Source organism: Terrimonas alba, from assembly GCF_042434975.1.
Classification (GTDB): Bacteria; Bacteroidota; Bacteroidia; order Chitinophagales; family Chitinophagaceae; genus Terrimonas_B; species Terrimonas_B alba.
The window spans coordinates 1-57671 of the sequence record NZ_JBHMQM010000008.1 but is presented as its reverse complement, the minus strand read 5'-3'; the positions used below and the strand labels follow the sequence as shown (position 1 = coordinate 57671).

The 57671-nt window shown below is 41.5% G+C and carries 58 protein-coding genes; 40 read left to right on the top strand and 18 right to left on the bottom strand.

Annotation, left to right across the window (positions count from 1 at the left end):
* Positions 1 to 385: 385 nt before the first annotated feature.
* The 3 genes from ACFEL9_RS21410 to ACFEL9_RS21400 all read left to right on the top strand — a co-directional run bounded on the left by ACFEL9_RS21410 (position 386) and on the right by ACFEL9_RS21400 (position 2773).
* Positions 386 to 784 carry an RNA recognition motif domain-containing protein gene (locus ACFEL9_RS21410; protein WP_385894434.1) on the top strand — a complete coding sequence of 133 codons (399 nt, stop codon included), beginning with the start codon at positions 386 to 388 and terminating at the stop codon, positions 782 to 784.
* A gap of 310 nt (positions 785 to 1094) precedes the next feature.
* Positions 1095 to 1571, top strand: coding sequence for a YMGG-like glycine zipper-containing protein (locus ACFEL9_RS21405; protein WP_385894432.1), 477 nt, complete (start codon positions 1095 to 1097; stop codon positions 1569 to 1571).
* Positions 1572 to 2038: 467 nt separating this feature from the next.
* Complete coding sequence (locus tag ACFEL9_RS21400; protein WP_385894431.1) at positions 2039 to 2773, top strand: DUF4397 domain-containing protein; 735 nt, start codon at positions 2039 to 2041, stop codon at positions 2771 to 2773.
* A 68-nt stretch (positions 2774 to 2841) separates the two neighbouring features.
* On the opposite strand, the gene ACFEL9_RS21395 is transcribed toward ACFEL9_RS21400, so the two are convergent.
* The gene (locus ACFEL9_RS21395) at positions 2842 to 3597 is read right to left on the bottom strand and encodes an SGNH/GDSL hydrolase family protein (protein ID WP_385894429.1); all 756 of its coding nucleotides are present in this window, start codon (positions 3595 to 3597) and stop codon (positions 2842 to 2844) included.
* Positions 3598 to 3716: 119 nt separating this feature from the next.
* Between ACFEL9_RS21395 and ACFEL9_RS21390 the strand changes: the two genes are divergently transcribed.
* Positions 3717 to 4892 (top strand): acetyltransferase domain-containing protein, encoded by a 1176-nt coding sequence (locus ACFEL9_RS21390; protein WP_385894427.1) that lies wholly within the window; start codon positions 3717 to 3719, stop codon positions 4890 to 4892.
* A 98-nt stretch (positions 4893 to 4990) separates the two neighbouring features.
* Entirely contained in the window at positions 4991 to 5458 is a 468-nt protein-coding gene (locus tag ACFEL9_RS21385; protein WP_385894426.1) for a hypothetical protein, read from the top strand.
* A 20-nt stretch (positions 5459 to 5478) separates the two neighbouring features.
* Here the strand turns inward: ACFEL9_RS21385 and ACFEL9_RS21380 are convergent, their stop codons facing one another.
* The 3 genes from ACFEL9_RS21380 to ACFEL9_RS21370 all read right to left on the bottom strand — a co-directional run bounded on the left by ACFEL9_RS21380 (position 5479) and on the right by ACFEL9_RS21370 (position 8444).
* Complete coding sequence (locus ACFEL9_RS21380) at positions 5479 to 5874, bottom strand: hypothetical protein (protein ID WP_385894424.1); 396 nt, start codon at positions 5872 to 5874, stop codon at positions 5479 to 5481.
* A gap of 213 nt (positions 5875 to 6087) precedes the next feature.
* Entirely contained in the window at positions 6088 to 7110 is a 1023-nt protein-coding gene (locus ACFEL9_RS21375) for a cytochrome d ubiquinol oxidase subunit II (protein ID WP_385894422.1), read from the bottom strand.
* Positions 7111 to 7115: 5 nt separating this feature from the next.
* The gene (locus ACFEL9_RS21370; RefSeq protein WP_385894420.1) at positions 7116 to 8444 is read right to left on the bottom strand and encodes a cytochrome ubiquinol oxidase subunit I; all 1329 of its coding nucleotides are present in this window, start codon (positions 8442 to 8444) and stop codon (positions 7116 to 7118) included.
* Positions 8445 to 8608: 164 nt separating this feature from the next.
* Here ACFEL9_RS21370 and ACFEL9_RS21365 point away from each other — a divergent pair, with 164 nt between their 5' ends.
* The 9 genes from ACFEL9_RS21365 to ACFEL9_RS21325 all read left to right on the top strand — a co-directional run bounded on the left by ACFEL9_RS21365 (position 8609) and on the right by ACFEL9_RS21325 (position 15700).
* On the top strand, positions 8609 to 9772 hold the full coding sequence (locus tag ACFEL9_RS21365; protein ID WP_385894418.1) for a THUMP domain-containing class I SAM-dependent RNA methyltransferase: 1164 nt from the start codon (positions 8609 to 8611) through the stop codon (positions 9770 to 9772).
* 136 nt (positions 9773 to 9908) lie between these two features.
* On the top strand, positions 9909 to 10283 hold the full coding sequence (locus ACFEL9_RS21360; RefSeq protein WP_385894416.1) for a SnoaL-like domain-containing protein: 375 nt from the start codon (positions 9909 to 9911) through the stop codon (positions 10281 to 10283).
* A gap of 231 nt (positions 10284 to 10514) precedes the next feature.
* Complete coding sequence (locus ACFEL9_RS21355) at positions 10515 to 10805, top strand: hypothetical protein (RefSeq protein ID WP_385894414.1); 291 nt, start codon at positions 10515 to 10517, stop codon at positions 10803 to 10805.
* A gap of 541 nt (positions 10806 to 11346) precedes the next feature.
* Complete coding sequence (locus tag ACFEL9_RS21350) at positions 11347 to 12798, top strand: T9SS type A sorting domain-containing protein (protein WP_385894412.1); 1452 nt, start codon at positions 11347 to 11349, stop codon at positions 12796 to 12798.
* 173 nt (positions 12799 to 12971) lie between these two features.
* Complete coding sequence (locus tag ACFEL9_RS21345) at positions 12972 to 13661, top strand: helix-turn-helix transcriptional regulator (protein ID WP_385894411.1); 690 nt, start codon at positions 12972 to 12974, stop codon at positions 13659 to 13661.
* A 94-nt stretch (positions 13662 to 13755) separates the two neighbouring features.
* Positions 13756 to 14100, top strand: coding sequence for a DinB family protein (locus ACFEL9_RS21340; RefSeq protein ID WP_385894409.1), 345 nt, complete (start codon positions 13756 to 13758; stop codon positions 14098 to 14100).
* Between the two features lie 13 nt (positions 14101 to 14113).
* The gene (locus ACFEL9_RS21335; RefSeq protein WP_385894407.1) at positions 14114 to 14254 is read left to right on the top strand and encodes a DinB family protein; all 141 of its coding nucleotides are present in this window, start codon (positions 14114 to 14116) and stop codon (positions 14252 to 14254) included.
* A gap of 139 nt (positions 14255 to 14393) precedes the next feature.
* A complete protein-coding gene (locus tag ACFEL9_RS21330; protein WP_385894406.1) occupies positions 14394 to 14915 on the top strand; it encodes a hypothetical protein in 522 nt (173 codons plus the stop codon).
* 134 nt (positions 14916 to 15049) lie between these two features.
* A complete protein-coding gene (locus ACFEL9_RS21325; protein ID WP_385894404.1) occupies positions 15050 to 15700 on the top strand; it encodes a hypothetical protein in 651 nt (216 codons plus the stop codon).
* 203 nt (positions 15701 to 15903) lie between these two features.
* Here ACFEL9_RS21325 and ACFEL9_RS21320 read toward each other — a convergent pair whose 3' ends face one another.
* Entirely contained in the window at positions 15904 to 18129 is a 2226-nt protein-coding gene (locus ACFEL9_RS21320) for an FUSC family protein (protein ID WP_385894402.1), read from the bottom strand.
* Between the two features lie 143 nt (positions 18130 to 18272).
* Here ACFEL9_RS21320 and ACFEL9_RS21315 point away from each other — a divergent pair, with 143 nt between their 5' ends.
* From ACFEL9_RS21315 to ACFEL9_RS21295, 5 genes are all read left to right on the top strand, one after another.
* Positions 18273 to 19151, top strand: a complete 879-nt coding sequence (locus ACFEL9_RS21315) for an AraC family transcriptional regulator (RefSeq protein ID WP_385894401.1) — start codon at positions 18273 to 18275, stop codon at positions 19149 to 19151.
* 271 nt (positions 19152 to 19422) lie between these two features.
* Positions 19423 to 20820 carry an FAD-binding oxidoreductase gene (locus ACFEL9_RS21310; RefSeq protein WP_385894399.1) on the top strand — a complete coding sequence of 466 codons (1398 nt, stop codon included), beginning with the start codon at positions 19423 to 19425 and terminating at the stop codon, positions 20818 to 20820.
* A 38-nt stretch (positions 20821 to 20858) separates the two neighbouring features.
* Positions 20859 to 21242, top strand: a complete 384-nt coding sequence (locus tag ACFEL9_RS21305; protein WP_385894397.1) for a group I truncated hemoglobin — start codon at positions 20859 to 20861, stop codon at positions 21240 to 21242.
* Positions 21243 to 21294: 52 nt separating this feature from the next.
* Complete coding sequence (locus tag ACFEL9_RS21300) at positions 21295 to 21612, top strand: DUF4242 domain-containing protein (protein ID WP_385894395.1); 318 nt, start codon at positions 21295 to 21297, stop codon at positions 21610 to 21612.
* Complete coding sequence (locus tag ACFEL9_RS21295; RefSeq protein WP_385894937.1) at positions 21585 to 21956, top strand: adenylate/guanylate cyclase domain-containing protein; 372 nt, start codon at positions 21585 to 21587, stop codon at positions 21954 to 21956. Before ACFEL9_RS21300 ends, ACFEL9_RS21295 begins: the two co-directional genes overlap by 28 nt.
* Positions 21957 to 22207: 251 nt before the next feature.
* Here ACFEL9_RS21295 and ACFEL9_RS21290 read toward each other — a convergent pair whose 3' ends face one another.
* Together ACFEL9_RS21290 and ACFEL9_RS21285 are read right to left on the bottom strand one after the other, a co-directional pair.
* The gene (locus ACFEL9_RS21290; protein WP_385894393.1) at positions 22208 to 22777 is read right to left on the bottom strand and encodes a DUF1543 domain-containing protein; all 570 of its coding nucleotides are present in this window, start codon (positions 22775 to 22777) and stop codon (positions 22208 to 22210) included.
* Between the two features lie 111 nt (positions 22778 to 22888).
* Positions 22889 to 24151 carry a DEAD/DEAH box helicase gene (locus ACFEL9_RS21285; RefSeq protein WP_385894392.1) on the bottom strand — a complete coding sequence of 421 codons (1263 nt, stop codon included), beginning with the start codon at positions 24149 to 24151 and terminating at the stop codon, positions 22889 to 22891.
* Positions 24152 to 24369: 218 nt separating this feature from the next.
* On the opposite strand from ACFEL9_RS21285, the gene ACFEL9_RS21280 reads away from it, so the two are divergent.
* Positions 24370 to 24849 carry a hypothetical protein gene (locus ACFEL9_RS21280; RefSeq protein ID WP_385894390.1) on the top strand — a complete coding sequence of 160 codons (480 nt, stop codon included), beginning with the start codon at positions 24370 to 24372 and terminating at the stop codon, positions 24847 to 24849.
* Positions 24850 to 24978: 129 nt separating this feature from the next.
* A complete protein-coding gene (locus ACFEL9_RS21275; protein ID WP_385894389.1) occupies positions 24979 to 25356 on the top strand; it encodes a VOC family protein in 378 nt (125 codons plus the stop codon).
* A 4-nt stretch (positions 25357 to 25360) separates the two neighbouring features.
* On the opposite strand, the gene pulA is transcribed toward ACFEL9_RS21275, so the two are convergent.
* Positions 25361 to 27328, bottom strand: a complete 1968-nt coding sequence (gene pulA / locus ACFEL9_RS21270; protein WP_385894387.1) for a type I pullulanase — start codon at positions 27326 to 27328, stop codon at positions 25361 to 25363.
* Between the two features lie 150 nt (positions 27329 to 27478).
* Between pulA and ACFEL9_RS21265 the strand changes: the two genes are divergently transcribed.
* From ACFEL9_RS21265 to ACFEL9_RS21240, 6 genes are all read left to right on the top strand, one after another.
* A complete protein-coding gene (locus ACFEL9_RS21265) occupies positions 27479 to 29224 on the top strand; it encodes a GMC oxidoreductase (RefSeq protein WP_385894385.1) in 1746 nt (581 codons plus the stop codon).
* A gap of 77 nt (positions 29225 to 29301) precedes the next feature.
* A complete protein-coding gene (locus ACFEL9_RS21260) occupies positions 29302 to 29757 on the top strand; it encodes an endonuclease domain-containing protein (RefSeq protein WP_385894383.1) in 456 nt (151 codons plus the stop codon).
* A 63-nt stretch (positions 29758 to 29820) separates the two neighbouring features.
* Positions 29821 to 30483, top strand: a complete 663-nt coding sequence (locus tag ACFEL9_RS21255) for a gluconate 2-dehydrogenase subunit 3 family protein (RefSeq protein ID WP_385894382.1) — start codon at positions 29821 to 29823, stop codon at positions 30481 to 30483.
* A gap of 73 nt (positions 30484 to 30556) precedes the next feature.
* Positions 30557 to 31096, top strand: a complete 540-nt coding sequence (locus ACFEL9_RS21250) for a class I SAM-dependent methyltransferase (protein ID WP_385894380.1) — start codon at positions 30557 to 30559, stop codon at positions 31094 to 31096.
* A gap of 82 nt (positions 31097 to 31178) precedes the next feature.
* Positions 31179 to 32339 (top strand): XdhC family protein, encoded by a 1161-nt coding sequence (locus ACFEL9_RS21245; RefSeq protein ID WP_385894378.1) that lies wholly within the window; start codon positions 31179 to 31181, stop codon positions 32337 to 32339.
* Positions 32340 to 32344: 5 nt separating this feature from the next.
* The gene (locus tag ACFEL9_RS21240; RefSeq protein ID WP_385894935.1) at positions 32345 to 32965 is read left to right on the top strand and encodes a nucleotidyltransferase family protein; all 621 of its coding nucleotides are present in this window, start codon (positions 32345 to 32347) and stop codon (positions 32963 to 32965) included.
* On the opposite strand, the gene ACFEL9_RS21235 is transcribed toward ACFEL9_RS21240, so the two are convergent.
* The 7 genes from ACFEL9_RS21235 to ACFEL9_RS21205 all read right to left on the bottom strand — a co-directional run bounded on the left by ACFEL9_RS21235 (position 32966) and on the right by ACFEL9_RS21205 (position 40192).
* Positions 32966 to 34078 (bottom strand): vWA domain-containing protein, encoded by a 1113-nt coding sequence (locus tag ACFEL9_RS21235; protein ID WP_385894376.1) that lies wholly within the window; start codon positions 34076 to 34078, stop codon positions 32966 to 32968. It abuts the gene before it with no gap.
* Complete coding sequence (locus tag ACFEL9_RS21230; RefSeq protein ID WP_385894374.1) at positions 34075 to 34965, bottom strand: AAA family ATPase; 891 nt, start codon at positions 34963 to 34965, stop codon at positions 34075 to 34077. The genes ACFEL9_RS21235 and ACFEL9_RS21230 overlap by 4 nt, the downstream gene beginning before the upstream one ends.
* Before the next feature lie 161 nt (positions 34966 to 35126).
* Positions 35127 to 35624 carry a YybH family protein gene (locus ACFEL9_RS21225; protein ID WP_385894373.1) on the bottom strand — a complete coding sequence of 166 codons (498 nt, stop codon included), beginning with the start codon at positions 35622 to 35624 and terminating at the stop codon, positions 35127 to 35129.
* Positions 35625 to 35679: 55 nt separating this feature from the next.
* Positions 35680 to 36522, bottom strand: coding sequence for an FAD binding domain-containing protein (locus tag ACFEL9_RS21220; RefSeq protein WP_385894371.1), 843 nt, complete (start codon positions 36520 to 36522; stop codon positions 35680 to 35682).
* A gap of 216 nt (positions 36523 to 36738) precedes the next feature.
* Entirely contained in the window at positions 36739 to 39132 is a 2394-nt protein-coding gene (locus ACFEL9_RS21215; protein WP_385894369.1) for a xanthine dehydrogenase family protein molybdopterin-binding subunit, read from the bottom strand.
* Entirely contained in the window at positions 39129 to 39629 is a 501-nt protein-coding gene (locus tag ACFEL9_RS21210; protein ID WP_385894367.1) for a (2Fe-2S)-binding protein, read from the bottom strand. Before ACFEL9_RS21210 ends, ACFEL9_RS21215 begins: the two co-directional genes overlap by 4 nt.
* A gap of 107 nt (positions 39630 to 39736) precedes the next feature.
* Positions 39737 to 40192, bottom strand: a complete 456-nt coding sequence (locus ACFEL9_RS21205; RefSeq protein ID WP_385894365.1) for an SRPBCC family protein — start codon at positions 40190 to 40192, stop codon at positions 39737 to 39739.
* Between the two features lie 167 nt (positions 40193 to 40359).
* Here ACFEL9_RS21205 and moaA point away from each other — a divergent pair, with 167 nt between their 5' ends.
* The 3 genes from moaA (at position 40360) to ACFEL9_RS21190 (ending at position 43577) form a co-directional block, all read left to right on the top strand.
* Complete coding sequence (gene moaA, locus ACFEL9_RS21200; RefSeq protein WP_385894363.1) at positions 40360 to 41340, top strand: GTP 3',8-cyclase MoaA; 981 nt, start codon at positions 40360 to 40362, stop codon at positions 41338 to 41340.
* A gap of 307 nt (positions 41341 to 41647) precedes the next feature.
* A complete protein-coding gene (locus ACFEL9_RS21195; protein WP_385894362.1) occupies positions 41648 to 42832 on the top strand; it encodes a molybdopterin molybdotransferase MoeA in 1185 nt (394 codons plus the stop codon).
* A gap of 7 nt (positions 42833 to 42839) precedes the next feature.
* Entirely contained in the window at positions 42840 to 43577 is a 738-nt protein-coding gene (locus ACFEL9_RS21190) for a sulfite exporter TauE/SafE family protein (protein WP_385894360.1), read from the top strand.
* A 386-nt stretch (positions 43578 to 43963) separates the two neighbouring features.
* Here ACFEL9_RS21190 and ACFEL9_RS21185 read toward each other — a convergent pair whose 3' ends face one another.
* Positions 43964 to 44515 carry a pyridoxamine 5'-phosphate oxidase family protein gene (locus ACFEL9_RS21185; RefSeq protein WP_385894358.1) on the bottom strand — a complete coding sequence of 184 codons (552 nt, stop codon included), beginning with the start codon at positions 44513 to 44515 and terminating at the stop codon, positions 43964 to 43966.
* 222 nt (positions 44516 to 44737) lie between these two features.
* Here ACFEL9_RS21185 and ACFEL9_RS21180 point away from each other — a divergent pair, with 222 nt between their 5' ends.
* The 9 genes from ACFEL9_RS21180 to ACFEL9_RS21140 all read left to right on the top strand — a co-directional run bounded on the left by ACFEL9_RS21180 (position 44738) and on the right by ACFEL9_RS21140 (position 53903).
* Positions 44738 to 46075, top strand: coding sequence for a hypothetical protein (locus ACFEL9_RS21180; RefSeq protein ID WP_385894357.1), 1338 nt, complete (start codon positions 44738 to 44740; stop codon positions 46073 to 46075).
* 54 nt (positions 46076 to 46129) lie between these two features.
* Positions 46130 to 46534: a hypothetical protein gene (locus tag ACFEL9_RS21175; RefSeq protein WP_385894355.1), complete on the top strand. Its 405-nt coding sequence runs from the start codon at positions 46130 to 46132 to the stop codon at positions 46532 to 46534.
* Positions 46535 to 46725: 191 nt separating this feature from the next.
* Positions 46726 to 47799: a serine hydrolase domain-containing protein gene (locus tag ACFEL9_RS21170; RefSeq protein WP_385894354.1), complete on the top strand. Its 1074-nt coding sequence runs from the start codon at positions 46726 to 46728 to the stop codon at positions 47797 to 47799.
* A gap of 161 nt (positions 47800 to 47960) precedes the next feature.
* On the top strand, positions 47961 to 48530 hold the full coding sequence (locus tag ACFEL9_RS21165) for a hypothetical protein (protein ID WP_385894352.1): 570 nt from the start codon (positions 47961 to 47963) through the stop codon (positions 48528 to 48530).
* A gap of 713 nt (positions 48531 to 49243) precedes the next feature.
* A complete protein-coding gene (locus tag ACFEL9_RS21160; protein ID WP_385894350.1) occupies positions 49244 to 49555 on the top strand; it encodes a hypothetical protein in 312 nt (103 codons plus the stop codon).
* A 173-nt stretch (positions 49556 to 49728) separates the two neighbouring features.
* Positions 49729 to 50043 carry a beta propeller repeat protein gene (locus ACFEL9_RS21155; RefSeq protein WP_385894349.1) on the top strand — a complete coding sequence of 105 codons (315 nt, stop codon included), beginning with the start codon at positions 49729 to 49731 and terminating at the stop codon, positions 50041 to 50043.
* A gap of 328 nt (positions 50044 to 50371) precedes the next feature.
* Positions 50372 to 52759 carry an ABC transporter permease gene (locus ACFEL9_RS21150; protein WP_385894347.1) on the top strand — a complete coding sequence of 796 codons (2388 nt, stop codon included), beginning with the start codon at positions 50372 to 50374 and terminating at the stop codon, positions 52757 to 52759.
* 95 nt (positions 52760 to 52854) lie between these two features.
* Positions 52855 to 52983, top strand: a complete 129-nt coding sequence (locus ACFEL9_RS21145; protein ID WP_385894345.1) for a hypothetical protein — start codon at positions 52855 to 52857, stop codon at positions 52981 to 52983.
* Between the two features lie 95 nt (positions 52984 to 53078).
* Positions 53079 to 53903 (top strand): helix-turn-helix domain-containing protein, encoded by an 825-nt coding sequence (locus ACFEL9_RS21140; RefSeq protein ID WP_385894343.1) that lies wholly within the window; start codon positions 53079 to 53081, stop codon positions 53901 to 53903.
* A 73-nt stretch (positions 53904 to 53976) separates the two neighbouring features.
* Here the strand turns inward: ACFEL9_RS21140 and ACFEL9_RS21135 are convergent, their stop codons facing one another.
* Both ACFEL9_RS21135 and ACFEL9_RS21130 read right to left on the bottom strand, forming a co-directional pair.
* Positions 53977 to 54579 carry a cupin domain-containing protein gene (locus ACFEL9_RS21135; RefSeq protein WP_385894341.1) on the bottom strand — a complete coding sequence of 201 codons (603 nt, stop codon included), beginning with the start codon at positions 54577 to 54579 and terminating at the stop codon, positions 53977 to 53979.
* Positions 54580 to 55146: 567 nt separating this feature from the next.
* On the bottom strand, positions 55147 to 56214 hold the full coding sequence (locus ACFEL9_RS21130) for an IS110 family RNA-guided transposase (RefSeq protein ID WP_385894339.1): 1068 nt from the start codon (positions 56212 to 56214) through the stop codon (positions 55147 to 55149).
* A gap of 329 nt (positions 56215 to 56543) precedes the next feature.
* Between ACFEL9_RS21130 and ACFEL9_RS21125 the strand changes: the two genes are divergently transcribed.
* Positions 56544 to 57575, top strand: a complete 1032-nt coding sequence (locus tag ACFEL9_RS21125; RefSeq protein WP_385894337.1) for a WD40/YVTN/BNR-like repeat-containing protein — start codon at positions 56544 to 56546, stop codon at positions 57573 to 57575.
* Positions 57576 to 57671: the final 96 nt, after the last annotated feature.

Here is a 57671-nt window from a genome sequence, read left to right as displayed (position 1 = left end):
TGTACGCAAGAATAGACCATTCTACTATTTTTTTCGGCCGCCGTGTGTTGTTTCTTTGTGTTGTTGAAAGACATCCTGTTTTAAAATCTAAAAAATCCTTGAAAATCTGAATTCCGGTATCCTGTCTTTACTTATGAAAAACCACCCGATGTTTGCCTGTCAGCAAGATATCGGGGAAAAAGTAAACATGTATCATTAATCTGATACTTAAAATAGCTGGGGTTAACCGATTCGCCCCTTGCTTATCAGGGGGATAGTTTTTACTATCCCCTTTTTTAACTACTTGACATTCTTTCATGAAGGGTTTACTCTTATATTTTCATCGTTTAAAACTTAACGCGACAATAACCATTTTAGTTCATTACATTTGTGCAAAACCAACTGTATGAATCTTTTTGTTGCCGGCCTTCCCTATGACCTCGACGATGACGAGTTAATGGAAATATTTGAAAAATTTGGCGCTGTTAATTCCGCCAAAGTTGCAATCGATAAAGAAACTGGTAAAAGCAGGGGCTTTGGATTTGTGGATATGCAGAACGACGCCGAAGCGAGGGATGCAATTGAAAATTTGAATGACATTTCTCTGGGTAAAAAACCCCTGGTAGTAAAACAAGCTGATGAAAGAAGTGGCGGTGGTGGATCTTCCTTTGGTGGCGGCGGTAACCGTGATCGCGGTGGAGGTTTCAATAGAGGTGGATTTAACAGCAGGCCCGGTGGTAACAGACCCGGCGGCAGCTCAAGGCCAGGTCCTAACAGGGATAGCAGAGACCGAAACCGTTATTAATCTTTTTTGTTAAAAACATTCCTGATTAGTCAGGAGCAAATTAAAAATAAGCGAAGAAGTCCCGGAGTTGATCCGGGACTTTTTTATTGATTATAAGTTTAAAGAAAATAGAAAAAAATTATTGGGCTAACGGTACTTGAATCCACGTTTTTTGAAAACCCTTTTGTTAAAAGAACTGCCTTGTAAATATTTTATTTCGAAGCAATTAAAAATTTCCCGTCGTAACTCTTAACAACCCGGTTTTTTGTGGCATCCTTTATGAATAACCTGTAGTGAATTAAAACTTCAAATCATTATTAAAACTACAGTTATGAAAAGAATTTTTTACACTTTAAGTATTGTTGGATTAATGGCTATCCTATTTACTGCATGTAATGGAAAATCGGGAACAGCCGCTGATATGACTAAGAATCTGAACTACGCTGACACCGTCGGTCTTGCTGAGTTCCAAAACTGGAAAGCTCAAAATGAAAGAATCAATGCAATGGATGCATATAATAAAACTAATTATGCCACCACTGCATCATCACGATCGACAGCACGAAGGAGCTACTCAGGTACTCGCAGTGGATCGATGATATCGTCAACCGAAAACCAGGCCAAGCAAAAGAAAGGTTGGAGTAAAGCAGCCAAAGGTACCGCAATCGGCGCCGGTTCAGGAGCTGTACTGGGCGCAGTAATTAACAAAAAGAACAGGGCACTGGGTGCTGTGATCGGTGGAGTAATTGGTGGCGGCGTTGGTTATGGCATTGGACGTTCGCAGGACAAAAAAGATGGTCGTTATTAAGACAAATAGAGTTTAGGTTAATTTTATAGTAAGGCTTATCCCATGATAAGCCTTACCTTTTATAAAGCCTATCCTATCTGAATTAAATATTATCAGAAGCCGCAAACCTGTTAATAATATTTTAACTTCTTATCGCTTTATGCGCTGATCATCCTGTTGGCATTATTTTTTCCAGTTTTACAACTGCTTTAACGAAAGAATCAAACCAGCGCCAACTACTTTCACGTATTTGTTATACATTTTTTATTTCCAGGCATACCGGGATCTGAATTTGCCAAAGTTTTTAACCCGGCAGATTTACAATCGCAGTGATATTTTTTGAATGCTAATATTTTATAAAAAATAAAGAAAAACACATGAAACGCTCATATAAAATAGTTGACCCCGAGGGGATGTCGATTGCGCGTTACATCCCGAAGCTAGTTCGGAACAAGTTCTGATTAAATTAAACAATAAAAAACAAACAGATGAAAAGCTCATTCTTATCCTTCAAACCTGGTGTTGCATCGGTTAGTGGAATTCTTTTGATCGTGATTACACTTACAGCTTGTACCAAGTTTAATGATTCTGATAACTCAGGTACACCTGTAGCCGGACTAATGGCTTTTAACCTGGCTCCTGATAAGTCAGGTATAGGGATTGCTCTTTCCAACAACAATCTTATTAATTCACCGCTTACTTATACAAACTATACAGGTACCTATCAACGGGTTTATACAGGAACAAGAACGGTTGAGTCATTTGATGCCACCAGTGATTCAACCCTGGCCACAGTTGATTATACATTTGAACCAAACAAGTTTTACTCATTATTCCTGGTGGGCACAAATGGTAGTTATAAAAATGTTTTAGTCAACGATAAATTTGATAGCTTATCAAATACATCTGGCAAAGCATATGTTCGCTATGTAAACGCTATCCCGGATTCAACCAGTCCAAAAGTTACTATTACAGCTGGCGGCGTCAGCCTGATTGATGGCAATGCTTCCTTCACCAACGTTTCAGATTTTATTCCGGCAACACCGGGCGAAATAAACATCGCTGTAAAAAACGAAACAACAATCAACAGCAATCGAACGATCCCGGTTGAGCAAGGAAAAGTATATACTGTACTGTTAGTGGGTATGCCGGGTGCAACTGATAGTACCAAGGGCGTGCAAATCAAATATATCACAAATGGCAGTTTAACTAACGGTCAATAATTGTTATTCATGTCCCTATTGAAGATAATGCGCCAGTTCAAATCCATCTATGAAACAAATTGATAAACTTACAAGAGTTGGCGCATTTGTAATCTTATATTTGTGCCGGAACTGATGGCATCCAGTTGCTTTTTAGTTTCGATGTAATAAATTTTTGCGCCTTCTTTGTTAAGATGAACGCCATCGACGGTAAGATAAAGTCCCCGTTTCTTACTAAGATGATCGGGACAACCCAGCCGGCACCAGATTTTGTCAAACCAGGCCGTGTTGAAGAAATCCTCTAATAAATAATTATGGGTCTTATACCTCCTCAGATAGCCATCAAACAACGCACCGGCATCAACCAGGCCAAGCTCTTTTTCCCGGGCTATCTCCCGAATGACCTTATTGCAGGCACAACGTTTCTTGTTGAGTTCGGCGTCAAGATCTTCATTGATGCAACCCATGGTGCTGAGAATTATAGCAGCGTTGGTTTTTCGCTCAATATCGCTGATGCATTGACGGTACTGTTTCTCAAAATCTGCTGCACCCCGCCGGGGATTGGCTCCCTTTTTCAACAGATACTTGCCGGCTTTTTTAAACCAATATCCTTTTTGTAATAATCCGGGAATTAATATATCGTTTACTCCAGCTTCAAAAAATATTACGTCATATTTAGCCTGGTCCAATTTTTTCATCAATCGCCGGTGGATCATAGCGAGCGTCTCACCATTTTTACCCGCATTTTCAACGATCCAATTTTTATGTTTGGAAGCAAAAATTTTAACCCAGTTTACACCAACAGAACCCTTTACTAAACTATCCCCAATAAACAATATGCGCATCATACTAATTTAGGAGTGCAAGCTATTTTTTTCCCGGGTGCCCGAAAAGAGGAAGTGAGTGAATTGCAGAAATACATCAACGGAATGTAGAAATATGTAAAAAATAATTATTTTCCCTTATGCCTACAACTACCACTGCTGCTTACCGGGTCAACTCTATAGACATTCTTCGCGGAATTGTTATGATCATCATGGCCCTCGATCATACCCGTGATTTTTTTCATGTTACAGCAATGACTGCAGACCCGTTGAACCCGGCAACAACAACGCCGGCATTATTCTTCACCCGGTGGATAACGCATTTTTGTGCTCCAACTTTTGTTTTATTATCCGGGGTTTCGGCTTATTTATCCTCCCGAAGCAAAACGAAAGCAGAAGCAAGCACCTTTCTTCTCAAGCGGGGACTGTGGCTGGTATTGGTAGAGATCACTCTTGTTACATTGGGCATTACATTCGATCCTTTTTATAGTTTTATCATTCTGCAGGTAATCTGGGCAATCGGTTGGAGCATGGTTATCCTTGGCCTGTTGGTAAGAGCTTCCTATTACGTCATATTTGTTACGGGAGTCATCTTATTTTTCGGTCATAATATTTTGGATTACCTGCAACTGCCTGCTTCTGGTATCACAGGCAACCTATGGTCTATTTTGCTAACAGCAAGGGGAACAGTAATTCCTTTAGATAGTAATCATTTTATCGGTGTATTCTATGCAATACTTCCATGGACAGGTATCATGTTGATGGGTTATTCAATGGGCGCCTGGTTTCACAAGGATTTTTCCGCTGAAAAAAGAAAGAAATTTTTATTGGCAAGCGGGCTTTCGCTTATACTGTTATTTATTGTTTTAAGAATGTTGAAAGGCTATGGCGACCCCGGGGCGTGGGATGGTGATTCTGTCTTTTCTTTTTTAAACACCAGTAAATATCCGCCCTCTCTTCAATATAGCAGCATGACATTAGGGCCAGCATTGCTTGCCTTAGCACTCACAGAAAATATTAAAGCCAGTTGGAGCAAAGTCGTCTCTGTATATGGAAAAGTTCCTTTCTTCTATTACATACTTCATTTTTATTTAATCCACACCTTGCTGGTAATCGTTTTCTTTGCTACCGGTCATACTACATCACAGATTGTCGATACCCAGAGTCTATTTTTATTCAGGCCACAGACATTCGGTTTTAATTTATGGATCGTGTATGGTATCTGGATCTTTGTTGTCGCAGTTTTATACCTGCCGTGCAAATGGTATAGCAATTATAAAGCGCAACACCGGCGTTGGTGGTTGAGCTATGTTTGATTGATAAAAGCTTTCACTAAAATTTTGGTTAAAGGAATTCTTGCTTTTTTTTCTGCATTTGGGATTAGTGTAATTTTTCTTCAGCTAAAACCACAGGTATGAAAAAAATCTACTTAACTCTTTTTCTACCACTCCTGCTCTTTACTGGCTGCAGCAAAGATTTTCTAAAACGATACGATAAACGCATCCAGGGCACTTGGCAATTAGCAGATGTAGATCGCATTGGTTGGGGAGGTAGTACCAGCGGTGTTCCTTTTAAAGAAGGAACGTTTACCTTCTCTGAAGATGGACAATTGGAATACGTAAATAGCACCGGTGATATTTACCAGGGAGCCTGGGATATTCGTCGTGACTGGGTAAGAAATCAATGCTATACCAACGAGGATGGTGATTATGATTGCGACGACCGGTATGTGCACAGTATGCATGTAACCGCAATAAATTTTACTACACAGGAAGTAAGATCCGAATACTTCGACGAAGTGATCTTCACGGGTACCAATCGCTTCAAAGCATATGTTTACACTGGCCCGAGGAGCTATGTATTCCGCTTTAGACGTCAATAATGCAAACCAGTAGATAAAGCTTAGACGGCTAAAGAAGACATGTTTGGAAAGCAGAACGCAATAGCGGTCATATTAGCCTTCGGCAAACTGATGCTTAAATGTCCCCCTATCCTTTCAGCCAAAGAATTCACCTGCTGTAGCTCACTGGCCATCGCATAGCCATTAACACTTCCAGACTCCTGCACCTCGAGTATTACCTCATGACCGTGCTTTTTGGCGGTCAGGCGAATGCTGGTATTTTTTACATGATTTACTACAGTTGATAGCATGCGGCTAACAACGGAGGCTACCCATTGAGGATTGTTGTCAATCGGCAGATCACTCGGCACGTCATTGACAAAAAAACTTTGATTACGTACTGCGGCGGGTAGGAACACGCCGGTAAGGCGGTCGATCAGCTGTTTTAGGTTTTCCATAGATATATTGAAGTACTTTTTCTACGTAAAATGATTCCAAAGTGACAAAAAAATCTTAATAAATTGTTAAAGTGCGTTAACAAACTTGCACATATGCAAATCAACTAAATAACAGCGGGGTGATAAATAGGACAAATTAGGATTGTGCCATAAAGATTTATGGCCTTTTGATGTAGTGTTAGTACTACAATCATTTGTTTGTCCAGAGTAAGTCTAGCTGACTTGCTTATCCACTTGGTTTCTCTTTTGAAAACTATAGATCAGGTAAAACAAAGCCGGCAGAATAAAAACGCTTCCCAGCAACAGGGCCCAGGCAAGCGATTGAATTGTTTTGTAATCGGCCTGGTGCTCCACTAAGGATAAATAGTCGTCATTTTTTAAAATGACAATGTTGGGATAATGGACATAAGTTGTGGCCAGCAGGATCATCGTCACCTGGAAACCTGCGAGTATGCGGATAAGCTTTGTTCGGCCTTTAGCCAGTAAATACCAAAGCAGCAAAAGTGACAAGGCGGCCGTGCTTATCGCCGTCAGCCCCACTGCATTTCCAAAAATCCATTTTGTTAAAGGAATATTGTCGAAGCGGGCAGCTACGAATACAAATGCCCCACAAACCAAGGCCGCGATGCTCATGTGACGGGCCTTTTTAATGAAATGCAGGCGATGAACTTCTTTGTCAGCTTCGCCAACGAGATAAATCGCTGCCAGGAAACCACAAATACTAACAGTAAAACACCCGACTGATATGGAGAAAAAATTTAACCAGCTAAAAATATATGCCGCTAAAAAACCAGTGGCCGACACATCGATATGCCCTGAAACGGCACTACCGGCGATAATCCCCAAGAATAGTGGCGTAATGAGACTGGACCAGGTAAAAATATGGTTATATATTTTCTGCATATCGTCCTTTACTGCATCATAATGTCGAAAAGTAAATGCCGTGCCCCGGGCGATGATTCCCAGCAACATCACTACCAGCGGGATATGAAGATGAATTGACATTGTCGTGTAAATGGACGGAAACCCTACAAATAAAATGACAATGGTAATGATAAGCCACATGTGATTGGCTTCCCAAATTGGACCGATAGCCCTGTACAGGGTACGCCTGGTTACTCTTTCATTTTTCTGAGATGTAAACAACTCTAATATTCCGGCGCCAAAATCAGCACCGCCCAATAACAAATAGAGTAAAATCGCCATCCACAAGTAAATGATCACAATGTTTAACATGACAATCAGCTTGTTTTTTGATCTACATCAATATCGTAAAGGATTGGCACCATCTTTATTTGCCGGTAAAGCATAAAGATTACAATTAACGCCAGTGAAATGTAAATCGCAGTAAAAATGTAAAACGAATAAACAATTCCAGGCATAGGCGTCACTGCATCAGCAGTTTTCATGATGCCATAAATGATCCAGGGCTGCCTTCCCACCTCCGTTACAACCCACCCAGCTTCTACCGCTATAAAGCCCAACGGTGTAGCCAGTACAAACAGGTTGAGTAGCCATTTACTCGTCAGCCAACTTCTTTTTTTCCATAATGCAATGAAATAGATAATGGCCAGCAGCATCATTGCCATACCCAATCCTATCATCACCTGGAAGGAAAAGTGAGTAATGGCTACCGGTGGATGATAATCTGCCGGAATTTGGTCCAGCCCTTTTACTTCGGCGTTGAAATCACCAAACGCCATAAAACTTAACAAACCCGGTATTTCAATTTTATAATTGACCTTTTTGTTCTTCTCATCCGGTATGCCACCGATTATCAGGGGTGCCGTTTTTTGTGTATGAAAATGAGCTTCCATCGCAGCCAGTTTAGCGGGCTGGCGTTTGGCTACGTCTTTCGCCGAGTGATCTCCGCTAACCGGTTGCAAAATGGCGGCAACACAAGCAAACGCTGCCGCAATGGTGAAAGCTTTACTATGAAACTGTACATTTTTTTTCTTCACGATCATAATGGCATGAACACCAGCTACTGCAAAACCGGTGGCCACAAAAGCTGCAAGGCACATATGCAAAGCCTGCGAAAACCAGGCTTCATTAAACATAGCCTTAATAGGATCTACATTCAGGTATTGTCCATTGACATAATCAAAACCCGTCGGGCTGTTCATCCATGCATTAGCAGCAACTACTAATATACCCGAAAGCAAACCACTGATACCCACCACTACTCCGGTAAACCAATGAAACCATTTATTAAACCGATCCCAGCCATAAAGAAAAAAACCTAAGGCAATGGCTTCAATAAAAAAAGCCGTTCCCTCTAACGAAAACGGCATTCCGAAAATAGGTCCTGCGTGCTTCATAAACTCTGGCCATAGCAATCCGAGTTCGAACGAAAGAACCGTTCCCGAAACCGCACCCGTCGCAAAAAAAATCGCAACCCCTTTGCTCCAGGCTTTGGCAATATTTTTATATACCACATCATTTGTTCGCAGCCAATAATAATGTGCGACAGCCATAAAAAAAGGCATCACCATACCAATACAGGAAAAAATAATGTGAAAGCCAAGCGAAAGGGCCATCTGCGACCGGGCTGCAATAAAATCATCCATCGCAATTATTTATTTTATAAGAGAGTAAAGCAAAAATAGTTAAAGAATGAACGCAGAGGGTTAGGAGTGGAAGGATATTTTATTTTCAAATTTGCACCTTATCATCACCTTTCCAATTTTACTGGTTACGTTGTTCTCTACTCCTATTATCTACCTTCGCTTGTATGAATCTATTTACCACACCTGGTTTTATCACCATTACTTCGCATAAAAGAATTACACCCTATTTAGAACAGGAAGTAAACGATCTTGGATTTACAATTGATGATAGTTTTGTAACCGGCGTACGTTTGAAAGGAACTATTAACGATTGTATCAAACTTAATTTAAATCTTCGTTGTGCAAGCCAGGTTTTATACAGCCTTCAAAAATTTACTGCTGAGAATGCCGATGCCATTTATAAAAATTTAGTCGGCTATCCGTGGGAAACAATCCTGCCTGAAAATGGATATTTCTCTATCACCAGCAATGTCAATAATCCAACCATCAATAACAGCATGTTTGCCAACCTGCGTGTCAAAGACGCCATCGTTGACAGACTGCGTGATAGGCGGGGAACAAGACCTGCCACAGGTGCTGAGCTCACGGGAGCCGTTATTCATTTGTTTTGGAAAAATGAAGAAGCCGAAATTTTTATAGACACTTCCGGTGATTCACTGGCAAGGCACGGCTATCGCAAAATACCGGGGCAGGCTCCTATGCTTGAGTCATTAGCCGCTGCAACCATCTACGCTACACGCTGGGACAAAAAATCTCCCTTCATCAATCCGATGTGTGGTTCCGGAACGATAGCGATAGAAGCTGCACTTATTGCTACCAATCGCAGACCCGGGCTTTTCAGAACCAACTATGCATTTATGCACCTGCAGGGATATGATGCAACTATTTATGAAAAGGAAGATGCTTTATTGGAAGAACAAATCATTGAAATTCCCGGGCTACGAATTATCGCCACTGACTATAGCGAAAGAGCTATCGCCAATGCCAGGAAAAATGCAATTGCCGCGGGAGTTGCGAAGATGATTGAGTTTGCTGTTTGTGATTTTGCAGCGACACAGGTTCCTCAAAATGTGCCTGGCGTTGTATTTATGAACCCGGAATATGGCGAAAGATTGGGAGAACTAAATGAGCTGGAAAAAACATATGCCCAAATCGGCGATTTTATGAAACAGCGCTGCGGCGGCTACTATGGTTATGTATTTACCGGCAACCTTGAACTGGCAAAAAAAATCGGGCTAAAGGCAAAACGGCGTATTGAGTTTTATACCAGCACTATTGATTGCCGGCTGCTGGAGTATGAACTTTATAAAGGAAGCCGCGAGAAATAAGGAATTACCAATTGCCGTAACCGGCAACTCAGCATTCATCCCTAAATTTTCCTGTTTTATAATTTTTTAATGCGGCGGCATGAAAAAATGGTGTAGCTTTTATGTCCTCTTGTAAACAATTAAAACTTTTTCAATCATGATCGCAGAACAAACCCGCACAACTACGGAAGTAGCTGCCCGATTTAACGAGTTGGCCAAAGAAGGAAAATGGGATCAAATACAAAATGAATTGTTTGCCGACAATGCAAAAAGCATTGAACCTCCTGGCTCACCCGGGATGCAATCAGTCGAGGGCCTGAATGCCATCAGGCAGAAAGGAAAACAATTTAATGAAATGGTAGAGGAAATGCATGGTGGCTATTCATCTGAGCCCTTGGTGGCAGGCAATCATTTTAGTGTAGCCATGGGTATGGATGTTACAATGAAAGGCATGGGGCGCACCAAGATGGATGAAATTGCCCTTTACGAAGTAAAAGATGGTAAGATTGTCAAAGAGCAATTTTTCTATTGATTGCAGTGCTATGAAATTATGGTAGCGAAAGCCAGGCAAATGATGCATTTGCCTGGCTTTTTGCTTTTTCGAGTTCACTTGCTTAGCGAAACGATTCTTCTTGTTAATAAACTTTAAAATTTTCTATCAGCTCCTGCGTTGCCTGCAACTATTAAATCATTTTTTTCTTCTATACAACGCTGTTCGAAAACGGCAGCATATTTGATAAATAAAAACAGCAATAAAAAAGAAATGAACAAAAAACAACCTTCACTTATATTTTGTATCCTGATGGATTTGATCGGGTATGCGACCTACGCTGTTCCCCTGTTGGGTGAAATTGGCGATGTATTTTGGGCGCCTATCTCTTCGGTCATCTTTATGACCACATTTGGTGGCTGGCGGGGTGCTTTAGGTGGTCTTGGTAATTTCATAGAAGAGATATTGCCAGGCACCGATTTTATTCCCAGCTTTACACTCATGTGGTTTATTCAAAGCATGAAAAAGAAAAACAGCAATACTGCCGTTCCGATGGTAAGATAATCTATAATCGATCAAAGGCTCCTGCAACAACTATAGTTGGCAGGGGCTTTTTCATTTCAGATTTTTAATTGTGATTTTCGTTTCGCCAAATCGCGGAAAGAATTTTCGGGACATGAAAACTTTTTGGCTGTTGCAACATATAAATACACCCCATGGACCAGAAAGCAATTGTTGAAATTTATACATCTCTCCTGGTTGTCAGAAAGATCGTGACTGGGTCTTGCCCACTGACAATGGGATTTATACGAAATAAATCCAGGAAATTTTTAGAAGAAATACCTCGTAAAACTTGTATAAGAAAATAATAATTTAGATTTTTACAGCATCCATTCGATGCTATACTATTAGCACTCCTCTTGAAGAATCCGTACCAATCCGCAAAAATTAGTAATCGGTAAAGTCAGCTCAACGCTGTCACGCATGGTTTATTTACCCTTGGGTAAAAATGATAACCTGCTAAGTCCCTCCTATGCCAATGCCCGCATAACTCCACTATGAACCCGGCTTAGCATTTTTTACCCTTTGAATAAAAAAGTACACCATGAAAAAAGTTCTACTATTATTAACACTGTTTGCTGTCACAGGTGCCAGCAGACTCCAGGCGCAGTGCACCGCTGCCAATCTTAACATCGTTATTAAGGGCGTCACCAGTGGCTCCAGCGGCTGCCAGGTAACACTCGATGTAAGCTTCACCGGTGATTTTAACAACGGAAATAAATTCGCATTTATTCATTTATGGGAAACGGCTCCTGTTAACAATTATCCGAATCTTACCTATACTACTCCTCCCACGGCCGCGCAGCTGGCTAATTCTATTGCTACCATTGCGATTGTGGATCCGGGCAAAAACACCGCTGCTTTGTATAATCAGTATCCATCAGACCCAAGCGTTCCGGTTAAATATGCTGGTATTACGTTTAATAAAACTGGTAATCTTTACACCATGTCGAATGTAGTGATCAATTTCTCAACCTGTAATGTACCGGTAACCGTAAAGGGAGATGTATGGGCCAGCCAGTCAGATCTGAGCCAGGTGGTGCACTGTGAAAATGATGGTATCATTACTATTCTGTTCAACAACCCGATCATTAATGGTAATAAGCAATGTGCTATTCCGCGCAAATTGAACTTATCATTTAGAAATGAACATGCCACATTGAGTGAATCCGTTGTAGCAAGCACTTATATTGACATGAATAGCGATGGTGTAGTAAATACCGGCGATATTGATATAACCAACTCGCTGAGTCCCGCCCTGCCCAACCCAATGAATCTTGGTCCAAATACCGAGTTGACGTTTACAAACATCTCTTACGCTCCTTATTCCAGCCAGGTGCTTTATGATACAAAGCCCATTATAGTAGTAGCCAATGCAACAGCGCCGGGTGCCGCTACAGTTACGATCACAAAAAATAATATCAATTTCCTCGGAAGCTGCACGTTGCTGCCTGTAACATTTAGCTCTTTCACCGCCAAACGGGATAATGATATAGTTGCCCTGCAATGGGAAACATCATTTGAACAAAACAATAATGGCTTTGTCCTTGAAAGGCTCAACAACGGAAGTTGGACACAAATCGCTTTTATACCATCTCATATGCCCAATGGCAACAGCACTTCGAAACTGGTATATAAATACGAAGACATCAATACGTCAAAAACCATCTCTCAATACCGTATCAAACAAATTGATTTTGACGGAAGATTTGAATACAGCGAAATAAGATCGGTTGCAGGCGAAGAGCAACTAGGAAAACTGATTGTTTATCCAAACCCCACTGATAATGGCAGCGTAAGTGTGGTATTAGAGGAAGCGAAAGGATTACATGATGCTTTATTGACAGACATCTCAGGACGGACCATCAAACAATGGAAAGGCATCTCTAATAATTTTGCGATTGATAACCTCAACCCTGGCTTATACCACCTTCGTATCCTGAGCCGCGAAACAGGAAAGCAAACAATTGAAAAAATTCTGATTACAAAAAAGTAATACCTCTTTGATCATCCTTCTTTCGATTTCTAAGGTGTACTACAAGGCCCCGGTTTCAACCGGGGTCTTTCTTTTACGCCGGTCTGGATAATTACAAACATTTCAGAATTTTAATTGTCAGGTCAAAACTTTCCCATTTCGTATATTACAGCCCCTTATCGTTAAGCCAGCTTATGAATCGCATTGACAGACTATTTAGCATTTTAACTTACCTGCAGTCCAAGAAATTTGTACCGGCAGAAAAGATCGCTGAGAAATTCAAAATAAGTGTTCGCACTGTTTACCGGGATATTAAGGCACTTGGCGAATCGGGAATTCCTATCAGCTTTGAACAGCAACGGGGATATTTTGTTGTACAAGGTTATTTCTTGCCTCCCGTTTCCTTTAGTACGGAAGAAGCCAATGCTTTTTTGTTGATGGAAGCAATCGTATCCGGCTTCTCCGATAAATCGATCCAAATGCATTATTCAAATGGCTTAAATAAGATAAAAGCTGTTTTACGGTCGTCCCAAAAAGAGAAGGTAGACACACTTTCGGACAACATTAAATTGCAGGTGCCGGCAAGCATCCGCTACGATTTTGAATACTTGTCAATCATTCAAACCAGCATATCATCACGTATGATATTGGAGCTTGACTATAAAAATAATAACGAAGAAATAAGCAAACGCCAGGTTGAACCCATCGGGCTTGTATTCTATGCCTTTAGCTGGCACCTGATAGGCTGGTGCCATATGCGTAACGATTACCGGGATTTTAAAGTGGCCCGTATCCTAAAATTGAGAAATACTGATCTGCCATTTACAAAACAGGATCATATCGAACTGGATAGCTATATGAAAATGCTTCCCGTAAATTATTAATTTCTTTTTAAAAAAAAATTCCGTTCCAAAAATTACACTGACATAGGGCTGTCAGTAGCCGTTGGTTATTTTGTTGTATCAAAAACAAATAACTATGTCAATGATCAACATGCTACTGAAAGAAATGGACAAAGAAGCCATTACCACCCGTAAGATGCTGGAACGGGTGCCGAATGATAAGTACGACTGGAAACCCCATGAAAAAAGTATGACAATCCGCAGGTTGGCCACGCATATCGCGGAATTACCATCCTGGGTGAGTATGACACTTACAACCAATGAGCTTGATTTTGCCAACAACCCCTACCAGCCCGTTCCTATTAACAACAATGAAGAGTTGCTCGCCTATTTTGAACGATCTTATGCGGAGGGAAGGGCAGAACTCGAAAAAGCAAACAGACAAGGACCTGGAACCCGACTGGACGCTGCGCAATGGTGACCAAATATATAGTGTGGAAAGTAAGGGAGATGTTATCCGGATGAGTTATAACCAGATCGTACATCACAGGGCGCAACTGGGAGTGTTTCTTCGTCTTTTAAATGTTCCTATCCCCGGCAGCTATGGCCCAAGTGCTGATGAAATGAATTTTTAATACTTAAGACATATTATCCACAGAGACAAACACACTACTCATGTATATTATCAGTTACATGCTTGCTACACGTCTCTGTGGATTTTTCGGACCTATCTGCTTAATCTTTTTGTCTGTTTTTAAAACTTAAATTTTTTTTATGACCAGTGTAATATTGGATGCAGACGCAGAATTTAGCATCGGACCGTCTACACAATCATCTTCCATTGATTTTGATTTTCTCGCCGGTCGTTGGAATATTCACAATCGCAAACTGAAAAAGAGACTGGCTAATTGCACGGAATGGTTTGAGTTCGATGCAAAACAGGAAATGCGAATCATTCTAAATGGCATTGGCAATACCGATACCTTCAAAACAACAATCGACGGCAAGCCATTTGAAGGAATAACGCTCCGGCTTTTTGATCCTGTCTCAAGACTATGGAGTATTTATTGGGCCGACAGTAATAAAGGCGTTCTTGATCCACCAGTGATGGGATCGTTTGATAATAATATCGGCACTTTCTATGGCAGAGATGTTTTTGATGGGAAAGAAATTGTCGTAAAATTCAACTGGGATAAAACCAATCCTGATAAACCTGCCTGGAGCCAGGCTTTTTCGGAAAATAACGGTGCAACATGGGAATGGAATTGGTATATGTACATGACAAGGACAGATTAACATTCGAACAGTAACAAGATGCTGGCGATGATGGAAATGGTAACAAACCTGTTGACAAATATTACCCACGCAATCCTGAACAACCTGTACAGGTATTTGCGATCAGCATTATTTTAAAATTAAGTTAGTACACTATGGTGATGGAGCTTCGCAACTATTTATTAAAGCCCGGTGCAAGGGATGAATTTATCCGTTATTTTAAAAAACATTTTATTGATTCACAAAAATCCGTGGGTGCGTCCATTCCGGCATTATTCACGATTAAGAATGAGCCCGATCGCTTTTTTTGGCTACGCGGATTTGACAACATGAATCAAAGAAGCCAATTTTTGCCTGCCTTTTATGGTGGTGAAGTTTGGAAAAAATTTGGACCGGTTGCGAATGATATGATGTTGGAGTGGCAGAATGTATACCTGGTAAAGCCTTTATCCAGAAGCGCTGCGGCTTTTGCAAACAAAGAAGGGATTTATGTAGTTGATTTTTATCGTTCGATCGACAATGAGCTTGAATCCTTAATCCAACTGTTCAATAAAGAATGGATTCCCCTTCATACTCTGGAGAACATCACAAACATTACACTATGGATAAGTGAAATGGGAGAGAATGATTTTCCCAGGCTTCCTGTTTACCAGCACGAAGATCTTTTGATCCTAATTACCCACTACAGGAATGAGGACGAATATCAGACTATGCAAAAACACCTTACTACCTCCTATAATGAACTGGCAACCGCTATTGACCAAAAAATAAAGGATAAAATTAGTGTTGTACTTTATCCGGTATAGCTAATCAATAAAATCAATCTTTGAAATTAAAAAGCCATCCGCCGCGCAGATGGCTCTCCGCCGCGGCGGAGCAGATTATTTTTTGGAGTGGCCCGGTTACCCGATAATAACCGAAGGCGTCCATGATTTATCTGTTGATTGCATGAATACCTCCTTTTTGTTTGGTGAGCAATGAAATTACAAAACGCCAGACAAAAAATAAATTAATTGACCATAACTTTTTTTGAGATTTTTTGAAGATCCTGCGTTGTTTTGTATACAAAATAAAACTGATCTGTAATAGACTTAAAAGTGGATAGATATCGTTTATTGCCCGATTCCAATACGCCCTGTTGAAGTTCCTGCTGGCGGGTTTGCATGAGAGCATTGATTTTTTTATCGAGTAAAGCCTGTGGGTTATCCATAGATCGTTGCGGCGGATTGAACTGGGGATTTGCCAATAGCTTTGCTGCAATGTTCAACTCTGCTACACTTGCCTTTATCAGGGCCTGATAATCTTCCATAATATACTCAGGTTTTAATGAATCGGCATAATAGCTCAGTGTGGCCATATGTGATACCAGCATATGCGACAGCACAACAAAACGGTGTACCTCTTTTGAATCTCTTCGCTTGCTTTTAGGCTCTGATAACATACGGGTAAAAGCATCGGATACATTCGCCAGCGAAACCCAGGCGTATTTTCTCTTTTCCTTGGATAATTCTTTATTATAAGGCTGACCTGTAAAAACATAAGCCACACTTTCAAAATAATCGCTGATATCCGTGACTACTTGCTTCATCAACTCTCCTATTTGCTGACGTTCCCATATAGGCGGCAACAAAAACGAAGCAAGAAAACCAATGATGCAACCCAGTGCTGTATCAACGATCCTTTCTTCCACCACCTTGTTAAAATCAGTAGGTTCCAGCAAGTGAAACATAAACAACAGGTAGATCGTAATCATAACCACACTCACCAGGTATTTCCAGCGCATAAAACTGTAGGCGCCAATCATACTAATAGCCAACAGTACAAGAATAGCCGTATTGTCCTTTACAAAATATAAAATGCCCCAGCCGATGGCTACACCGATCAATGTACCCGTCAAACGTTCGATATTTCTTTGCTTGCTAAGACTATATCCCGGTTTTATAATGACGATTACTGTAAGCAATATCCAATAGCCATGACCAAAAGGCAATAGCAGGCCAATAAAATAAGCAGCCACAGCGGCGACGCTGATACGTAAAGAATGCCTGAAAATATTTGATTGCAGCGAAAAGTTTGAGAAGAACTGCTGCGGATCGATGGTTTGTCTCGTTACATATTTGGAAGGATCAGGTGTGTTCACTTTTATATTGCGAAGCTTACGGTCATAGGACGTATACTGGTGCAATGTTCGTATCCGTGCAGCTATATCATCTATGCTGTCGAGGATATGACGAAGGCTGATGAAACCCTCAAGGTTAGTGGGATTTAAAATTTTTAGCCTGAGCTGTTGCAGGTGTTCTCTCTCTTCTACCAGGTCCTTGTCAATCCGCTGATCATAGCCGGACGCTCTTCCGCTGCTTAACGAGAGTGCAATTTCATCCAATTCGTCAGCAAGCATTAAAATAATATCCCTGTATTCGGTGAGGATAGGTGTGTCGTCGAAATAAGCATGCAATTTTTTGTAATCGAGATGCGAGGCCATGGTTCGCTCCAGCAGGTCTGAAACGTCGAGGAAAACCATCATTAAAATGCGGCTCGTATGTGTTGATTCTTTTACAATACTTCTTGTTTTAAATAATATTTCAGCCAGCAATTCCTGCTTTTGTTGCACCTCCACCTGTGTTTGCATAAGATGCTCGTAACACTTATCAATGTCAACGCCGGTTGCATAAAATTGTGCCCTTGCCCGCAAGTACCTGGCAGCGGCGAGCACATACTCTCCCATCACCTGTTGTATCAGTTTGTAGGGACGTATGCTATATAGAATAAGGCTAAGCAAAGTGTACCACATGCCGCCGGCGAAAATGTATAAAGCAAAATAAACGACCTGCCAGCCCTCCAAACCTTCATGGGTCATCATCACCATCACCAGCAGAGCTGCAATGCCGATCGCAGTTACTCTTGCCCCGTAAACCCCTATCATCGAAAAGAAAAAGCAAAGGATGGGCAGCAGGATCATGAACATCCATGTTTGCTGCAATGAATAGCCTACCATCAGGGCAACGATAAATATGATACCACAACAGGCCAGCAACCCATTTCTGCGATGATGTATTGGACCCGGATTATCGGTAATGCTTGCACAGACTGCACCGAGCGACAAAAAAATCCCCGTTTGCAAATGCCCGAAATAGCCAAAGATCAATGAGGGCAACAATACGCCGGCAGTAATGCGAACACCATCAGCCAGGTAATGACTATTGATAAATCTCCGGTATTCTTTAATGTAATCCATGCGGGAGTGTAAATATACTGACTGGTGTTTTTTACCGACGTCAAAAAATGACTGCCGAAACACCGAAAGTTATTCAACCGGGTTCATCCTGTCGTTTTTAATGCTTAACTTAATATAGCCATTCTAACCTGTAAAACTGTAGTATGCTCAACACCTACGACTTCCAGGTTGAACATCCCGAAATGTTTTCGCAACTGGCCGTTAAAGACCTCTTGTTTTTGTATTATAAATGCCCGCAGGAGGAAAAGAAAATAAATCTTTATACCCACTTCAATAAAATCATCTTCGTACTGGAAGGCAAGAAAATGATCCATCACCGTGACCAGTCGTGGATGCTTACGAAGGATACCGCTGTTTTTATAAAGAGAACTGCTTATAACCAGGAACGATTTTGGGAAATAGACTGGGAAGTACTTTGTTTCTATTGTCCGGATGAATACCTGAAAAAGGTGTTTGATGAATATCGCCTGCATTTTTCATTAAAAGACATCACAGTGCCTTCGCCGGATATGCTGATTGAAATTAATGTGAATGCAGCCACCCGCGCCTTTTTCTACAGCATTGTCCCCTACTTCAGGCAAAAACCTCAGCCGGCTGAAGATTTGCTGGCACTTAAATTCAAAGAACTGATTTTTAGTATTCTCTCGAATCCCGCCAACCTGGCCTTGCTTTCTTATGTAAATAAAATTAGCGGGCAAAGAAAGCCTTTGTTGCAGGATATAATGGAAGCCAATTTTACTTTCAATTTATCCCTGGCAGAATTTGCCAGGATCGCACAACGCAGCCTTGCCACTTTCAAAAGAGATTTTATCGAAGTCTTTCACACCACACCGGGAAAATGGCTTTCAAAAAAAAGACTGGAATATGCACAACAGCTTTTGGACACAAGCACAAAAAATGTAAGCGAAATTGCCTACGATTGCGGCTTCGAAAATGCTACACACTTTAGCCGGGTGTTTAAAGAAAAGTATAAATCCTCGCCTTTGCAATACAGGAAACAAAATGTCCATCCAGTACCCTAAATATATTTTTCTGTGGCCACTGACTTGATTGATTTTTAATAACAAGTTGCATTACTATCCTTCACCCAACAAAAACCCGTACAAACTAGGCGGCCTTACTCTGTCCTGGACTTCAGTTCATGAATTTTAATTGAGCTTAACAGATAGATTTTTGAACTTTTAAGAAAACCGCTTCGCAAAGATGCATAATAACTTTATGCAGGTTTTGGGAGCTATCATTAACCCTGCCTGCTCTGCCCCGCGACAGGCAGGCATTTAAAAAATTTGCCTCATGACAAACGAATTGCTTCAATCATTTAAAAACAGTTTGCGTGGCAAGCTGGTACTCCCCACTGATGCCGGTTATGACACAGCACGAAAGGTGTACAATGGTATGATCGATAAACGCCCCGCCATGATCGTTCAGTGTGCGGATGTGCAGGATATAATCGCCTGCGTAAATTTTGCCCGGGAAAATAAAGTATTGCTGGCAGTACGATGCGGCGGACACAATGCCGGGGGCTTGGGCATTTGTGATGATGGCCTGGTAATCGATCTTTCATTGTTAAAATCTATCCAGGTAAATGCCGCTGATAAAACTGTCAGGGTGCAGGGCGGCTGTCTTTTAAAAGAAGTGGATGCAGCTACACATGCGGTAGGGATGGCCGTACCTTCCGGCATTTTCGGCACCACAGGTGTTGGAGGACTTACCCTTGGAGGTGGACTCGGCCATCTGACAAGACATTATGGTCTTTCTATCGACAATCTATTAGAAGTTGAAATGATACTGGCTGATGGCCGGCGCGTAACTGCATCTGCCAAAGAGAATCCTGACCTTTTTTGGGCCGTTCGTGGCGGTGGTGGCAACTTCGGTGTCGTTGTCTCATTTCTTTTCCAATTGAGACCGGTGCACACTGTTTATGGCGGCCCCATGCTTTGGGAACTGGAGGATTCAGAAGAGATGCTGCGCTGGTATCATGATTTTATTACAAAAGCACCGGACACCATCAATGGATTTTTTGCTTTTCTCACCGTTCCACCGGTCGATCCATTCCCTGAACATTTACGCCTGAAAAAAATGTGTGGCGTAGTTTGGTGCTATACCGGCGACATGGATAAAGCGGAAGAAACATTTAAACCAATCCGGGCTGTTAAAAAAGCATCATTGGATTTTGTGGGGCCGCTTCCCGTGCCTGCTTTGCAAACCATGTTTGATGCGTTATATCCGCCAGGTCTGCAATGGTATTGGAAAGCAGATTATGTGAAAGATGTAGATGAGATTTCAATTCAGCTTCATGCTAAGTATGGAAGAGAAATGCCACAACCGCTTTCGACCATGCACATGTACCCTGTCAATGGTTTTGCTTCCAGGATTGGCAAAAATGATACAGCATGGAACTATCGCGATGCTAATTATGCTGTTGTCATAGTGGGTATTGAAGAAGACCCGGCAAAAAAAGATACGGTGATCAATTGGGCCAAAGATTACTGGAGTGCCTTACACCCTTATTCAGCCGGTGGCGCTTATATCAACTTTATGATGGATGAAGGCGAAGACAGGATAAAAGCAACCTATGGCGATAATTATAAAAAGCTGGCTTCGATAAAAGCAAAATATGATCCTGATAATTTGTTCAGGGTGAACCAAAATATCAAGCCGCAAAAAACAGAAGCGGGAGCTATAGCCTGACCTGGTTATTATCGATTACACCAGCAAAATGTTTTGTTATGGAAAATACATCACCAACCACTCAAAAACCGTCTCTGTACGAAAGATTAGGTGGCGAGCAAGGGTTAAGAAAGATTGTGAACGATATTCTCGATAAGAATTTCAGCAATCCTAAAATCGGGCATCATTTCAAGAATGTTGACATGGACAAACTTAAACAACTTGTATTTGAATTCTTTTCCATGGGCATAGGCGGTTCGCATATTTACACGGGACGGGATATGCGATCGGCTCATGCCGATCTTGGAATAAGTCAAAGAGATTTTTCCCTGGGCAATGATGATGTATCAGAAGCCTTGAAAGAAAATGGTGTTTCCAAAGCAGAGATTGATGAAGTAATAGGAATTCTTAATTCGATGAAAGGAGATGTTGTAACAGTTTAGCTGCTTAAAAGCCTTGTCTGCTTTCTTATTTAGAAACCCTAATCCCTTTGTTATGCCACTCTTTATGGATCTTCACAAAGGAATGTATGGAATAAAGAAAGAAGAAGTTGCAAAAGCTCACCTGCAGGATCTTGCTGTACAGGACAAGCATGGTGTAAAGTATCATAAATTCTGGGTGAACGAAGAACAGGGCACGATCTTTTGCCTGATAGAAGGGCCGACAAAAGAAGCCTGCACGGCTTGTCATGCCGAAGCGCATGGCAATATTGCCTGCGAGATCATCGAAGTGCATCCAACCGATATCGCCACATTCTTGGGCCCTAATAATACACTCTCACTGGCCTGGCCGTTCATCCTGATGGCAAAGTAGATTCTGCCGTTCGTACTTTTCTTTTTACTGATATCGTTGGCTCAACCAGCCTGACCGAGGAATATGGAGATATTATGGCCATGACGATACTGAGAAAACATAACGAAATAGTAAGGGATAACCTGAACAATAACAATGGCCGGGAAGTGAAACATACAGGCGATGGCATTATGGCGACGTTCAGTTCAACATCCAAAGCCGTGAGAACTGCTTTAGAAATTCAAAAAGATCTGGCCGCTTACAGAGAAGCAAATCCTGGTATACATCTACATGTAAAGATCGGTATCAATGCGGGGAACCCGTCACGGAAGGTGACGATTTCTTTGGTGCAGCAGTACAACTGACCAAACGATTATGCGACCTGGCCGATCCGGGGCAGGTACTTATTTCCGAAGTCGTAAAAGGTTTGTGTATGGGCAGAAACTTCCAGTTCGCTGACCTCGGTGATCAATATCTTAAAGGATTTGCACAGCCCATCAAAGTTTTTGTAGCACTTGACTACTGGTAATCCGGGCTTTCCTTTTGTTTAATCGCTATCTTTTATTTCTATTGACCAGGTCTCAACATTGAAAAATCAATCATACTATTAATTGCTTCATAATTTATCCAGTCTCGTATATCCCAATACCAATTGATCTTCCGTGGATGTAGTAGCTGGCATAAGCTTTATAGAATATTTTTCTTTCATTGTTGCCGGTAGGATGTCGGAGATTTCATACAAGTCATCCACGTCCACGCCATACTTATCATCCACATGAGAAGTGGCGCCTTTGAAACCGGTATGACGATAGAACGCAGTTTTTTTAGCCTGTTGAATAGCTATTCCTTTATTGGGTGCAGCGACAATCAATTTGTAGTGAAACTCTTCAAACTCGCCGGGCTTATAACCACCCAAATTAATAAAAAACAATCTTACTAACTCTTCGTGCGTATTAGCGTTGATCTCCTCACGGTTTACAACACCGACATCAAAGTTGTCTACCCTGTTTACTTCACGCCATGCATCAATATGAATTTTTTGATTGGCTTCCGGCCAAAAATCAAAGATATCGGGTAACAGCTCTTTTAATTCAGTTCCTATACCAAAGAAAATATCGTGTTGTTCGGTATTTCTTCCCGGAGGTTTGCAACCCAACAGCAACATAAAAAGCTTCAACGGTTTCATCACCAAATTTAAAGGATTATCAAACCTTAGCCATTCAGCTCTGCTGCTTCGGCCTGTGCTTAAATTAAAGGACTCTTTTGAAGCCCCTTAATTTTCCACAGCGGTATTCATTTAGGAACGATCAACTGAATACGATGGACGACTATTTCTTCTCTTCCCGTAAAAATTTTTACCACTGCCGGAATTTCTTTTTTGAAATGATGGTCGTTGAACCGGCTGTATCACCGGTTGACTATTACCGGTCATCACATACGGATGTTCCGTTACAACCGGTATAGTTTTTTTGATCAGCTTTTGAATCGCTTTCAATTCATCTCTTTCTTCTGCATCGCAAAATGAAATAGCGATACCACTTGCCCCTGCTCTTCCGGTACGGCCAATGCGATGTACATAAGTTTCCGGAACATCCGGCAGATCATGATTGATTACATGCGTCAGCTCATCAATATCAATCCCACGGGCGGCGATATCGGTAGCTACCAATATTCTTGTCCGTCTTGATTTGAAATTAGTCAATGCCGATTGCCGGGCATTTTGGGATTTATTACCATGAATAGCTTCAGCCTCGATGCCGGCAGCTTTCAAATTTTTGGCGATCTTATCGGCGCCATGCTTGGTACGGCTGAATACTAAAGCTGTTTGAATACCGGTATCTTCCAATAAATGAATCAACAGCGATCTCTTATTTTGCTTTTCAACAAAATACAATGTTTGTTGTATCGCATCAGCAGTAGAGGAAACCGGCGTTACCTCTACTTTACCCGGATTGGTTAATAATACATCGGCGAGTCGTTGTATTTCCGGGGGCATGGTAGCGGAGAAAAAAAGTGTTTGTCTTTTGACAGGCAGTTTTGCAATGATCTTTTTTACATCATGTACAAAACCCATGTCCAGCATTCTGTCTGCTTCATCCAGTACAAAGAAATTGATATCACGAAGCGAAATATGGCCCTGGTTCATCAGGTCGAGCAAACGACCCGGCGTAGCCACCAATATATCAACACCGCGACGCAGTGCATTTACCTGTGGCACTTGTGACACACCGCCAAAAATGACAAGCTTATGCAGATTAAGATATCTTCCATATGCCTTGAAACTTTCTTCGATCTGGATGGCCAGTTCCCTGGTAGGCGTTAACACCAATGCCCTGATACCACGATGACGGTTAGGTGATGACTGCTGGTGCATTAATTGCAGAAGCGGGATCGCAAACGCAGCTGTTTTACCGGTGCCGGTTTGTGCGCAGCCAAGCAAGTCTCGTTGCTGTAAAATAATGGGGATCGATTGTTCCTGGATAGGTGTAGGTTTCGTGTAACCTTCATGAGCTAAAGCTTTGAGCACAGGCTCAATGAGCTGCAAATTGTGAAATGACAATTGAATAAAAATTTGATTAAAAAAAATGGTAAGGCTATCCACTTAATTGAAGATACTTTACCCGCCTTACGTTAAGCTATCACGACATTTGAGGAGAAAAAATCAAAACAAACTGGGTGAGAAATAACATATAAGAACCGCGAAGATAAGTTTATAAACCGGAATTATGTAATTAATTTAATGATTGCTTTAAAAAAATAATTATTTTAACGGAGCTTATGAAAAATAATCTTTGGAAAACAATTGCACTTTCAGGACTGCTGGTTGGCAGCCTGGACATTATTGCTGCACTGATTCAATTTTATATTAAAACAGGAAAAGACCCGTTGATTGTCCTGAAATATATTGCCAGTGCCGTCGCAGGTAAAGAAGCATTTAGCGGGGGCAACCCAATGGCAGTCGCAGGATTACTGCTACATTTTGTAATCGCTTTTGCCTGGACCATTTTCTTCTTTTGGATATACCCAAAACTGAAACTACAAACCCTGAACACTATTCTAACAGGTGTGCTGTATGGAATATTTATCTGGCTTATCATGACGAGAGTAGTTGTTCCAATGACGAAAGCAACCACGTCGGCTTTTGATTGGAAGCAGGCGGCTATTGCGGCTTCGATACTGATCGCTGCGATCGGCCTGCCATTGTCATTTATTGCTGCACGATATTATCGGAAACATAGTTTCGGTTTCACCAAATAAAAATTATATGAAACGTCCATGATAAAATTTTCATTATAAATGCATTGGGCAATGAAAATTTTATCATGGTAAGTTCCCTCCCGAAGTCAGTTCGGGACAAGTACTGACTAAAACAAAAAAAATATACAGATGCAAATTCCGGAACAATATAACCAGCTGATGCCTTACCTGATCGTTAAAGGTGCCGGTGTATTTCAAAAATTCATGCAGGAAGTTTTCGATGCCAAAGAGCAAATGATAGTTCCAAATGCTGACGGAACAGTCATGCATGGCGAAATAAAAGTTGGTGATTCCGTCATTATGTTTGCCGAGGCCGGTGAAGAATTTCCGCCAATGAATGCCGGTATGTTTATTTATGTCGATAATGCCGATATTGCTTATCAAAAGGCATTGACAGCAGGCGCTACCACTGTGGAAGGGCAAGAACCTTCGGACAAAGAGTATGGCCGGGCTTGCGGAGTAAAAGATCCTTTTGGAAATACCTGGTGGATTACGTCAGTCATTTAACTTTTTACTGGTAAAAAATTGTACAACTTCTGGCTTCAGCAATTACTGAGTTTTTGACTTGATGAGAAGATAGTTCCTGGCCGGGTAGAGAATATTTCTCCCATTCTCCTGCGGGTAAATTGATTTCGACCTTGTGTGCATTGCCGTTGTAAATCATTACTATTTTGTTCCACTTATCTTTTATCAATCTTCCATTGATTGTGTAAGCAACAATTCCATCCCCCGTTTTTAAAAACCTTATATTGTCAGCCACCTGCTTACCCGTTTGCATCCGAAATGCGGGATGCTCTTTTCGCAATTGGATCAACGCTTTCACATATTCAAACACATCTTTATTCTTTGTCTTCAAACTCCAGTCAACAGCGTTAATACTGTCACCGGCATCGAATGAATTTTCGCTGCCCTTTTTACTCCGCAAAAATTCCGTGCCCGCATGTAAAAAAGAAATGCCTTGCGAAGTGAGCACTATACTTAATGCCAGCTTATGCATTTCTTTTCTTTCTGCCTCCGTCGCAGTGGGCGCAGAAAGAGCGAGTTTATCCCATAATACATGGTTATCGTGACATTCGGCATAGGTAACCGTACTGGAAGGATTAACAGCGTAAGATGCTTTGGAATAGTTCACCTTGCGATAGTCAACCTGTGGGTGTTTGGTAGACGCTACTACTCCGAATTTGATACTTTCTTCCATGCCCGGCCGGCCGCTGGTAAAGCCTTTTTCATCGTTCACAAATACGCTGCCTTTTATACCGTCGCGGATATCATCGCTGAACACAGCAATATTATCCAACCTGTAAGCGTATTTTTTTACCGCTCTTTTTGTTTCTGCCAATGGCGATGCACCTGCTGTCCATCCTTCACCATACAATAAAATATCGGGTTTTATTTTTCGCAATTCTTTAGCGATTATATTCATGGTTTCAATATCATGCACACCCATCAGGTCAAACCGGAAACCATCGATATGGTATTCCTTTACCCAATACTTTAGCGACTCCAGCATAAACTTACGCACCATCGGTCTTTCGCTCGCCGTTTCATTACCACAAGCCGTGGCATTGGAGAATTTTCCTTGCGGTGTTTGCCGGTAATAGTAACCGGGCACCAGTTGATTGAAATAAGAATCCCCTGTCAGCATAGTATGATTATACACGACATCCATCACAATGTTTAACCCGTTTGCATGAAATGTTTTTACCATTTCTTTAAACTCCCGAATCCGGCTGAGGCCGTCATAAGGATTAGTGCTATAAGAGCCTTCCGTGGTATTATAATTCAGCGGATCATAGCCCCAATTGTATTGCGGCTTATCCAGTTTGGTTTCATCAACCGAATAAAAATCATACAGCGGTAAAATATGCACATGTGTTACACCCAAATCCTTAATATGATCTAACCCGGTGCTTAATCCATCGTTATTAACGGTTCCTTTCTCTGTAAGCCCTAAAAATTTCCCCTTGTTTTTGATCCCGGAATTCGTGGCAATACTTGCATCTCTTATATGCAATTCATAAATGATTGCGTCCGTCGCATTTTTCAACGGGATGCCTTTATCTTTTTCCCACCCGGCAGGGTTTGTAAGCTTCAAATCGGTGATCATGCCTCTTCTACCATTTACGCCAACTGCCTTTGCATATGGATCAGGAACTTCCTGTGACCATTCCCCTTTTATCTTTACCCTGAATGCATAAAATTTTCCCTGCTGATCCCCTTTGAGTGAAGCGGTCCATGTACCGCTTCTACTTTTTTTCATTGAAATGGTTTGAATGGCTTCGCCGCCAATTCCTTCTTTGTACAAACGCAATTCAACTTCAGCGGCCGTTGGCGACCAGACGCGAAAGAAAGATTGTTGTGGGGTATACTGCTGACCGAGGTCAGTATCAATGTAAACGGGATAATTATCAAATTTGACGGACTGTGATTTTGTAATGAATGGAATGAGCAGGCCGATCAGCATAAGAACTTTATTCATGAACCATTTTATTTTACCACTTAAAGATACTCGCAATATTTCCTATTACGCAAACGGTTGTGAACATTCACCCGTCAAAAAAATCTTCGCTGATTGAAGGTTTACGTGTAAATTGGCGCTTCATTATTTGACACAAATACCTTTTGCGATATGGGAGATTTCCAGGTTAAAAAACAGGCAAAAAAATATGATGTAGTTATTGTCGGATCCGGTGCTGGTGGCGGTATGTCAGCTTATGTTTTGGCGAACGCAGGATTAAAGGTTTGCATAATTGAGGCCGGCCCTTTATATGATCCGCAAAAAGATATTACGCAGTTTAAAAATCCATGGGAATCGCCACGCCGGGGTGCTTCGAAGGTTAGACCTTTTGGTGACTTTGATGCTTGTTATGGTGGTTGGCAACTCGATGGTGAACCTTATACGAAAGCGGAAGGTACACAGTGGGACTGGTTCCGTGCCCGCATGCTGGGTGGACGTACTAACCACTGGGGACGTATTTCGTTGCGATTTGGACCAAAAGATTTCAAACGCAAAAGCATTGACGGCTTAGGCGACGACTGGCCCATCGGTTATGAAGATGTTAAACCTTTTTATGACCGCATCGATAAACTAATTGGCATATTCGGCACCAATGAAGGTTTGGATAATGATCCCGATGGTTTTTTCCTCCCACCACCCAAGCCTCGTCTGCATGAACTATTTATAAAAAATGCGGCTACACAGGCTGGGGTTCGTGTCATCCCTTCCAGGCTTTCAATTCTTACACAACAATTGCCTGACAATAAAGACCGCGGCGCCTGTGGTTTCTGCGCACAATGCGGTCGGAACTGTAGTTTTTTCAAAGCCGATTTTTCTTCACCCAATGTATTGATCTACCCGGCCATGAAAACCGGCAATATAGATATTGTTCCCAATGCTATGGCCCGTGAAGTACTGACCAATAAAGAAGGATTGGCAACCGGTGTTTCCTATGTCAGCAAAGACGACATGATGGAATACCAGGTAGAAGGTAAAGTAGTGATACTCGCAGCCAGTGCCTGCGAGTCGGCGAGGATATTGCTGAATTCAAAATCGCAAAGGCATCCGAATGGTTTAGCCAACAGCAGCAATGTGGTAGGAAAATATTTGCATGATTCTACCGGTGCGCAGCTGGGTGGTGTTCTTCCAAAATTATTTGACCGAAAACGCTATAACGAAGACGGTGTGGGTGGTCTGCATGTGTATTCGCCCTGGTGGCTGGATAATAAGAAGCTTGATTTTGCCAGGGGCTACCACATCGAGTATTGGGGTGGATATGATCAGCCTTCCTATGGTTTTGGTGCGGGTATTGAAAGCCTCAATGGAAAATTTGTAGTAAAAGGAAAACAAAAAGAAGCCGGTGGTTATGGCGCATCATTGAAAGAGGATTATCGTTTCTTTTACGGCGCTAGTGTAGGCATGGCCGGTCGTGGTGAAGCAATACCATTGGAAAGTAATTATTGTGAGATAGATCCAACTACCGTTGATAAATACGGCATACCTGTTTTGAAGTTCAATGTGAAATGGAGTGAGCATGAAATAAAACAGGCTAAGCATATGAAGGAAACCTTTAAAGAGATCATGCACAATATGGGCGCTGTGATTACCTGGGGTGGTGATGATAACGAAAAAAATGACTGGGGCCTTTTAAAACCCGGTGAGATCATTCATGAAGCAGGAACCGTAAGAATGGGCAATGACCCTAAGCGTTCGGCTTTAAATAAATGGAGCCAGGCACATGATTGTAAAAACCTTTTCTGCGTAGACGGCGGCCAGTTTGTAAGCCAGGCGGATAAAAATATTACATGGACGATATTAGCGTTGTCGATGAGGGCAAGTGAGTATATTATTGATGAGTTGAAGAAACAGAATATTTAAACCCTCTAAATCTCCCTAAAGGGAGACTTTAGACCCCGACAGTTGAAGTGCATTATATTGCTTGATAGCTCAACATTATGCATAACAAAGAGTCACATACACCATCAGAAGCTAAAGCCCCCTTTAGGGGGTTGGGGGTTAAGAACCCATATAAAAGCGGTGGAATGTTTGAAGGGGCTTCGCATATCATTTTTGCAAATGCAAAGCATCTGCGTAAAAACATGACTGAAGCTGAGAAAGTCTTATGGTTCTGTTTAAAACCGGGAATTGATGGATTAAAGTTTAGAAGACAACATCCTATTGGAATATATATTGCCGATTTCTTTTGCCACAAAGTAAAACTTATCATTGAAGTAGATGGGGCTATTCATAATGAAAAGGACATAAAAACTGCTGATGAGACAAGGCAAAAAGAATTGGAAATATGGGGTTATACTATTATTCAATTTACAAATCAACAGGTACTGGAAGAAACGGAATATGTTTTAATAAAGCATCAGGGAAAAAATTTTGCAGTTAAACAATTTTCATAAACAAAACACTCCGTAACAATCGGAGTCTAAAAGCCCCCTTTAGGGGGTTTGGGGGTTTCTTTTATGGACAGACGTAAATCATTAAAACTAATCGCTACCGGTGCTGTGGCAGTGCCGGCAGTTATTGCGGGTTGCAAACCCGATGATAAAAAAGCAGAAGAGGTGAAGCCTAAAGAGGCAGACTTCCCTATTCATCGCAGTGCCGAAGAAATGAAATATGAGAAGTCGGTCATTGCGCAGGGAAAATTTTTCTCGGATCATGAAATGGCAACGATTACGGTATTGGGTGATATTATAATTCCAAAGGATGAAGTGAGTGGCAGCGCCTCCGATGCAAAGGTTCCCGAATTCATTGATTTCATTGTGAGGGACATGCCGGAGCACCAGGTGCCCATGCGGGGAGGCCTGCGCTGGTTGGATTTGCAATGTTATAAACGCTATGAAAAAGCATTTAAAGATTGCAGCCAGCAGCAGCAGATTGAAATGGTTGACCAGATCGCTTACCCCAACAAAGCAAAACCCGGGATGAAACAAGGTGTTGCCTTTTTCTCATTGATGCGCAATCTGACTGCTTCCGGTTTTTATACTTCAGAAATTGGTGTCAAGGACCTGGGATATGCCGGCAATACACCCAACCAATGGAATGGAGTACCGGATGATGTATTGAAACAATATAATATTGCCTATACAGAGAAAGAATTGAAAGAATGTGTAAGTTTTAAATAGCATTTGGTAAAATTATTTTGAGAAGCTGTTCATTATTTGAACAGCTTTTTTATTACAATGTTATTATACTGACATGCAGCTAAAAGACGCTATACAATTGTTGCAACCAGCACAACCACAATTAAAGAATAGAAACCGCTGGGCCGACCTCGGTTGTGGAAATGGCTTGTTTACAAAAGCCCTTGCCCAGCTTATTGACCCTGGCAGTATCATCTATTGTGTTGATAACAACCAATCTTCACTCAACGAAATTCCGAAGCAATACAATGAACAGGTAATAGAAAAGGTGCAGGCAGATTTTGTAAAGGATCATTTACCTCTTGAAAATTTGACCGGCATATTGATGGCTAATTCCCTGCATTTTGTAAAAGATAAAACTGTGTTTTTACAAAAGCTAAATAGCTACCTGCTAAAAGAATATTGTTTGATAATTGTGGAATACGATACACATAAAGCCAATAAATGGGTGCCCTATCCCTTGAGTTTTCAGTCACTGCTAAATCTTTTTATGGCCACGGATAAATACAAAGTCACCAAACTGAACGAGCACTCTTCCATCTACAACAATGGAAAAATGTACTCGGCCCTGGTACAAGTAGCAGACAATAAATAAGGCGCAGCAAACCTGAGATCAATCACTGTTTATTCTGCGAATTTTAAGTAAATTGAAATGACAATTTTACCAAAGAAACGAATTGAAAGAAATTAACGATATCATCCGCTCATTTGATGAGGCCCAACACAAAGGCCAGCAAACGGCCCTGGCAACTGTAGTACACGTTGATGGTTCATCTTATCGTCGTCCCGGTGCCAGGATGCTGATCACCGGGGAGGGACAGTTGACTGGCGCTATCAGTGGTGGTTGTTTGGAGGGAGACGCACTGCGAAAGGCTCTGCTAGTAATGTCGCAAAAAAAATCCATGCTCGTTACCTATGATACTATGGATGAAGACGATGCCAAATTGGGAATCGGGCTTGGCTGCAATGGCATTATCCAGGTTTTGATAGAACCGATCGACACCACCGATGCAAACAATCCGATCAATTTTTTAAAAGCGGTGGCCTCGGAGCGACAAAAAGCAGTACTGATAACTTTATTTTCATTGGAAAATAAAAAAGATCCACAACCCGGTACCTGCCTGATGCTGCGGGAAGATGAAGTGAGAGAAGGAAATGTTCCTGCATTGAAAGAGAAATTATTGGCGGATGGTAAACAGGTTCTCACCGGCAACCAATCTATATTCAGGAACTACATTTTTGAAAATAAAAGCCTTGCCGCTTTCATTGAATTAGTAGAGCCGGCTGTTTCGTTGATCGCTATTGGAGCTGGCAATGACGTGGTCCCGTTGGTAGCAATGGCGGAAATCCTGGGATGGGAAACTACGGTCATTGATGGCAGGCCAGCTTATGCCAAAAAAGAAAGATTTGCTACTTCCTGCCAGGTGTTGTTGTCAAAACCAGAAGATGTGGTCGGTAAAATTGCTCTGGATGCCAACACCGTTTTTGTGCTGATGACGCACAATTATAATTATGACATGGCCATGCTGATCGAATTGCTGAAACGGAGTGTCACCTATATTGGAATGTTAGGACCAAAGAAAAAACTGGAGCGGATGCTGGGAGAAATCACAGAACAGGGAATTAATTTGACACAGCAACAACTCAGTTCTATTCACAGCCCGGTTGGTTTGGATATTGGAGCAGAAACATCGGAAGAAATTGCCTTGTCCATTTTATCGGAGATCAAAGCTGTATTAAGCGGTAAGCAGGGGCTGTCACTACATGCCAACACCGGCGCTATCCATTCACGCAATGAACTGGTAATTGAACAGGTAAATGTTTCAGCAAAAAATTAACAGCCATAACAAGCAGCCCCACGATAGTAAACAATTGCGCTATAATCATTCTCGCCGCAGGTTCGTCCACCAGGTTGAGCCGGCCAAAACAATTGCTTCCTTATAACGGAAAAAGTTTGCTGGAAAACACAGTTGATACAGCCAATGAAACGGATGCTAATCCTGTTATTGTAGTTCTTGGCGCCAATGCGGTGCAACTGGAAAAAGAGCTGGATGAAAAAAAAGTGCATATTGTTGAAAACAAAGAATGGAAAGAGGGAATGGCTTCGTCTATCCGTTGCGGGCTGGAGACGCTAAAGCATATAGCTCCTTCTGCCGACGGCGTGATATTAATGGTTTGCGATCAGCCGCATGTCTCTTCTTCTCTGCTCAACGAATTAATCGCCACACAAAAAAAGACTGGGAAACCAGTCATTACGAGTCACTACAACGATGTGGTTGGTCCGCCTGTACTGTTTCACCGGTCTGTTTTCCCTGAACTACTGGAACTAAGCGGTGACGCAGGCGCAAGGAAAATAGTGGAGAAATACAAGGATAACCTCGCAACCGTTTCGTTTGAAAAAGGGAGTGTTGATATCGATACTGAAGATGATTACAAGGCATTAATCAACAACAAGGCGCAATAATCATAGCCACTTACTCAATCGCTGCAGGCTTGCTACATTGTGAACAGGGGCAAACACATCAATAAAAGGCATAGCCGTTTGCATGCCTGTTGTCTCAGGCTTATAATTTGCAAAACCCGCCAGCGGGTTCAACCAGATAATTTTTTTTGACCTGGCTTTAATGAACGCCATGCTTTGACGAAGAATATCCATATTGCCCTGGTCCCACCCATCGCTGACAATAATGACAATCGTTTTGGAGTCAAGCATTTTTTTCCCATAATTTTTTACGAAGAGCTGCAGGCACTCTCCTATCCTGGTTCCTCCCATCCAGTCATTTTCATTTTCCAACATATGCAATGCTGCATGAAATTTCTGTTCCCGCAAAAACGGTGTTATTCGTTTTAACGAGGTTCCAAAAACAAATGTTTCCATCCGGCGATACACCTGTTGAAATGCATACATGAATTGTAATAAAAAAACGGTGTACAATTCCATTGACTTGCTTGTATCGCAAAGCAGCAAAATCTTTGTGCGGGTTTGTTTTGGTTTACGGTAAGCCAGGTCAAGCAGTTCTCCTCCTCTTCTCAGGCTTTTTCGTAGTGTTTGTCTCAGGTCAGGCATATCGGTATTGTGTGAAAATTTATAGCGCCTGCTTGCTTTGGCCGCCAACCGCCTGGCCATTGCCCGGATAATTTGCATTAACTCCTCAACTCCACTTTCCGGTACAGCTGAAAAATCTTTGTGTGATAAATTTTCATGGTGACTATAAGTGGCTGTTTCAACAGTCTCGTCGTTGCGGTTGCCATGTAACCATGTTTTTATTGCTTGCAATGACGCAGGCTGGGCTCCCGGCTTTTTCTTTGGTTCCTGTTTTATTTTTGAGTTAACAGCTTTATCAATTTGTTTCCAGTACTCATTAAATAGCTCGTCAAACTCTTCCAACTGAGTTTTGTTTTTACAAAGCGTGGCTTTCAAAGCCAGGTGAAAAATGGTGGGACTTGAATAGTTTATAAACTGCAATCCCTGCAATACAGTACCCTCTTCTTTTACCCCGGCAGCAAAGCCTTTCTGCCGGAGAAACTGGCAGAACTGAACGATATTCCCGGTCAACGATGTTTTGCGGCTTATCATACTTTGTCCAGCTTAGAAATGACGCCGGTGCGCATCATCAATTCTGCCAGCGATAATTGCACCTCCCTGGTATCCTGCCAGTCTTTCAATATTACGCCCAGTGTCTGCTCAATGATCCTTTTATCAAGATGGTCAATATGAAGTGAGGCTAAGGCTGCGGCCCAGTCCAGTGTTTCGGCAAGGCCGGGCGTTTTTTCCAGTTTTATCTGTCGCAGTTCCTGCATGAAACGGGTTATTTGCTCAGCCAGTTTATTATCAATCCCGGGGACTTTTGACTTTACAATGGCAAGTTCTTTTTCGAACCCGGGATAATCGATATATAAGTACAAACATCTTCGGCGTAGCGCTTCGCTGAGTTCCCTTGTGCGGTTACTCGTTAGTATGACTTGCGGGATATGTGTGGCTTTAATCGTTCCTGTTTCGGGAATAGTGATCTGCCAGTCGCTTAATACTTCCAATAAAAAACTTTCAAACTCTTCATCCGACCGGTCGACCTCATCGATGAGTAAAACAGGTCTTTTATGATGCGTTATGGCCTGCAGTAAAGGCCGCTTCATTAAAAAGCTGTCGCTGAAAATCGTCTTCTCTTTCTCATCTATTGTTTGCGAATTATGCTCGGTCATTTTGATATGCAACAGTTGCCGCTGGTAATTCCATTCGTACAGGGCATGCGTGGCATCCAGTCCTTCATAGCATTGAAGGCGAATAAGATCTGTTTGTAATGCATTGGCCATTACTTTGGCGATCTCTGTTTTCCCTACTCCTGCTGGTCCTTCCACCAGCAGCGGTTTATTGAGCTGGAGCGAAAGAAATACTGACATCGATACTGAATCATCAGTGATGTAGCCATTTGCCCGGAGCATTTGTTTTACATCTTCCAATTGCATCACTATTATTTTTTGTTTGTCTGATACGGCAAAGTTTGCTTTATCTGTTTCACACAACAGATCACCATGGGCAAACGAAAACACAAGGAATACAACGGGTGAGTTTTGGCAGTTGTTGTATCCCTTGTGTTACTTGTGATTTTGTATCCATTCAATACAATCTATTGGGGCCTGGTCATTGGCATATTGCTACTCCACATGTCCCGGTATAATTTCCAGGTTCCGTTCACCGGTTTCCAAACGACGATATACTTTCCACTGTCCACCACCTTGTCCTGGTTGTCCACTATTTCATAGCGGCCTATTTCTGTCAGTTGATCCTGGTTGCCAAGGATCTCATCTGTCATTAGTTTCAGATCTTTAACTCCCATGCGGATAAACGATCCCCAGGCGCCTGTTATTCCCTCACCTTTTATGGGTTCGCTGTTGGGTGGAAGCATCCATCCATCGCTGGTGTAGAAAGAAGCAACAGCTACGGAATCTCCCTTACGAAAGGCCTCGCTGAATTTTGCATTTGTGGCTTCAATGGCTGATTTGGCTGCGCTAAGGTCGAAGCTTGTTTTAATTTTAACTTTTTTCTCCTGGGCCGAAACATCATTGCAAACTGTCATACTTATTAATGTAATGACAACAACCAGTGAGTTTAATTTTTTTCTCATACTAGTAAAGTTTTATAGTGATAGATCAGAATGGACATCAATTAATTTTTCCTGTTCAATCATTTTTTCCAACTGCTTCCAATGCTTTTTTCAAATAAACCTTTGCCAGGTGCCTGCGGTATTCTTCTGACGCATAATGGTCGTTTAAAATAGTTACGTCATTTACAGCCGCATTGACTGCGGCAGCAATGGTGTCATTATTGAGCGGCCTACCGGATACCTCAGCCTCCGCATTGGCATCACGGAACGCATGATCGGCGACACCTGTAAACGCAATATTTATTTTTCCGTCGGGGAGCCGCATCACGGCACAACCAACAATAGCAAACCTCGAAGCTGGCTGTTCAAATTTTTGATAGCTTGTTTTCGTTCCCTCAGCCGGAGCAGGTATGCGTATAGCGGTAATGATCTCATCGGGCTGCAAAGCCGTACCAAATAAACCCTGGAAAAAATCAGTGGCTTTTATTCTTCTCATGCCATTGCTGCCCTGCACTTTAATGACCGCATCGGCAGCCAATACCAAAGCCGGCCAGTCTGCAGCAGGATCGGCATGAGCCAAGCTGCCGCCAATAGTGCCATAGTTGCGAACCTGCAAATCACCGATCATCGACGCAGCAGTGGCAAAAAAAGGAAGTTTGCTTCTGATAAGCTTATCATTGGCAATATCGGCATGAGTGACAGCGGCGCCGATAACGATCTCGCCGTCTTCAGCATTAATGCCTTTGAGTGCTAGCAGACCGGTTATATCAACCAGTTTGGAAGGGCGAATCATGCGCAGCTTCATAGCCGGGATCAGGCTGTGTCCGCCAGCTAATATTTTTTCGTCCCCGGCTGACAAAGCAGCAATCGCCTCATCTATTGTTTTTACTTTTTGATAATCGAATGGAGCTGGTATCATGTCTTATAATTTGAAAACCTGCCAGCCGGCAGGCGGGTTTGAAAATGTCCTAATCCCGAAGTATCGGGACAGGTTGTGAAAATGGGTTAAAGATGAACAGCGAACCGAACCCTGAACGGAGCGTCGCAACGAAGCTCAATCAAGGCTCTGCAGCCGGTTCCAAAAATCATCTACAGATCAAAGAACTTTTCCTTACTCCCCTTTAGGGGCTGGGGTTCAATTCTGCATCGCTCTCCATACTCTTTCCGACGTCAATGGCATACGTATGTCCTTTACTTTATGTCCGCCGCTCCACAATGCATCGATCACAGCATTGACGACAGCAGGCGTTGAACCAATAGCACCGGCTTCTCCTGCACCTTTTACACCTAGTGGATTGTGTGGACAAGGTGTAACCTGGCTTCCCGTTTCAAATAAAGGAAAGTCATCAGCCCGCGGCAAGCAATAGTCCATATATGATGCATTGGTGAGTTGCCCGTTTTCATCATACTCCGCACCTTCAAACAAGGCCTGACCGATGCCTTGCACTACTCCGCCATGGATCTGTCCTTCAACGATCATTGGATTAACAACATTTCCAACATCGTCCACGGCGATAAAACGTTTCAGATCCACCTTACCAGTTTCCTTATCTATTTCCACGACAGCGATGTGGCAGCCGAAAGGATAAGTGAAATTGACGGGATCATAAAAGCTGCTAAAGTCCAGCCCCGGCTCGAGATCCTTAGGATATACATGCGGTACATAAGCTGTTAATGCCACATCACCAAAGGCAACTGATTTGTCGGTACCTTTGACAGTGAACTTACCGGATGAAAATTCTATATCATCTGCATTGGCTTCTAATTTATGTGCAGCAATCTTTTTTCCCTTTTCAATAATTTTTTCAAGGCTCTTTATGATCGCCGTTCCGCCAACGGCCAGACTTCTTGAACCGTATGTGCCCATCCCAAACGCCACGGTTTCGGTATCACCATGATGGATCTCCACATCTTCCATCGCGATACCCAACTTATCTGCTACGATTTGCGCAAAAGTCGTTTCGTGTCCCTGGCCATGTGCATGAGCCCCGGTATATACACTGACCTTGCCGGTTGGTTGTACTCTTACTTGCCCAACCTCAAACAAACCGGCCCTTGCTCCTAGTGAACCGACTACGGCGGAAGGCGCAATACCACAGGCTTCTATGTAGGTAGAAAAACCAACACCAAGCAGTTTTCCGTTATTAGCCGATTCCCTTTGAGCACGGCGAACATCGCTATAGCCCAGCATTTGCAGACCTTTTTCTAACACTCCTTTATAATTGCCGCTATCATATTGCAAGGCGACCTGTGTTTGATAGCCGGGCTGATTAATGCCGTCAAATGGCGGAATAAAATTTTTGAAACGCAACTCTGTGGGATCCATATTCATTTCCAATGCAGCGAGGTCAATCAATCTTTCCAATAAATAAGTGGCTTCCGGTCGTCCCGCGCCGCGATACGCATCAACAGGGGTAGTGTGCGTAAAAACAGCTGTGACATCCACATTGATTTTTGGTGTGGTATAAAGCCCCTGTAATAACGTGCCGTGAAGATAGGTAGGAACACAACTACCAAATGTGGAAAGATAAGCTCCCAGATTCGCAAAAGTTTTTACTCTTAATGCAACAATTTTTCCATCGTTGTCAAAACCCATTTCTGCTTTGGTAATATGATCTCTTCCATGCGCATCCAGTTGAAAAGCTTCAGTTCTTGTAGCGGTCCACTTCACGGGCCTTCCAATTTGTTTGGTGCACCATGTCAACAAGGCTTCTTCTGTATAGTGAAATATTTTGCTGCCAAAACCGCCACCGACATCTGGTCCCACTACTCTCACCTTGTGTTCCGGAATCCCCAATACAAAAGCACACATCAGTAAACGGATCACATGGGGGTTTTGGGTGCTGGTGTACAATGTATATTTATCGCTGATGGAATCATACGAACTATTATAGCACCGCGGCTCTATTGCGTTAGGCACCAATCGTTGATTGATAAATTCAAGTGTGGTAACATGCGCAGCGGAAGACATCGCTTCATTTACTTCTGCAATCGGGTTTCCCAATGCCCAATCATAACAAATATTATTCGGCACATCATCATGCACTAAAGGCGCACCGGCCTGCACAGCTTTAGCGGCATCAATCACACAAGGCAATTCTTCATACTCCACATTCACCGATTCTGCAGCATCTACAGCCAACTCCTGTGTTTCCGCAATGACAATAGCAACCGCGTCGCCTACATGCCTTACTTTATCAGCCACCAGCAGTGCATGCTTGGGCTCCTTCATCGTGTCGCCATTTTTAAAATTTACCTGCCAGCCGCATGGAACGCCATTCACATTCGCTACATCTGCTCCTGTGTAGATAGCAACAACGCCGGGCATTTCTTTGGCCGCAGCTATATCCACACTCAAAATTCTTGCATGCGCATAAGGGCTTCGCACAAACGAAGCATAGGTTTGATGCGGCAATACAATATCATCGGCATATTTTCCATTGCCGGTAGTAAACCTTTTATCTTCAACCCGCTTAACGGATTTACCGATCAGGCCATTGGTTTTGGCCATACCATTTCCGGAACTCATATGGTTGCCTCCTTTTTAGTTTTTTTTCTTGCAGTCATTTTTTCAGCAGCATACTGCACTGATTTTACAATATTTTGATAGCCGGTGCACCGGCAAAAATTTCCTTCCAGCGCCGCACGGACTTCTTCGTCTGTCGGCCTTTTGTTATGCTGTAAAAGATCAGCAGCTGTCATAATCATTCCCGGCGTACAGAAACCGCATTGCAGACCATGACACAGGTTAAAAGCTTCCTGCAGCGGATGCAATTTTCCGTTTGTTGACAAACCTTCGATCGTAGTGATCTTAGCTCTATCTGCCTGCACGGCAAGCAGCGTACAGCTTTTAGTGGCTTTACCATTTACATGAATGGTACAGGAGCCGCAGCTACTCGTATCGCAACCGACATGAGTGCCTGTAAGTCTCAACACATCACGCAGGTAATGAACCAGTAAAAGTCTTGGTTCTACCTTATCAGTATGTTTGACTCCATTGACGGTAACACTGATCTTAATGCTCATATAAATCGGGTTTAATTGTTTGTAAGAATTGTAGCTTGGGTAAGGACGGATGCCCGGAGCTTTCGGGTACAAATAAGAATGATGGGTTGTAGTCTTTGTGGCTGGAATCAATCAGCCACTTGTTCCTTTTCTAATTCCTTTTCAAGATTGGTAAAAAATTGTTTGGATAATGTATTGGCTACGCCGCCAACCAGGCGCTGCCCCATTCCCGCCAACATGCCGGATAATTTTACATCACCATCGAATGTCACTTCTGTTTGATTGTCACTGACAGGTTGTAAGGCGATAATAATAGCCGCACTCGCATTGCCGATCTTGCTTTTCTGCTGAACTTTTAACGTGAAGTTTTTTCCTTCGTTGATATTTTCCATTTGCAGGTCGCCGGTAAATGAGCTATTGACCGGGCCCAGTTTTACTTCGAGGGTAGATTTAAATTGATTATCGCCTGTTCTTTCTAACCGGGAAATACCAGGCACTATCCTGGCAAGAGTGTCGGTGTCCATCAACAATTTCCAGATCCTGGACGGACCAGCGTTGATCACATGTTTGCCCGTGAGTTGCATATGACAAGAGATTGACAGTAATAAACCCGGAGGTTCGTATCACAATCGTTGCAACAATTCCTCTATTAAGTTATGAAAATCTTCTGTCCCAATTTTATTTATTTTATATTGAACTTTCACCAAATATGTCTACGACATACATTCGCATATTATTGTAATTTCGTGAGATGATCGTTGATCGCTACCATCGTGTGCATAACTATCTCCGTATTTCCCTCACGGACAATTGTAACCTGCGCTGTTTTTACTGCATGCCGGAAGAAGATTATGAATTCACTCCCGCTTCGCGGCTGATGCAGTTGCCTGAAATTGAATCCCTGGCTAAAACATTTGTTGACTTGGGCGTGAATAAGATCAGGCTGACGGGCGGAGAACCACTGGTTAGAAAGGACGCCAAAGAAATTATCCTCGCTTTATCAAAATTGCCGGTGAAATTGACACTAACGACGAATGCCACGAGACTTCATGATTTTGTAGATACATTAGAACAGGCTGGTGTAAAATCATTGAACATAAGCCTCGATACACTGCAACCGGAAAGATTTCAGCTTATTACCCGTCGTGATCAGTTTAAACTGGTATATGACAATATTCACTTGTTGATGCAAAAAGGATTTCATGTAAAAGTGAATATGGTAGTGATGAAAGGCTTGAACGAAAACGAATTGCTGGACTTTGTAGAATGGACAAAACACGAACCGGTGCATGTACGTTTTATTGAATTCATGCCCTTTACCGGTAACCGGTGGACAAGTAATAAAGTTTTTTCTTACCACGAAATGCTGGAGCTGATTACTACAAAATATGAAATCATGCGGCTTCATGAAGACATTCATGATACAGCCAAGGCTTACCAGGTTCCCGGGCACCAGGGAACATTTGCCGTGATCAGCACGATGAGTGAACCTTTCTGCAGTGGCTGTAACCGCATGAGGCTTACTGCTGATGGCAAACTAAAGAACTGCTTATTTTCAAAAGGTGAAACGGACCTGCTCACAGCTTTGCGAAAAGGTGAAGATGTGGTTCCCCTGATCCATCAAAGTATTCAGGCAAAAGCCAAAGAATTGGGCGGCCAGTTTAATACTGATTTTGAACATCTGCATGCAGAAGATATCAATAACAGGAGCATGATCACCATAGGTGGGTAAGCGGCCGGCCCCCTCCAAACCTCCCCCTTTAGGGGAGGCTTGCAACTCACAGCCCCCCTTTTCGAAGACTCTGCAAATTAATCGGAGATTTCAAAAATTCCTGGAGTCAAAAATTTTTAAAATAACATAAATAAAATATAGCACTGTTATCTTTAGCTTATTAATATTGCCCGGACTAAGTTCTTAACTAAAATATACAATGGATTTAGAGAATCAAATATGGTCAACATTAGAAGGCAGGTATAAAAATTCCCTATGAATTATCGCAATGATAGTTTATTATTAAAAGCAATTGACCCGCGTAAATATGATAAGTGTAACAGATGCAAAAAAAATGATACTGGACGCTACCAGCGCCTCAACGCCAACATTGTTGCCGTTGCAAAAGGCAGCAGGTTTGGTAACAGCCGAAGATATATTCTCCCCCATCGATATTCCGTCATTCGATCAATCATCCATGGATGGCTATGCGTTTTCATTTGCCGGATGGAAAGCAAAAAAGACACTTCCTGTCAAAGGTGAAATGGCAGCCGGTAGTGACAATGAGTTTGAACTGTCACCTGGTACCGCCGTTCGGATATTTACCGGCGCTGCTGTTCCAAAAGGAGCCGATACGGTGGTGATGCAGGAAAAAACAAAAGTGGAGAATAATCAACTTTCGATCGAAGATGAAAATATCATACAGGGACTGAATGTCCGGCTCAAGGGATCGGAAATAAAAAAAGCTGAACTGGCAATTCCTAAGGATACGGTTCTCTTACCTGCGGCTGTCGGTTTTCTTGCGGGTCTCGGTATTAAGGAAGTAAAAGTTTATGCCTCGCCTGCAGTTGGCATTATCGTAACCGGCAATGAATTGCAAAAACCGGGTCAACCATTACAAGCAGGCCAGATCTATGAATCCAATTCTTACACACTACATGCCGCGTTAAAACAAATGCATATTGACGGGGTAACGATTTATACAGCAGAAGATAGCCTGCAAAAAGTAAAACTGGTATTAGGAGAAGCGTTGCAGAAAAACGACATTGTTTTTTTGACGGGTGGTGTGAGTGTTGGTGATTATGATTTTGTAGTAAAAGCAGCCGAAGAAAATGGTGTTGAAAAAATATTTCATAAAATAAAACAGAAGCCGGGCAAGCCGTTGTTCTTCGGCAAAAAAGAAAACAAACTGGTTTTCGGATTGCCCGGCAATCCCGCTTCCGTGCTCACCTGCTTTTATGAGTATGCAGAGCCTGCGTTAAAAAAAATACGGCAACAAAATACCGGTGTACGGGTTTTGCAGGCATCGCTGGCAACCGAGTTTAAGAAAGCGGCGGGGCTTACTCATTTTTTAAAAGGCTTTTATGATGGCGAAAAAGTCACGCCGTTAACCGCACAGGAGTCCTATCGCCTGAGCTCTTTTGCAAAAGCCAATTGCCTTATAAAAATTGATGAAGAGGTGACTAGTTGCCGGCAGGATGATTTAGTTGAAATACATCTGTTACCCGAATAAAAAATATATGGATAGCAGCCTCTTGTTTTATGTTCTTTTATTTTTTGTTGCTTTTTTGTATGCTTCTGTCGGTCACGGAGGCGCCAGTGGCTACCTGGCGTTGATGGCAATATTTGGCATCGCTCCTGATGTAATGAAACCGACTGCTCTCCTGCTCAACCTCTTTGTATCGCTTACTTCCTTCATCCAATTTTATCGCGGCCAGCATTTCAAATGGAGACTATTCTTGCCCTTTGCTATCGCCTCCATACCCATGGCCTATGTCGGCGGGCTGGTGACGGTCGATGCAGTGATTTACAAGAAAATCCTGGGATTGCTGCTGATCATACCCATCATTCGTTTTTTATTTTTCAGGAATATCACAATCGATGAATTAAAAACTCCGAACATACTACTGTCAGTTTTGATTGGTGCTGCTATCGGTTTTTTATCGGGGCTGATCGGCATCGGCGGTGGCATCATTTTATCGCCGATTTTGCTGTTGCTGAAATGGAGTGATATGAAACAAACGGCTGCGATCAGCGCCTTGTTCATCTTTGTGAACTCAATAGCCGGGCTGGCGGGGCAATTAACGAAGGGTATTCAATTCAGTAGTGACATGTATTGGTACGTCATCATCGCATTCGTCGGTGGTATTTGTGGCGCCTACTTTGGCTCACTAAGGTTCAGACAGGATATTTTAAAGTATATGCTTGCTATTGTATTAATGGTAGCTGCTTATAAATTATTATTTACTACTGCTTAATATGCAACCTGTGACATTTTTAAAAGTTAAAAAAATCGAGGCTACTGGTGTATCTGAAACGGCCTCAGAAAAATGGCGTTAAGAAATTTGTGAGTAATGCGTTAAGCGGCGAAAATGATGATAAGCATCACAATTGTCGATACATACAAATGCCGAGCAGCGATATGCAGACGATAGTAAGCTTTTTCGCCGTAGCATAACGAACAAATTTTAGCCATTTTTCTGAGGCCCTGTCTGCCGACAGGCAGGCTTGACTTTTTTTGTTACTTTTTTGCGTCAAGGCAAAAAAGTAAATAGAGTGTTTGATTAGTAAGAAAACTTCCGATAAAAAAGTAACTACTAATAGATATCTAATCGGCCTCTAAAAAAGTTTGAGGGCATCCTTGTTATTTATTCATCAAAGCTGTCGGCAATCCATCCAGGCTAACCAGGTTTTTCTCCTGCTTATAAGCTTCCAATCCTTCAGCGCCTTTCTTCTCCGCCCATTTGTGCGCATGATCTCTTTCGCCGGTGTATTCATAATAGGGCACACCAAAACCGCAGGACGTATGCACTTTGAAAATATCAGCTACGATGATCTGCCGGGTCGCTGCCAATAAGACAAAATGAGATGACAACACTTTCCACTCTTTATCGGTAGGCAAAACTGTATAGCCCTTTCCATATAAACGTAAAATGTTTGGTGGGCCATCAAATGCACAAAACATAAACGTGATGCGGCCATTTTCAAGAATATGAGCAGAGGTCTCATTACCGCTTCCGACAATGTCCATATACGCCACTTTCGAAGGCGATAAAACCCGGAAACTATCCAGGCCCTTTGGTGAAAGATTGATATGGCCGCCGCCATCCAATGGCGCAGTACTGACAAAAAATAAATGTTGTGCTTCTATAAATTCACGGTGATGATCATTGATAGCTTCGAAAAATTTGCCCATAAAAAAATTATTGAGGGCAAAGATAATTTTAAAACCTATCGGGTGACACTCCCCATTGAGAAGAATTGTTGAAAAGGCTATATAAAACTGATAATTTGTATTGGCGCTATGAACAATATAAGATGCATAATACTATTGACTATGAATATTTAGTATTTTGAGCGAGGATAGCGTATGATACATCAATATACGTGTTGCCTGCAATACTAAAAGACCTTCACTATGGACGGTAACCTTGACAATCTTAAACGACTTATTGAAAGCGTAAAAACAATTAGCTTCTGGGGTAGGCTTTTCGGCTGGAGAAAAATAAGAACACAATTAGTTGACGCTTCTGCTGACCTACAAAAACTCATTTCTAATACCGACAACTTAGAGGCAGATATTTATAAGCTTGAATCAACCGTCAATGGGCTTTCAAAAGATTTGCAACTAAAAAGCGATGCAGTTATAAAAAAGGAGGCAGAAATTGAAAAATTAAATGAGAAAAACACTCAACTACACTCTGAGAATAAAAGATTGACTGAAACATCAGGAACCAACTCACAAACTATTTCTGACTTAACTAAACGTAAAAGCGAACTCGACATAGAATTAGCAGAAATAAAAAGAGATTTGCAAAATATTCAAACTGAATCAGGTGAGGTAAAAAAACAAAACACCCAGTTACTTAAAGACGACGAATTCAGAAAGCAGGAACATTCAAATTCCCTGGCATCATTGGAAAGAATTCAAAACCAAATACAAGCCGAACGAAACAAAGAAGTAGAGGAAAGAAATGCTAAAGAACTTGAACGCATTAAGAAGCTTAAAGAGACTTGGGCTAAACATCAGGAAAACGCAAAAAGCATCATTAAATCCATTTGCCAAAAACATACTATCCAATACATAGACAAAGTTTCTTTTAAGGGAGATCCAGACAATACTTTATTGATTTGTAATGAATATATCGTTTTCGACGCCAAGAGTCCTGGTAGCGATGATTTGACCAATTTTCCAAACTATTTGAAAGACCAGGCGGAAAAAGCTAAAAAGTATGCAAAACAAGAATCAGTAAAATCAGATATCTTCTTTGTTGTTCCATCAAACACTCTTGACTTTTTAACAACATTCGTTTACCGGCATGGCGACCACAATGTTTACATTATTTCTGTGGATGCATTAGAGCCAATAATTTTAGGATTAAAGAAAATTGAGGAATACGAGTTTGCAGAACAGCTAAGTCCCGAAGACCGGGAAAATATCTGTAGAGTATTGGGACGGTTTGCTCACCTTTCGAAAAGAAGAATTCAAGTTGATAGTTTCTTCGCTAAACAATTTATAGAGCTTGCTTACAAGTGTGAAACAGATTTACCTAAAGACATATTGGACAGTGTTATTGAATTCGAGAAAGCAGAAAAGCTTAACCCGCCACAAGAAAAAAGAGTAAAAACAATACCAATTGGAGATCTAGATAAGGAAAGCAAAAAAATCAAGCAAGAGGCAGAAAGCAGAGGGATATTAATTGAAGATGAAAACATTTCCAATAGCCTGAATGAGCTACCTCTGTATAAAAAATAGCCTATACTACATTAATGTACGTGTTGCATGCAAACCTTAAAAAAGCAAACTCACTTGAAATCTGTCAGACTTGTAAATTCAAAAACCGTATTTATTTCGACATTAATAATAATCCCTACCCTGATCCTTATAGTTTATGTGACAGGAATAAAGGAACATCGGTCGTTATACCTGAATTCACTAATTTCCACCACCGTACTTTCTATCGTATTAATTTCCTTTTTGACAACGGGTCTTTATAATGGATGGAAACTTAAGGACACTCTTGGAAAATTCAATCTCAAATACCGGCCACCAGGGCAAGCTGATCTTCCGGACCTGGGAGGAGTTGATTTGGCTGATGTCGGAGATGATGGTATAGCAGGGATTTTGGCAGCTATCCTACTATGGATTGTAATTGCCCTATTTGGTTCGTTATACTTTTTTATGTTGGAGGAATTCTCTGGCTTACTCTATTAACAGTTACAGGTATTTTATATTGGATAATTTTCAGGGCATTTCGACTCATCTTTAAGAATTCAGCAAGATGCCGGGGTAAATTAGGTAGTAGCTTCCTCATGGCGGTTGGCTACACTTTGGTTTATAATTTTTGGATATACGGAATCATCGTTTCAGTTCACTTTTTAGATAGACTTTAGACCCATTTATATATGCAGAAGCTCTTATTTCTTAGTTTACTATTACCACTTTTTACTCTTGCCCAAACATCAAAAACACTTAAAAGCCCTGTTGAAGTATATCCAGACAGCGTTTGGGAGAAAATAACAAGTCCAACTGAATATGGTTGGGACGCAGATAAGCTAAAGCAACTACGAGGCTTTATAGTAGATAGTGCTCACACAACAGGAATGCTGGTAGTTCAAAAAGGTAAAGTCCTTTTTGAATTTGGAGACATCCAGGAACTAAGCTACCTGGCATCTTGTAGAAAAAGTGTCCTTTCTATGCTTTACGGCCCCTTTGTGGAAAATGGAACAATTAAGCTTGGCAGGACAATAAACCAATTGGGACTTGATGATATTGGAGGTTTGTTGCCTGTTGAAAAGAGAGCAACGATAAGAGATTTACTTACTGCCCGTTCAGGAGTATATCACCCTGCAAGCAATGAGGGGGATGCCTCCTCTATGGCGCCTGAAAGAGGTAGCGTTCAACCAGGTAGCTTTTGGCTGTATAATAACTGGGACTTTAATATAGCAGGTTATATTCTTGAGCAGCAAACAGGAAAAAATATTTATGATCTTGCGGATTCTATTTTGGCAAGGCCCCTGCAAATGCAGGATTGGAAAAAAGAAGCACAACGGAAAACTGGTGATACGACAAGGTCAAAGTACCTTGCCTATCACATGTGGTTTTCCACCCGTGATATGGCCAGACTTGGTTACCTGATGCTTAGAAAAGGAAAATGGAAGACTCAACAAGTCTTGCCTGAAAGCTGGGTAACAACAACTACTTTGCCGGTTACTACCTATAGAGAGTCGGAGCAGAACAAGACTGCTTATTTTCACTTTGGCTATGGCTTTTTATGGTGGGTTTGGGACACGCCCTATAGCAAGGGCATATATGAGGGAGCATATACGGCAAGCGGCGCTTTTGGACAGTTTATTACAATCATTCCTAAGCTTGACATGGTAGTTGCTCATAAAACCAAGTATGATTATGAACGCCAGGTACCAACAGATATTTATTTGAGAATCCTCGATAAACTGGTAAGTGCTCAAGGGCAATAAAAATACAGTACCGCTAACATTGTTGTGGTGGCCTGTTCACCGGGATTAGCTTGGCCAAAGGGTGAGACCGTCTCTGATTGTTGAAGATGTAAGACCCTGAATGAACGTAAAACACAAGACGTTCCTGCAGTTTTTGTATTTTTAGTATATAAACAAACCTGATGGGCCTCTCCATTCACTATTCTGGTACAATCCAAAACACTGATCGTATAGATGAACTGATAACAGAAGTAACCGACATCTGCCAAAGCCTCAACTGGACTTATCAAATTATTAAAGAATCCAATGCCGATCAACTGAATGGCATTTGTTTTTCTCCCGAAGAATGCGAACCAATCTTTCTTACTTTTTTACCCGGCGGAAAAATGTGCTCACCTGTTAATTTGATGAACAGGGATATTTATGAGGAAAATGGATTAGATGCAGAATCGATCTATACTACCAGCACCAAAACCCAGTTCGCAGGGGCTGATGCACACGTAGCCGTTATCAAGCTATTGCATTATCTGAAAGAAAAATATTTTGCAGTCTTTGAATTAAATGACGAAGGCATGTATTGGGAAACAATGGATGAAAAAGTGTTGTTGTCACAATTTGCCAGATACGAATTTTTATTGAAGGCTGTGGGTGATGCACTAAGTGAAATGGCAACGATACCAGGCGAAATTCCTTTATCGCTGGCCGATAGAATTGAAAAGATGCTGAAAGGTAAATTCGGTGAAAATAAATAGATTTTGTATAAAAAATGGCTGCCAGTTTATGATAACCGCTCATTTGCTTAGCGATATTTTTTCAGTTTTTCCGGGACCTACCTCACCCGTCAATAAGTAATCGGTCCCGAAGGGATTTGCCGCGAATGGATTGGTGCTTAGCAGCAACCCCGGCGTATAAGAAGTCCGCTGGATGATTTACTATTAAAGTGAGTTGTATTTGCGCTACACTTATGAATAGCGTTTTTTTTGCTAAGTAGCTTGAAAAGAAGCATTAAAAAAATTGTGTATCAATATGAGTAGCGTATTTTAGCAGAAATACACACGTTCGACCGCAACACCTTGAACATTCGTTTTTGAAGATGCGAAATTATTTTATCCTGAAAAACGATAATGAGCCCGCAACTACGGGACACGTATACCCTCAAATAGAGAGACACGAAGGTTGGTGTTACGACAATTGGCAACTCTTGTCCAGTCTAAAAATTGATGCATTACCGGAAGAGAATTTTACATTAGATCGTCTAGTCCTACATAAAAAGGCAAAGCTCACAGATTTTCTGACTGACGGGGTCTTATCTTGGGGGTTCATTATTAGCAAGAAAGTCAAAGACATATTATGTTCATGCGCATTACCTGCTCACAGGTTTTTCGATGCGAATATTGAAGTCGACGGTAAAACGCAGGGTAATTACTTCTGGTTCTTTCCAGTTATAAATTTGTCGTCCTTGATAATGTTTGCTACATCAAGATTTCTTGTCAGCAAAAGATTTCTCCCAAAGGAAATCATTACCAGCGACGCAGTCTTCAAAAGTATTTCAGACATTAAAAAATTCGAGAGTAGCAACAGCGCTTTCAGAGTACATGGGCAATCGATCAGTTTTACTGAGCAAATTCCCTACGATATTTTTATGATTGGTGGGTTCTCATTTGATTGGATCATTACAGACAGGCTAAAGAGGATTTTAGAAGAACAGCTTGTAACGGGATTTGTGACGAAGAAAATTGACTGGATAAAAATCGACAACAAAAGCAAATGCGGCTAACACTGTATTTGTAAAATGGCTGCAACAGAGCTATCTTTCATCTATAAAACTTTGTTCAGCGACAGCAAGGTAAATGAAGCGGAGGTAACACAGAATACAGCCACTTCACAAATACCTTCTGTTATGTGCAACCAAGCAACCTACAGATGTAATTTTCACTGACAAGTTACTATATGAGAAGTCTTCTGCTAATAGCACTGTTTGCTATTCTCAGTTCCTGCAACGGGCAGACCAACCATCGTAGACAGACAGCATTTAAAAGCGATAGCATTACCTCCACAAGGCTTACTAATTCGATTAAAACAACTGACGGTATTGTTTACTTTTCAACTGATAATGGCTTGACCTGGGAAAGTAAAAGTGAAGGACTACCTGGGACGGTCAGCTTACAATTGGGTGCAATTGCGGTTTCGGACAACTCCCTTGGACTTTCTACAAAAGAAAACGGAGTTTATCTTTTTGATTTTCAGAAAAACAGTTGGGTTTAGCATTCCTACTGACCAACAAATCATTTTCTTCTTTGTTGGTGTTCCAAAAAAGCAACACGCCGTCGTTGTGTGTTGTGAGTTGGCAGAGCGGCATGGCAAGGCACCAACGACAAGAACTATAGGAAAATCCTAACTTAGTTCTTTTATTATGGCGCAGATAATAACAGAATATCCTCGGTTCTTTCCAGTCCTCCCTGCCCTGAGTCGTGAAAAAGAAAGCCCCGATGCGTGCCTCCACGCTCGGAATTCTCGAACTAAAGTAAGGTTGATTATACAAGTTCACTCCGGTTATAGCACATTGGGAAACTTAGAAACATTTTTATAAAATATGTTTACAAACTACTTCAAAACAGCATTTAGAAATCTTGCACGCAACAAGATCTATTCGTTCATCAATATCGCAGGTTTAAGTTTGGGTTTGGCTTGTGCCATGCTTATTATGTTGTATGTAAAAGATGAAGTGAGCTTTGACCGGTTTCATAAAAATGCAACCCACATTTACCGTATCGTATCGCAACGAAAAGAAAATAAAATTTCTGCCACAGGTCTTTTACAGGGACCAAGGTTTACGCAAAATGTTCCCGGCATAAAATCTTTTGTCCGTGTAGATAACCGATATAAAGACATAAAAACAGGAACAGATGTTCAATCGCAAAATTTGTTGCATGTTGATTCAAATTTCTTTTCTGTATTTACATTTCCGTTATTATCAGGCGATGCTAAAACCTGTTTAACAGAGCCTCATTCAATTGTGCTGAGTGAAAATGCAGCGAAGAAACAATTCGGCACAACCGATGCTGTCGGCAAAATAATGATGATAAAAGAAGACAGCACATTTGTTCCTTATAAAATAACGGCTGTTGCAAAACGTTGTCCTCAAAATTCTTCCATTCAGTTTGATGTACTTCTGCCTTTTACAGAATCTGATGCAGATGCAAAAGACACTCATAACTGGTTTAATAATTATCTGAACACTTTTGTTGTGCTGGATGAAAAAGCAAACCGGCAAACAGTGGAAAAACAAATGCAAACTTTTTACCTCGCAGATGCTACGCAAACTTTTCATGAAATGTTGAAAAATGATGGTGGAGACCCTAATGTTATTTCTATGGGTACCTATTTTTTGCAACCATATCTCGATATGCATTTAAGCCCTGACTTGCCGGCACGAAACGGTTTGAGCAATTCAGGCAACCCCATGTATTCATATATTCTTTCTGGCATCGCATTGTTTGTGTTATTGATTGCCTGTATCAATTTTGTAAATCTTACTATTGCACGTTCTGTTAGAAGAGCCAAAGAAGTTGGCATTCGCAAAGTAGTTGGTGGCGAGAGAAAACAACTCATCATGCAGTTTATCGGCGAATCATTTTTCTTATGCACTATTGCTTTTGTATTGGCAATTGTATTAGCTCAGTTGTTGTTGCCTTTGTTTAATGATCTTGCCAATAAAGCTTTATCGCTTTCTTATTTGCTGGATGCAAAATTGATGGTCGGTTATATTGCTTTGCATATTATTACGGCATTGCTTGCAGGCTTTTATCCTGCACTGGTTTTATCAGGATTTAATCCTGTGCGAACTTTATACGGTCGTTTTCAGATAACCGGAAAAAATTACCTGCAAAAATCGTTGGTGGTATTGCAATTTACGCTGGCATCGTTTTTAATTATTGCCACATTCATTATTTACTCCCAGTTTAATTTTTTAACCAACACAGATTTGGGATATGATGACAATAATCTTGTTATCGTAAATAAAGAAAACGGACTAACGCATGCCGATGCTGCTGTTTTTAAAAATGAATTGCTCAAGAACCCAAACATTGTTGGCGTTAGTGTAAAGAATGCCCGCGAATGGGGCACCGGTACAAAAAATGCGGCTGGTTCTACCGTATACTTTACTAATGAAACTGTCGATGAGAATTATTTGACTTTATTAAAGATTCCATTAATAGCAGGGAGAAATTTTTCCACGGCATTTCCCGCTGATTTTACACAATCTGTTATCGTGAATGAAAGTTTTGTAAAAGCGGCAAATTGGAAAAACCCGGTTGGTGAAACCATAAACATTCTGGGAAGCAGTAATGAAACGTATCATGTAATCGGCGTGGTGAAAGATTATCACTTTGCATCATTAACCAAAAAAATAACGCCTCAGCTATTCAACATGAAAGGTTCATATGGAACTTATTATATCAAAATAAAACCAAATACAGCAACCGCAAGTTTACCATGGATACAAAAAACATATCAGCGGTTTTATCCAATGAGTTCTTATTCTTATGTATTTAAAAATGATGAAAACAGGAAACAATATGCTGATGTTGAAAAATGGAAACAGATCATTTTATTCGGCGCTATATTAACAATCTTCATTTCCTGCATTGGCTTGTTTGGGTTATCAGTTTTATCGGCAGAAAAAAGAACAAAAGAAATTGGCATACGCAAAGTACTCGGGGCATCGGTGCAACAAATCGTTACAACACTTTCAACCGATTTTATTAAGCTGATTATATTAGCATTAATAATTGCGTCACCATTAATTTATATCGCAGCTAACAAATGGTTGCAAAATTTCCCTTATCGGATTCAGATACGCTGGTGGCTGTTTGCTTTTGCAGGAGTATTAGTAATGTTGATTGCCTTGTTTACCATCAGCTTTCAATCCATCAGAGCAGCCATAGCAAATCCTGTGAAGAGTTTGAGAACAGAATAATTAAGAAAAACTGCCACCAACATGGGGTCCTGACCGTTAGCGGTCATTGTAACGGATGACCCGAGAAAAACGGAAAGACGACTAAAAATTAGAATATGAGAAAAGTCATAGCAGCATTGCTGGCTTCAGAATATATCCTGATCGAAATAACGCTATTCAGCTGCAGTCCCAACTTCACGAACATAACCAAGCTTTGGAATATACCATCAGCTTTCTATCTTTGATCAGCGACAGTACCGGGCAGTAGGGACACGGAATATCAGCACAGCAGAAAGCCCTGAACGTTAGGCGCAGGCATAATCAGCCAAACATTTACTCTATGATTTATCAATACATAGTACCGAGCCCAATCTTGCAGGAGTTTGTAAGGGACTATTTGATTGCTCATTTTATATTCGATAAAGATGAGGACATTCCCTTCAAACCGTACTCTCCCAAGCCTGAACAAACAATCACGTTTCTTCCAAAAGGAAAATTGTCAATAAGCAATCCACTAACCGGAGAAATGCATGTAGCACCGGATATCTCTATTGGCGGACAACAGATATCCAGATTTAATTTTTTTCTGACTTCCGAATACATGATGCTGAGAGTGCACTTTCATCCTGGTGCTCTTTACCGTTTGCTTCACATTCCACTTACCGAATTCACCGATTGCTGGTTTGATGCGGATTCCGTAATCAACACAGAAATAAAAGAGGTGAATGAACGCCTAACTAATTGCGTAGATTATTCTCGAATGATCGATGTTGTGGAAGAATATCTGATAAAAAAAATTAAAAAGATAAAAGCAGAGGCGCATCCCCTTGATAATGTAGCCTCCTGTATCTTGACAGATCCTTCTCGTTTTGGATTAGACTGGTTGGCTAAGCAGTCCTGTTTATCTCCGAGGCAATTTAATCGAAAGTTCACCGAAAGAATGGGTGTTGGACCAAAACTATACAGCCGCTTAGTGCGTTTTTACAAAGCTTACCAATACAAAGAAGCAAATCCAAAGGAAGATTGGCTGACCATTGCACTGTTTTTTGGCTATACCGATTATCAGCATATGGTGAAAGACTTTAGACAGTTCGCACAGGTTACACCCAACTTATGGATCACACAGGATAACCAATCACCGGAAAGAATTCTACATCTCGAATAAAAATGCAACTAATAAAAACGGCGGAAGCAATAGTTGGATAAACCACAACATACATCCGGCTTGCAGATGAAGCTCAGCTAACTGCAAGTGGGGGCCCAACCACTTTCATGCCGTGAGCAGCAAATTGTTTTTCGGCTTCTTCGGGAGTTGGCGGCTTTGTCATCTCACAACTTTTCATAAAGAATTCTTCAAGCGAACCTGCAGGCTGAACAGCAAGAAGTAAAGTTCCGGGTTTGTCTCCAACATAAGCCCAAACATGTGGAACCATGCGGGGAGCAAAGAGAGAATCGCCAGGATGTAGCACGTATTTTTCATCGCCAACCTCAAAGGCGAATTCACCTTCCATTGCATAAAACCATTCATCTTGTTCATAGTGGAAATGTCGTGGGGGTCCACCCTTCCCCATCCCGGCATGTTCAAAAACAAACAGAGACCCATCGTTATCCTTTCCCGATACTTTTATCTGAAGCGGAATAGCACCCCAGATTAGCAGCTCTTGTTGAAAACGATTTTTACCGTTGGGAACATACACTGCTTTTTCCGCCATTACGCCTTTCACTTTCTTTGGCTCAGGCTTCGCTGAATTGGTGTTATTTTTACTGGCGCATCCCGTTAATCCAACAACTGAAGCTGCTGCACCAATACCGGCAAGCTGCAAAAAATTTTTCCTCTTCATAACGTTTGATTTTCGTTTGATGCAGCCGTTATGGCTGCTTAAACAAACTTACTCAATGGGCGTATTGGGGTAGTGGTATAAAAAAGACATTTTACGGGAGTTTGTTAAACTGCATTATGTTTTCAGGATAGAACAAAATATGACATCAAGTGGAATGTGCGCCTAACATTGCTTCCTATGTATATAGGGCTTAGAGGAGGAGTCGTATCGTTTAATCTTATTTCTTTTGAAAGCAAGAGATAAATGAAGGGTTATTTTCAATTATCTCCTGCCTTCGCCAGATTTGTTTTTTGTCCATAGCGAAGTTAAGTTTTTTCATTCATCATCCATTACCAGCATCCTATAAGTAGACACCCAATATAATCGGATACTACATTCTCTTGTGTTTAAATGTTTATGATGTTTTTCTGTTTGCATCATCTGCAAAAAGAAAAAACAACCGGCTACAGCCTTGGCAGAGTCAATGCTTCGCTATTTGATTATTTCACGATGACATGCAATGTTTAGTAGTCCGGCTTCTTTTATTTGTTTGTAATGAACGATATTATTCTATTGAATTAATCAGTTTTATTTTACTACTGCTGTCTGATATGGTTTTTCGGATAGCCACACATATCTTATCCGGCTCAATAGTTTCCTGGCAATCTTTACAATGATCAATTTTGGTTCTTTTCCTTTTTTTAATTGCTCATGATAGTAAAGGGATAATGCTGGGTCGGTTCGTTTGGCTGCCCAGGCGCATTCAATTAAATCGCAGCGAAGCTGGCGATGTTTGCGAATGGTCAATCTTCCTTTTAGTTCTTTGTCACCGCTGCTGTGTTCCATAGGCATCAGACCAATAAAGCTATTTAACTCATAAAAGGAAGAAAACCGTTTCATGTCCCAGATTTCGGTAAGAAGGGCTGCGGTTAAAGGACCAATGCCGCTGACGGTTCTTAACAGGTAATATTTGTTTTTGTAAAAAGCGCTACGCATCAGCCGGCGAATATCATTGCTAATGCTAAGCAATTCCTTGCGCAATAGTTCCATTTCCCTGATCATATAGTTTAGTGTGCTGCGAAAACCAGTTTGCTCAAAAGGCAGTTCATTAAGCCATTGAATAAAATTGCAGCTCCAGTTGGAATTATTAAATTTTGCGGGCAATTGTACTCCGGCATAATCTAAAAAGTTTTTGATGCGGTTTTTGCAACGTACCAGGTCACACCATATTTTCTTTCGCTGTCTTACAAGGCTGCGATCGGCCTCCTGTTGTACAGAGGGAATGTAAATGCTTTTGAGCAATCCGCTTTGCAGGGCTTTGGCAATGCCGCGGGCATCACGAGGATCGGTTTTTTGAAGATCATCTTTCTGTGCTGATGGTATATCGGCTGGGTTGACAACGATGCACTCAATGTTTTTTTGAATTAACTGACGCTGGATCCAGTAACCAAACTTTCCGCTTTCGTAAGCACATACATACCGTGCGTCAGGATAATGATTATGCAGGTAAGTGTGCAATGCTTGCGGCGAAGGTGGTTGATGAATATTGCGTAGATACTGATCATTTAGAAACAATGCCGCATTCCAGCTGCGTTTGTGTACATCCAAACCTACATAGATGGTTTGATCTGCAAAGTTTGATTTAACTTTAAACATGGCGTTTAGATTTTAGGATGAACAATTTTTGTTTTTGTAGCCAATTACAAAGTTGGACTACTTCCTGCTCTAAACGCCTTTCTATATAGCATAAGGGCTTAGCAATATGGCGGGGCAACAAATGTATTCCCAACTTTTTTGTTCGCTAATCTGCTTTGGTTTCGGCAGACGAATAACGCCGGGCAACAGAATAAACAATGAGCTTTTGTAACTTTAACCAGCATCGGCACCGGGCAGACGGAACAAGGAATACCGCCACATCGCCAATGCTTTAACGTTATGTGCAATCAAGCAACCTACAGATGTAATTTTCACTGAAAAGTTACTATATGAGAAGTCTTCTGCTAATAGCACTGTTTGCTGTTCTCAGTTCCTGCAACGGGCAGATCAACCATCGTAGACAGACAGCATTTAAAAGCGATAGTATTACCTCCACAAGGCTTACTAATTCGATTAAAACAACTGACGGTATTGTTTACTTTTCAACTGATAATGGCTTGACCTGGGAAAGTAAAAGTGAAGGACTACCTGGGACGGTCAGCTTACAATTGGGTGCAATTGCGGTTTCGGACAACTCCCTTGGACTTTCTACAAAAGAAAACGGAGTTTATCTTTTTGATTTTCAGAAAAACAGTTGGGTTAGCATTCCCACTGACAAACAAATCATTGAAAACAATCCCGGTGCTTTGGTCTTTTATAAAGACCACATCTACGTAGGAACACAGTTTGGCGGCGTTTTTTTCTCAGCTGACAAAGGGAATAGCTGGACAAAACTAAATTCAGGACTTAGCAATTTAACCATCCGCAAACTTGCCCAAATTGACAATAAAGTATACGCAGGAACTGATGCAGGGTTTTACTCCTACAATGAGTTACAGCATACCTGGGAGCTGGAATACGGAAACCCGACACTTCAAGTAAATGGAATAACGGAGTTAGACGGCAGTATTTATATTGGCACCAATCAAGGGGCGTTTACCACTTCAAAATATTGGAAGAACTGGAAACAAATCTTTACGAACCGTTCCTTACACAACATTAGCTCAGACGATAAAACAATTTATGCAATGGTGTATAATGAATTGTTTGCTTCCCTTGACAAGGGAGCGAGTTGGCAAAGCCTTCAAAAGGGTTTACCTGCTCAGCTTTATACGTTTAACGTCGTGAAAAACGGCGATTTCATTTTTGCCGGACAATGGGATGGCATTTACAGAAAAGAGAAGACAAATGAAGCTTGGCAATTGTACAGCAATGGACTGCCAGACAAATTGGCTATCACAAACATGATAGTATACAAGGGAATGATTATTATAAGCGGCAATGAACGAAAACTAAAGAAAGGGATGACGACTGGTAAATAGGCTGCACATAACAGGAGGCCCTATGTATAGGCCTTCAGAGAAGGATCATATCGTCAACACTTATTTCTTTTGAAAGCAATCCCGAATGCTTTCGGG

Excerpts from the sequence above, each read along its gene's own strand:
- ACFEL9_RS21410 (WP_385894434.1), top strand. The coding sequence starts at position 386 with ATGAATCTTTTTGTTGCCGGCCTTCCCTATGACCTCGACGATGACGAG.
- ACFEL9_RS21405 (WP_385894432.1), top strand. The coding sequence starts at position 1,095 with ATGAAAAGAATTTTTTACACTTTAAGTATTGTTGGATTAATGGCTATC.
- ACFEL9_RS21400 (WP_385894431.1), top strand. The coding sequence starts at position 2,039 with ATGAAAAGCTCATTCTTATCCTTCAAACCTGGTGTTGCATCGGTTAGT.
- ACFEL9_RS21395 (WP_385894429.1), bottom strand. The coding sequence starts at position 3,597 with ATGCGCATATTGTTTATTGGGGATAGTTTAGTAAAGGGTTCTGTTGGT.
- ACFEL9_RS21390 (WP_385894427.1), top strand. The coding sequence starts at position 3,717 with ATGCCTACAACTACCACTGCTGCTTACCGGGTCAACTCTATAGACATT.
- ACFEL9_RS21385 (WP_385894426.1), top strand. The coding sequence starts at position 4,991 with ATGAAAAAAATCTACTTAACTCTTTTTCTACCACTCCTGCTCTTTACT.
- ACFEL9_RS21380 (WP_385894424.1), bottom strand. The coding sequence starts at position 5,874 with ATGGAAAACCTAAAACAGCTGATCGACCGCCTTACCGGCGTGTTCCTA.
- ACFEL9_RS21375 (WP_385894422.1), bottom strand. The coding sequence starts at position 7,110 with ATGTTAAACATTGTGATCATTTACTTGTGGATGGCGATTTTACTCTAT.
- ACFEL9_RS21370 (WP_385894420.1), bottom strand. The coding sequence starts at position 8,444 with ATGGATGATTTTATTGCAGCCCGGTCGCAGATGGCCCTTTCGCTTGGC.
- ACFEL9_RS21365 (WP_385894418.1), top strand. The coding sequence starts at position 8,609 with ATGAATCTATTTACCACACCTGGTTTTATCACCATTACTTCGCATAAA.
- ACFEL9_RS21360 (WP_385894416.1), top strand. The coding sequence starts at position 9,909 with ATGATCGCAGAACAAACCCGCACAACTACGGAAGTAGCTGCCCGATTT.
- ACFEL9_RS21355 (WP_385894414.1), top strand. The coding sequence starts at position 10,515 with ATGAACAAAAAACAACCTTCACTTATATTTTGTATCCTGATGGATTTG.
- ACFEL9_RS21350 (WP_385894412.1), top strand. The coding sequence starts at position 11,347 with ATGAAAAAAGTTCTACTATTATTAACACTGTTTGCTGTCACAGGTGCC.
- ACFEL9_RS21345 (WP_385894411.1), top strand. The coding sequence starts at position 12,972 with ATGAATCGCATTGACAGACTATTTAGCATTTTAACTTACCTGCAGTCC.
- ACFEL9_RS21340 (WP_385894409.1), top strand. The coding sequence starts at position 13,756 with ATGTCAATGATCAACATGCTACTGAAAGAAATGGACAAAGAAGCCATT.
- ACFEL9_RS21330 (WP_385894406.1), top strand. The coding sequence starts at position 14,394 with ATGACCAGTGTAATATTGGATGCAGACGCAGAATTTAGCATCGGACCG.
- ACFEL9_RS21325 (WP_385894404.1), top strand. The coding sequence starts at position 15,050 with ATGGTGATGGAGCTTCGCAACTATTTATTAAAGCCCGGTGCAAGGGAT.
- ACFEL9_RS21320 (WP_385894402.1), bottom strand. The coding sequence starts at position 18,129 with ATGGATTACATTAAAGAATACCGGAGATTTATCAATAGTCATTACCTG.
- ACFEL9_RS21315 (WP_385894401.1), top strand. The coding sequence starts at position 18,273 with ATGCTCAACACCTACGACTTCCAGGTTGAACATCCCGAAATGTTTTCG.
- ACFEL9_RS21310 (WP_385894399.1), top strand. The coding sequence starts at position 19,423 with ATGACAAACGAATTGCTTCAATCATTTAAAAACAGTTTGCGTGGCAAG.
- ACFEL9_RS21305 (WP_385894397.1), top strand. The coding sequence starts at position 20,859 with ATGGAAAATACATCACCAACCACTCAAAAACCGTCTCTGTACGAAAGA.
- ACFEL9_RS21300 (WP_385894395.1), top strand. The coding sequence starts at position 21,295 with ATGCCACTCTTTATGGATCTTCACAAAGGAATGTATGGAATAAAGAAA.
- ACFEL9_RS21290 (WP_385894393.1), bottom strand. The coding sequence starts at position 22,777 with ATGAAACCGTTGAAGCTTTTTATGTTGCTGTTGGGTTGCAAACCTCCG.
- ACFEL9_RS21280 (WP_385894390.1), top strand. The coding sequence starts at position 24,370 with ATGAAAAATAATCTTTGGAAAACAATTGCACTTTCAGGACTGCTGGTT.
- ACFEL9_RS21275 (WP_385894389.1), top strand. The coding sequence starts at position 24,979 with ATGCAAATTCCGGAACAATATAACCAGCTGATGCCTTACCTGATCGTT.
- pulA (WP_385894387.1), bottom strand. The coding sequence starts at position 27,328 with ATGAATAAAGTTCTTATGCTGATCGGCCTGCTCATTCCATTCATTACA.
- ACFEL9_RS21265 (WP_385894385.1), top strand. The coding sequence starts at position 27,479 with ATGGGAGATTTCCAGGTTAAAAAACAGGCAAAAAAATATGATGTAGTT.
- ACFEL9_RS21260 (WP_385894383.1), top strand. The coding sequence starts at position 29,302 with ATGCATAACAAAGAGTCACATACACCATCAGAAGCTAAAGCCCCCTTT.
- ACFEL9_RS21255 (WP_385894382.1), top strand. The coding sequence starts at position 29,821 with ATGGACAGACGTAAATCATTAAAACTAATCGCTACCGGTGCTGTGGCA.
- ACFEL9_RS21250 (WP_385894380.1), top strand. The coding sequence starts at position 30,557 with ATGCAGCTAAAAGACGCTATACAATTGTTGCAACCAGCACAACCACAA.
- ACFEL9_RS21235 (WP_385894376.1), bottom strand. The coding sequence starts at position 34,078 with ATGATAAGCCGCAAAACATCGTTGACCGGGAATATCGTTCAGTTCTGC.
- ACFEL9_RS21230 (WP_385894374.1), bottom strand. The coding sequence starts at position 34,965 with ATGCAATTGGAAGATGTAAAACAAATGCTCCGGGCAAATGGCTACATC.
- ACFEL9_RS21225 (WP_385894373.1), bottom strand. The coding sequence starts at position 35,624 with ATGAGAAAAAAATTAAACTCACTGGTTGTTGTCATTACATTAATAAGT.
- ACFEL9_RS21220 (WP_385894371.1), bottom strand. The coding sequence starts at position 36,522 with ATGATACCAGCTCCATTCGATTATCAAAAAGTAAAAACAATAGATGAG.
- ACFEL9_RS21215 (WP_385894369.1), bottom strand. The coding sequence starts at position 39,132 with ATGAGTTCCGGAAATGGTATGGCCAAAACCAATGGCCTGATCGGTAAA.
- ACFEL9_RS21210 (WP_385894367.1), bottom strand. The coding sequence starts at position 39,629 with ATGAGCATTAAGATCAGTGTTACCGTCAATGGAGTCAAACATACTGAT.
- ACFEL9_RS21205 (WP_385894365.1), bottom strand. The coding sequence starts at position 40,192 with ATGCAACTCACGGGCAAACATGTGATCAACGCTGGTCCGTCCAGGATC.
- moaA (WP_385894363.1), top strand. The coding sequence starts at position 40,360 with ATGATCGTTGATCGCTACCATCGTGTGCATAACTATCTCCGTATTTCC.
- ACFEL9_RS21195 (WP_385894362.1), top strand. The coding sequence starts at position 41,648 with ATGATAAGTGTAACAGATGCAAAAAAAATGATACTGGACGCTACCAGC.
- ACFEL9_RS21190 (WP_385894360.1), top strand. The coding sequence starts at position 42,840 with ATGGATAGCAGCCTCTTGTTTTATGTTCTTTTATTTTTTGTTGCTTTT.
- ACFEL9_RS21185 (WP_385894358.1), bottom strand. The coding sequence starts at position 44,515 with ATGGGCAAATTTTTCGAAGCTATCAATGATCATCACCGTGAATTTATA.
- ACFEL9_RS21180 (WP_385894357.1), top strand. The coding sequence starts at position 44,738 with ATGGACGGTAACCTTGACAATCTTAAACGACTTATTGAAAGCGTAAAA.
- ACFEL9_RS21170 (WP_385894354.1), top strand. The coding sequence starts at position 46,726 with ATGCAGAAGCTCTTATTTCTTAGTTTACTATTACCACTTTTTACTCTT.
- ACFEL9_RS21165 (WP_385894352.1), top strand. The coding sequence starts at position 47,961 with ATGGGCCTCTCCATTCACTATTCTGGTACAATCCAAAACACTGATCGT.
- ACFEL9_RS21160 (WP_385894350.1), top strand. The coding sequence starts at position 49,244 with ATGTTTGCTACATCAAGATTTCTTGTCAGCAAAAGATTTCTCCCAAAG.
- ACFEL9_RS21155 (WP_385894349.1), top strand. The coding sequence starts at position 49,729 with ATGAGAAGTCTTCTGCTAATAGCACTGTTTGCTATTCTCAGTTCCTGC.
- ACFEL9_RS21150 (WP_385894347.1), top strand. The coding sequence starts at position 50,372 with ATGTTTACAAACTACTTCAAAACAGCATTTAGAAATCTTGCACGCAAC.
- ACFEL9_RS21145 (WP_385894345.1), top strand. The coding sequence starts at position 52,855 with ATGAGAAAAGTCATAGCAGCATTGCTGGCTTCAGAATATATCCTGATC.
- ACFEL9_RS21140 (WP_385894343.1), top strand. The coding sequence starts at position 53,079 with ATGATTTATCAATACATAGTACCGAGCCCAATCTTGCAGGAGTTTGTA.
- ACFEL9_RS21135 (WP_385894341.1), bottom strand. The coding sequence starts at position 54,579 with ATGAAGAGGAAAAATTTTTTGCAGCTTGCCGGTATTGGTGCAGCAGCT.
- ACFEL9_RS21130 (WP_385894339.1), bottom strand. The coding sequence starts at position 56,214 with ATGTTTAAAGTTAAATCAAACTTTGCAGATCAAACCATCTATGTAGGT.
- ACFEL9_RS21125 (WP_385894337.1), top strand. The coding sequence starts at position 56,544 with ATGAGAAGTCTTCTGCTAATAGCACTGTTTGCTGTTCTCAGTTCCTGC.